50 protein-coding genes and 1 pseudogene (2 of these 51 running past the window's edge) are annotated in these 57671 nt (G+C 41.5%); 17 read left to right on the forward strand and 34 right to left on the reverse strand.

The annotated features are described in order from the left end of the window. From JOC95_RS01715 to JOC95_RS01735, 5 genes are all read right to left on the reverse strand, one after another. On the reverse strand, positions 1 to 936 hold the 5' portion of the coding sequence (locus tag JOC95_RS01715) for a hypothetical protein (RefSeq protein ID WP_204412798.1). It extends 24 nt beyond the left edge of the window; only the first 936 of its 960 coding nucleotides appear in the window; its start codon is at positions 934 to 936; its stop codon lies beyond the left edge, outside the window. A gap of 13 nt (positions 937 to 949) precedes the next feature. Then, complete coding sequence (locus JOC95_RS01720) at positions 950 to 3253, reverse strand: toll/interleukin-1 receptor domain-containing protein (protein ID WP_204412800.1); 2304 nt, start codon at positions 3251 to 3253, stop codon at positions 950 to 952. A gap of 9 nt (positions 3254 to 3262) precedes the next feature. Next, positions 3263 to 3880: a hypothetical protein gene (locus JOC95_RS01725; protein ID WP_204412802.1), complete on the reverse strand. Its 618-nt coding sequence runs from the start codon at positions 3878 to 3880 to the stop codon at positions 3263 to 3265. Continuing rightward, positions 3873 to 5831 carry a hypothetical protein gene (locus JOC95_RS01730; protein WP_204412804.1) on the reverse strand — a complete coding sequence of 653 codons (1959 nt, stop codon included), beginning with the start codon at positions 5829 to 5831 and terminating at the stop codon, positions 3873 to 3875. The genes JOC95_RS01725 and JOC95_RS01730 overlap by 8 nt, the downstream gene beginning before the upstream one ends. Positions 5832 to 6118: 287 nt before the next feature. After that, positions 6119 to 7333: an NAD(P)/FAD-dependent oxidoreductase gene (locus JOC95_RS01735; RefSeq protein ID WP_204412806.1), complete on the reverse strand. Its 1215-nt coding sequence runs from the start codon at positions 7331 to 7333 to the stop codon at positions 6119 to 6121. A 238-nt stretch (positions 7334 to 7571) separates the two neighbouring features. Here JOC95_RS01735 and JOC95_RS01740 point away from each other — a divergent pair, with 238 nt between their 5' ends. Both JOC95_RS01740 and JOC95_RS01745 read left to right on the forward strand, forming a co-directional pair. Beyond that, a complete protein-coding gene (locus JOC95_RS01740) occupies positions 7572 to 8057 on the forward strand; it encodes a zinc ribbon domain-containing protein (protein WP_204412808.1) in 486 nt (161 codons plus the stop codon). A 27-nt stretch (positions 8058 to 8084) separates the two neighbouring features. Then, on the forward strand, positions 8085 to 9644 hold the full coding sequence (locus JOC95_RS01745; protein ID WP_204412810.1) for a zinc ribbon domain-containing protein: 1560 nt from the start codon (positions 8085 to 8087) through the stop codon (positions 9642 to 9644). Positions 9645 to 10302: 658 nt separating this feature from the next. On the opposite strand, the gene JOC95_RS01750 is transcribed toward JOC95_RS01745, so the two are convergent. Beyond that, on the reverse strand, positions 10303 to 11166 hold the full coding sequence (locus JOC95_RS01750) for an NERD domain-containing protein (RefSeq protein WP_204412812.1): 864 nt from the start codon (positions 11164 to 11166) through the stop codon (positions 10303 to 10305). Positions 11167 to 11434: 268 nt separating this feature from the next. On the opposite strand from JOC95_RS01750, the gene JOC95_RS01755 reads away from it, so the two are divergent. The 3 genes from JOC95_RS01755 (at position 11435) to JOC95_RS01765 (ending at position 13733) form a co-directional block, all read left to right on the forward strand. Then, the gene (locus JOC95_RS01755) at positions 11435 to 12172 is read left to right on the forward strand and encodes an ion channel (RefSeq protein ID WP_204412814.1); all 738 of its coding nucleotides are present in this window, start codon (positions 11435 to 11437) and stop codon (positions 12170 to 12172) included. A 101-nt stretch (positions 12173 to 12273) separates the two neighbouring features. Further along, on the forward strand, positions 12274 to 12837 hold the full coding sequence (locus JOC95_RS01760) for a hypothetical protein (protein ID WP_204412816.1): 564 nt from the start codon (positions 12274 to 12276) through the stop codon (positions 12835 to 12837). A gap of 248 nt (positions 12838 to 13085) precedes the next feature. Then, the gene (locus JOC95_RS01765; RefSeq protein WP_204412825.1) at positions 13086 to 13733 is read left to right on the forward strand and encodes a C40 family peptidase; all 648 of its coding nucleotides are present in this window, start codon (positions 13086 to 13088) and stop codon (positions 13731 to 13733) included. Between the two features lie 64 nt (positions 13734 to 13797). Here JOC95_RS01765 and JOC95_RS01770 read toward each other — a convergent pair whose 3' ends face one another. Then, the gene (locus JOC95_RS01770) at positions 13798 to 14271 is read right to left on the reverse strand and encodes an RDD family protein (RefSeq protein WP_204412826.1); all 474 of its coding nucleotides are present in this window, start codon (positions 14269 to 14271) and stop codon (positions 13798 to 13800) included. A 213-nt stretch (positions 14272 to 14484) separates the two neighbouring features. After that, on the reverse strand, positions 14485 to 15237 hold the full coding sequence (locus JOC95_RS01775; protein WP_204412827.1) for a hypothetical protein: 753 nt from the start codon (positions 15235 to 15237) through the stop codon (positions 14485 to 14487). Positions 15238 to 15881: 644 nt separating this feature from the next. Here JOC95_RS01775 and JOC95_RS01780 point away from each other — a divergent pair. Further along, positions 15882 to 16646, forward strand: coding sequence for a DUF4230 domain-containing protein (locus JOC95_RS01780; protein ID WP_239582658.1), 765 nt, complete (start codon positions 15882 to 15884; stop codon positions 16644 to 16646). Positions 16647 to 16739: 93 nt separating this feature from the next. Here the strand turns inward: JOC95_RS01780 and JOC95_RS01785 are convergent, their stop codons facing one another. Beyond that, positions 16740 to 17429, reverse strand: coding sequence for an EcsC family protein (locus tag JOC95_RS01785; RefSeq protein ID WP_204412828.1), 690 nt, complete (start codon positions 17427 to 17429; stop codon positions 16740 to 16742). Positions 17430 to 17791: 362 nt separating this feature from the next. On the opposite strand from JOC95_RS01785, the gene JOC95_RS01790 reads away from it, so the two are divergent. Both JOC95_RS01790 and JOC95_RS01795 read left to right on the forward strand, forming a co-directional pair. After that, a complete protein-coding gene (locus JOC95_RS01790) occupies positions 17792 to 18235 on the forward strand; it encodes an HIT family protein (protein ID WP_239582659.1) in 444 nt (147 codons plus the stop codon). A 37-nt stretch (positions 18236 to 18272) separates the two neighbouring features. Then, a complete protein-coding gene (locus JOC95_RS01795; RefSeq protein ID WP_204412830.1) occupies positions 18273 to 18740 on the forward strand; it encodes an NUDIX hydrolase in 468 nt (155 codons plus the stop codon). Positions 18741 to 18909: 169 nt separating this feature from the next. On the opposite strand, the gene JOC95_RS01800 is transcribed toward JOC95_RS01795, so the two are convergent. Then, complete coding sequence (locus tag JOC95_RS01800; protein ID WP_204412832.1) at positions 18910 to 20322, reverse strand: hypothetical protein; 1413 nt, start codon at positions 20320 to 20322, stop codon at positions 18910 to 18912. After that, positions 20297 to 20839, reverse strand: a complete 543-nt coding sequence (locus JOC95_RS01805; RefSeq protein WP_204412834.1) for an RNA polymerase sigma factor — start codon at positions 20837 to 20839, stop codon at positions 20297 to 20299. The genes JOC95_RS01800 and JOC95_RS01805 overlap by 26 nt, the downstream gene beginning before the upstream one ends. Before the next feature lie 255 nt (positions 20840 to 21094). On the opposite strand from JOC95_RS01805, the gene JOC95_RS01810 reads away from it, so the two are divergent. Next, positions 21095 to 21766: a hypothetical protein gene (locus JOC95_RS01810; protein ID WP_204412836.1), complete on the forward strand. Its 672-nt coding sequence runs from the start codon at positions 21095 to 21097 to the stop codon at positions 21764 to 21766. A 298-nt stretch (positions 21767 to 22064) separates the two neighbouring features. On the opposite strand, the gene JOC95_RS01815 is transcribed toward JOC95_RS01810, so the two are convergent. The 3 genes from JOC95_RS01815 to JOC95_RS01825 form a co-directional block, all read right to left on the reverse strand. Further along, positions 22065 to 22604 (reverse strand): GNAT family N-acetyltransferase, encoded by a 540-nt coding sequence (locus tag JOC95_RS01815; RefSeq protein WP_204412838.1) that lies wholly within the window; start codon positions 22602 to 22604, stop codon positions 22065 to 22067. 128 nt (positions 22605 to 22732) lie between these two features. Then, entirely contained in the window at positions 22733 to 23002 is a 270-nt protein-coding gene (locus JOC95_RS01820) for a hypothetical protein (protein ID WP_204412840.1), read from the reverse strand. 94 nt (positions 23003 to 23096) lie between these two features. Further along, on the reverse strand, positions 23097 to 24035 hold the full coding sequence (locus JOC95_RS01825) for a sigma-70 family RNA polymerase sigma factor (protein WP_204412842.1): 939 nt from the start codon (positions 24033 to 24035) through the stop codon (positions 23097 to 23099). Between the two features lie 297 nt (positions 24036 to 24332). Between JOC95_RS01825 and JOC95_RS01830 the strand changes: the two genes are divergently transcribed. After that, entirely contained in the window at positions 24333 to 25187 is an 855-nt protein-coding gene (locus JOC95_RS01830) for an MBL fold metallo-hydrolase (RefSeq protein WP_204412844.1), read from the forward strand. A gap of 784 nt (positions 25188 to 25971) precedes the next feature. Here the strand turns inward: JOC95_RS01830 and JOC95_RS01835 are convergent. The 7 genes from JOC95_RS01835 to JOC95_RS01865 all read right to left on the reverse strand — a co-directional run bounded on the left by JOC95_RS01835 (position 25972) and on the right by JOC95_RS01865 (position 33268). Further along, on the reverse strand, positions 25972 to 26745 hold the full coding sequence (locus JOC95_RS01835; protein WP_204412846.1) for a TerC family protein: 774 nt from the start codon (positions 26743 to 26745) through the stop codon (positions 25972 to 25974). A 334-nt stretch (positions 26746 to 27079) separates the two neighbouring features. Further along, positions 27080 to 27856, reverse strand: a complete 777-nt coding sequence (locus tag JOC95_RS01840) for an ABC transporter ATP-binding protein (RefSeq protein ID WP_204412848.1) — start codon at positions 27854 to 27856, stop codon at positions 27080 to 27082. Then, a complete protein-coding gene (locus tag JOC95_RS01845; RefSeq protein WP_204412849.1) occupies positions 27843 to 28868 on the reverse strand; it encodes an ABC transporter ATP-binding protein in 1026 nt (341 codons plus the stop codon). The genes JOC95_RS01840 and JOC95_RS01845 overlap by 14 nt, the downstream gene beginning before the upstream one ends. Positions 28869 to 28882: 14 nt before the next feature. Further along, positions 28883 to 29731 (reverse strand): nickel transporter permease, encoded by an 849-nt coding sequence (gene nikC, locus JOC95_RS01850; RefSeq protein ID WP_204412850.1) that lies wholly within the window; start codon positions 29729 to 29731, stop codon positions 28883 to 28885. Further along, positions 29728 to 30666 (reverse strand): nickel ABC transporter permease, encoded by a 939-nt coding sequence (nikB, locus tag JOC95_RS01855; protein WP_204413423.1) that lies wholly within the window; start codon positions 30664 to 30666, stop codon positions 29728 to 29730. The genes nikC and nikB overlap by 4 nt, the downstream gene beginning before the upstream one ends. 4 nt (positions 30667 to 30670) lie before the next feature. Further along, entirely contained in the window at positions 30671 to 32221 is a 1551-nt protein-coding gene (gene nikA, locus JOC95_RS01860) for a nickel ABC transporter substrate-binding protein (RefSeq protein ID WP_204412851.1), read from the reverse strand. Between the two features lie 186 nt (positions 32222 to 32407). Continuing rightward, complete coding sequence (locus tag JOC95_RS01865) at positions 32408 to 33268, reverse strand: DMT family transporter (RefSeq protein WP_239582660.1); 861 nt, start codon at positions 33266 to 33268, stop codon at positions 32408 to 32410. A gap of 326 nt (positions 33269 to 33594) precedes the next feature. On the opposite strand from JOC95_RS01865, the gene JOC95_RS01870 reads away from it, so the two are divergent. After that, positions 33595 to 34119: a hypothetical protein gene (locus JOC95_RS01870; protein WP_204412852.1), complete on the forward strand. Its 525-nt coding sequence runs from the start codon at positions 33595 to 33597 to the stop codon at positions 34117 to 34119. 387 nt (positions 34120 to 34506) lie between these two features. Here JOC95_RS01870 and rfbB read toward each other — a convergent pair whose 3' ends face one another. The 8 genes from rfbB to JOC95_RS01910 all read right to left on the reverse strand — a co-directional run bounded on the left by rfbB (position 34507) and on the right by JOC95_RS01910 (position 44005). Next, the gene (gene rfbB / locus JOC95_RS01875) at positions 34507 to 35529 is read right to left on the reverse strand and encodes a dTDP-glucose 4,6-dehydratase (RefSeq protein WP_204412853.1); all 1023 of its coding nucleotides are present in this window, start codon (positions 35527 to 35529) and stop codon (positions 34507 to 34509) included. A 25-nt stretch (positions 35530 to 35554) separates the two neighbouring features. Continuing rightward, complete coding sequence (gene rfbA / locus JOC95_RS01880; protein WP_204412854.1) at positions 35555 to 36454, reverse strand: glucose-1-phosphate thymidylyltransferase RfbA; 900 nt, start codon at positions 36452 to 36454, stop codon at positions 35555 to 35557. A gap of 16 nt (positions 36455 to 36470) precedes the next feature. Further along, on the reverse strand, positions 36471 to 37565 hold the full coding sequence (locus tag JOC95_RS01885; protein ID WP_204412855.1) for a DegT/DnrJ/EryC1/StrS family aminotransferase: 1095 nt from the start codon (positions 37563 to 37565) through the stop codon (positions 36471 to 36473). Next, on the reverse strand, positions 37562 to 38134 hold the full coding sequence (locus JOC95_RS01890) for an acyltransferase (RefSeq protein WP_204412857.1): 573 nt from the start codon (positions 38132 to 38134) through the stop codon (positions 37562 to 37564). Before JOC95_RS01890 ends, JOC95_RS01885 begins: the two co-directional genes overlap by 4 nt. 38 nt (positions 38135 to 38172) lie before the next feature. Continuing rightward, positions 38173 to 39636, reverse strand: coding sequence for a lipopolysaccharide biosynthesis protein (locus JOC95_RS01895; protein WP_204412859.1), 1464 nt, complete (start codon positions 39634 to 39636; stop codon positions 38173 to 38175). Between the two features lie 40 nt (positions 39637 to 39676). Next, positions 39677 to 40729 carry a TDP-N-acetylfucosamine:lipid II N-acetylfucosaminyltransferase family protein gene (locus JOC95_RS01900; protein ID WP_204412861.1) on the reverse strand — a complete coding sequence of 351 codons (1053 nt, stop codon included), beginning with the start codon at positions 40727 to 40729 and terminating at the stop codon, positions 39677 to 39679. Positions 40730 to 40898: 169 nt separating this feature from the next. After that, positions 40899 to 42740, reverse strand: a complete 1842-nt coding sequence (locus JOC95_RS01905) for a cell wall-binding repeat-containing protein (protein WP_204412867.1) — start codon at positions 42738 to 42740, stop codon at positions 40899 to 40901. Positions 42741 to 42895: 155 nt separating this feature from the next. Continuing rightward, positions 42896 to 44005, reverse strand: coding sequence for a signal peptidase I (locus tag JOC95_RS01910; RefSeq protein ID WP_204412868.1), 1110 nt, complete (start codon positions 44003 to 44005; stop codon positions 42896 to 42898). A 238-nt stretch (positions 44006 to 44243) separates the two neighbouring features. Here JOC95_RS01910 and JOC95_RS01915 point away from each other — a divergent pair, with 238 nt between their 5' ends. The 6 genes from JOC95_RS01915 (at position 44244) to JOC95_RS01940 (ending at position 50347) form a co-directional block, all read left to right on the forward strand. After that, positions 44244 to 44798: a DUF1102 domain-containing protein gene (locus tag JOC95_RS01915; protein ID WP_204412870.1), complete on the forward strand. Its 555-nt coding sequence runs from the start codon at positions 44244 to 44246 to the stop codon at positions 44796 to 44798. A 144-nt stretch (positions 44799 to 44942) separates the two neighbouring features. Then, a complete protein-coding gene (locus JOC95_RS01920; protein ID WP_204412872.1) occupies positions 44943 to 45389 on the forward strand; it encodes a hypothetical protein in 447 nt (148 codons plus the stop codon). A gap of 23 nt (positions 45390 to 45412) precedes the next feature. Continuing rightward, positions 45413 to 46519 carry a DUF5305 family protein gene (locus JOC95_RS01925; RefSeq protein WP_204412874.1) on the forward strand — a complete coding sequence of 369 codons (1107 nt, stop codon included), beginning with the start codon at positions 45413 to 45415 and terminating at the stop codon, positions 46517 to 46519. Further along, positions 46512 to 48215, forward strand: a complete 1704-nt coding sequence (locus JOC95_RS01930; protein WP_204412875.1) for a sensor histidine kinase — start codon at positions 46512 to 46514, stop codon at positions 48213 to 48215. Before JOC95_RS01925 ends, JOC95_RS01930 begins: the two co-directional genes overlap by 8 nt. Then, entirely contained in the window at positions 48212 to 48853 is a 642-nt protein-coding gene (locus tag JOC95_RS01935; protein WP_204412876.1) for a response regulator, read from the forward strand. Before JOC95_RS01930 ends, JOC95_RS01935 begins: the two co-directional genes overlap by 4 nt. 192 nt (positions 48854 to 49045) lie before the next feature. Further along, positions 49046 to 50347, forward strand: coding sequence for a cell wall-binding repeat-containing protein (locus tag JOC95_RS01940; protein ID WP_204412881.1), 1302 nt, complete (start codon positions 49046 to 49048; stop codon positions 50345 to 50347). 81 nt (positions 50348 to 50428) lie between these two features. Here JOC95_RS01940 and JOC95_RS01945 read toward each other — a convergent pair. The 5 genes and pseudogenes from JOC95_RS01945 to JOC95_RS01965 all read right to left on the reverse strand — a co-directional run. Next, positions 50429 to 51285 (reverse strand): annotated as a pseudogene (locus JOC95_RS01945) (ROK family protein). Positions 51286 to 51395: 110 nt separating this feature from the next. Continuing rightward, positions 51396 to 52544 carry a glycerate kinase family protein gene (locus tag JOC95_RS01950; RefSeq protein ID WP_204412883.1) on the reverse strand — a complete coding sequence of 383 codons (1149 nt, stop codon included), beginning with the start codon at positions 52542 to 52544 and terminating at the stop codon, positions 51396 to 51398. Between the two features lie 74 nt (positions 52545 to 52618). Beyond that, positions 52619 to 54319 carry a sugar phosphorylase gene (locus JOC95_RS01955; protein ID WP_204412885.1) on the reverse strand — a complete coding sequence of 567 codons (1701 nt, stop codon included), beginning with the start codon at positions 54317 to 54319 and terminating at the stop codon, positions 52619 to 52621. 12 nt (positions 54320 to 54331) lie between these two features. Then, positions 54332 to 56986, reverse strand: coding sequence for a glycoside hydrolase family 38 N-terminal domain-containing protein (locus tag JOC95_RS01960; protein ID WP_204412887.1), 2655 nt, complete (start codon positions 56984 to 56986; stop codon positions 54332 to 54334). 24 nt (positions 56987 to 57010) lie between these two features. After that, positions 57011 to 57671, reverse strand: partial view of a fructose-specific PTS transporter subunit EIIC gene (locus JOC95_RS01965; RefSeq protein ID WP_204412889.1) — the end only. 1304 nt of this gene lie beyond the right edge of the window; 661 of the gene's 1965 nt are visible here — the last part of the coding sequence; the start codon falls outside the window, past its right edge; its stop codon occupies positions 57011 to 57013.

Here is a 57671-nt window from a genome sequence, read left to right on the forward strand (position 1 = left end):
CCTTGATGCAGGGATGGTCGCCTTTGTTGCTTTAAAGATGCTTTCTCCACTGCCTACTTTTGGTATAGCGCTGTTAGATATAAAAGTTTGTGGCTTCTCTGAAACTTCTCCCATATTCTTAATCAGCTGTATTTTTTCTTCATCCTCAAGATTGGAATCCAAGAGGATTTTGTTAATCAGTTTCTGCTTCTCTTCTTGTATTCTTTGGTCATTTTTCAGCTTATCTTCATAATATTTCGCTTGCACATCCTTACCGGCAATGGTTCGGAACTTTTCTTCATCACTCATGTCTCTGGTGGCTTCAATATCTTCCTTTTTCCAACCCATTTCTTTCTTTTCCAATTCTCTTACTTTTTCTTTTTCCTGCTCAAGGATCTTGAACTTTCTATCCAACCGTTCCTGTTCTTTTATGAATTCCAAATCCTCTTTGCTTATAGTCAAGGAAGAACGGAATGATGTAATCTCAACGCCCCGCTCCTGTAGTTCGAATTCCATATCCGATTCGGAAGGGAGCTTCTTGATCAATTGTTCCACTTCTAGATACCTATAGATTGGATAAGATTCTGTTACGCTTTTAATCCAGTAGGGCAGGCTCTCATCAACGTAGGACTGAAGATTGAACAGCTCTTTCTCCGCGGCTGCCTTTGGGTTGGTAACCTTGAGATGGAAATCCAGATTGATTCTAAAATTTTTACCAAGTTCGCTGCTTGGATGCTCGTCATTATGATGATAGGAATACGGCAGAATACTGATAGTATATTTCGTATATAATTTTTGTGCCTTCATTTCTGTTTTGGTGATTCGTTCACCTGGATATATCGCTTTGCTTGCCCCATACCCGTTTGAATAGACGAATACCTCCCCCTGATAGGGAGTAAGCTCTTTTGCTCCAAAAAAGGATGCATTTACTTGGTCTATACTCTTTATAATCTCCATGGTTCTCATCCTCCTAAACTTTCAGTACTAGTTTTTGGCATACCGGTCCATAGGTCCGCTCATTATTTTTACAGCCGCTTGCAAGGAAGCTATCCAGTTTCTCCCGCTTAGTGCTGTCAAGCTGGACATAAAGAGTGTAAATCAGTTCTACTACTTTATCCCGGTATTGATCGTTCCCTGTACAGCTTCTGATCAAGCCGTCCAGCAATCGATTTGCCGTTACCCTGCTGTCACGGTACGAATAGGAAACCAGAAAAAACGGCAGCCAGAATTGTGGAATCCTCTTCGTTTCTGCTTTCAAAAACATTTCTTTATTTGCCTGGAATACTGAATGTGAAAAAGAGAGGAGTTCCACTAAACCCTTTTTATCCGTGATACTCTCAAGCCAACTGTTCCAAAACAGGAGATAGGTAATTTCGTATTTTTTATCCCATGAAACAATGGCGGTGATTTGCTGGTAACTTTGTTGGAGAGAATAATACATTTTCTTTCTATTCGTCTGATAGATCTCCTTCAACATTTCCAGGCTGGTAGGAAAATGCTTGAATCCATAAGGGCTTCCCAATAAAGTGCAGACTGTCGATTGTAGTTGCTGATTTCCACTTCTTGCCCACCCTTTAACGAGTAGCAAAACCTCTTTTTGAAAAGTAGTTTTGTTGTTGAAATAATTCAATAAAGAGATAGCCAGCTTCCGTGATTTTGCGTTCTTGGATCTGGCCCATGGAAGCAGGAACAGCTTGCGAATAGAATCCAGATCCATCCGTGCAAGCTCGGTAAGGATTTCCATCAATCTGTTTTGAACATTAGTTTTCATGCCTGGTGCTGACTGATGAACCCATTCCGCAAGGCTCTCCCTATACTGTGGGAACTCATCCCACATATAGGTCCAAAAGAAGATGGCATCCTCCTGAACTTTAAGAAACACTTTTTCTACCACCCTGGTTCCTAGATCGTTAACTACAGACTGACCTTGAATGTATGCAAAATAGCTTTGCAGATATTCCTGTTTCTGCTTCAGGGCGGCTACTTCTGCAAGATGCGGTTGATTCATCACAGATAAGAGGTCCTGTGACTTCCTAGTGACTGTGGCATATGTCTCGCCTTCATATAATGTCAGGGAAAAATAGAATGTAAAATCATTCAAGGTTTTCGGTTGGGAAACCCACCTTCTTATTCTTTCTTTCACACTTTCAGAATCGGATACTATCAGTTCATTTTCTGACAGTTCACCATTACTGAATCTTACAAGTTTTTCTGCAAGGCCCACGAGTTCATATGGATAAAGCAACTTGGCTAAGAGTTTCATCCCGCTTGGGGATTGTATCCAACCATGTAGAAGATCCAGGTCACTTTCAGCTCCAGAAGCTCGAATATGATTGAACAGAATCTCCTGTTTATCATAAGAAGGAGAAAGCTGAAAGACAGGTATATCAGAATTTTTATCCCCAATAGGCAATTCAGAAAGGAACACCATGTAAGAATGTTTCTCCTTAAGCTGATCCTGCATATATTCTATCTGTGATTGAGAGAATTGCTGAAAGAGTGCAGGGTGGGTTTTAACCAGATAACCCGTATCCTTCTTCAGTGGATAGGTAAGCAGCTCTGCCGATAGTACATCGACTGGCCACTCCAATATCTGTTTTACATTCATCCTATCTAAAAGATAGATTCCGGTGGAGTATTTTCCGACTGGCAATCCGCTTTCAACTATCAGCCATCTATCCTTCTGAAGCCTCTCCGCCATTCCCGCCACATTCCTTGGAGGGACGTAGACATTCCTCACCTTTTGAACAGTGTTGGGGTGGGCTTCATAGAGAACCAGATGTTCCTGTCCCGCTACTTTATGTATGTAGGGCCTACTAATGGAACTAGAAGCATGAGATATTGGAGTATAGCTGTTTTTCCCTTCGTAGATATCTTCTACAATCGACTTTAAGTCTTCCCAGCCTTCCTCTCGTGTAGGATATTGATACAAATCGAACCACTGAATATTGCAAAGGAAGAGCTCCAGTGATTTTGGAACAGTAGATCCATCCATCATTACCGGCAAAATGATTTTGTTATAGGTAATGGCCCTGTCAATTTCCTTTGGAACGAACACAGACTGCTCCAATTCCTTTGTGATGAATACGAGAACAAGTTCCACCTTTTCTATATCTGTTGCAATTCTGGTCTGATATTCCTGTCCTTCTGGAATGTTTCTTGGTGCATACCAGCAAGGAATTCCACTTGATTCAATCATTTGAATAAAAGGAAGGATTTCAGTTAGATTTTCTTTCTTATGGCTGATAAAAACAGAGCCTTTTGGACTTTCCATCCTGACACCTCACTTCAAACTTTTGTATATTGAGTTTGTTATATAAAATCCCTTCAGTTCCTCAGTATGCCTAATCCCGTCCCTAGGAGTCGGAATGACAAAGGTTTTTCTATCACTCAAAGCCTTTTTGAAATATAGGTCATGAGGGAATCCTTCCAACTGATAGTGGATGATATGTGCGGTTCCTCCTTTTAGCTCGAGGTCCTTCCGTAAATCCCATAACGATAACAGAATATGACTCGACTGAGCCAGATAGCTTCCTACCCTCAGATATCCATCATCCCTGTTCTTCAGTTTGAAATCTGTCAATTCAGGGACAAAAACCTTGGTGGCTTGACTGCTTAGTTCCTCAAACTCCATTTTTGATTTCTCTGAGTCAAAATCTTTCCTATATTCTTCTATTTCAAATGGGAGAGGCACGATTAATTCGAATCCGTTAAGTAAAGCAGCTTTTGCTGCTATCCTATCTGCCCCTTCCGCTAGCGGTGACTGAAGGACAAGGTGACAGTCCTGGTTCTCCCCTTTTATCCTTTTTAAAAAATAGTCTGTTTCCTGTGCAATTCTCTGTTGGAAATATGTATGTATCCGCCGATGACCGGTTATTCCTATTACGAGTTGTTTACTCATCGACTGATTCTCCTTTATTATATGGTATTAATTTGTAGTCTTTAGGTAAGATATAGTACAAATCCTTTATTGCTTTACGACAATAGAAGCTGTAGGATTTATTCAGTTTTCCTTCCAGTATCTTCAGGTCTTCCCAAGGAACAAGTGCAGCATGCTGCTTTAGGGATTCGGATTTAGGATAATCCGGAAGGCTTTTGTCTGTCATCGTCTTCCAATCCCTTAAAAAGTGAAAAGCGTTCCAACGATGGTGCTCCGCAGCAGCGACATCCTCCAAGCTTTTCTTAACCATGCTTTCAAAGGTCAGGAAGTCAATTTCTTCTCCTTCTCCACACAAAGGGACTGCCCTCATACCCAAAAGCATCAGCTTTGTATCAATATGCTGATAGGTGCTCCGGTTGGATTCCTGGGTAAATTGGTTCAGACTCTCCCAGACATCCGGCACGTAGACTCCTTCCATTCCTTTATTCAAAAGATCTATTTGTAGGTCTCTGTAACTCTCATGCGTCTTCTTGGCAAAAGAGGACATTTCTTCTTTTAACAGAGTTTGCGTGTTCAATACCTTTTCAAGGTCTCCAAATTGATGGAGATTTTTAAAAGCAGTCGTATTCTCATGAATCCATTCACTTACATTTCCTTGTTTGTTAACCTTTACAAATACAGGAAGGTCTTTGTTTCTCTTCGACACTTCCAGCCCTTCTATGATATCTGCATAATCTTGATCAAGACAGATATAGGCATGAGTGAAGTCGTAATTAGCAACCACTTCATCCAATTTCTGCTGTAGGTTGTTATATGGAACAAATTGAAAATCTCCTACTTTATCAATGTTGGGATACTGTCTTTTCCATTCCTTTTTTAACGTTTCAGCTGCCTTATCCAATACTGTAATTTTGAGCTTTTTCCGATTGATAAAATGGGCCCGTTCCAATGCTTCAAGCATTAGGTGCTGTCCTGTATCCCCAAAACCAATGCACAATAGGTGCAGAGGCTCCGAGTCTTTACTTCTCACTCGTTCTTCATAGCCTCGATAAAGCGGAAAGTCTGTAAATAGCTTATCTGCAATCAATTTGTATGTATTAATCTGCTTGATGGCAAAGTAGTGGCTGTTTTCTGTTCTCAACTCACCCTCGATATCTTCTATGATCCTTAGATTGGCAGGTCCTTTATGGTGAATGATGATTTCAAGTTGCTCCCCTCGTTTTTTTAACTGTCCTTGGGATGCAAATAGTTTTTTAAGCGCAATTAGCTCGTCAAGATTTTCCGACTCTTTCTCGTGAAACAAAATGCAATACTTTGCATTTAATACGGAAGCATTCCTGAACGTCTCATAGGGATCCATTTTTTTTGAGACGATGAATATCCCTTTATCTTCGAGCTCGTGCTTTCTGTCATAGGGTATGTCCTCGCTGATCATGACAACCTTATAGCGGCTTTCTGTCAGCTTAATAGCTGTTAACTCACTGAAAGAATTGTACCCGCTGATTACAATATGATTTCCTCTTTTGCCAATCAGCCACTTTATTAATCTATAGTGGAATTTGGAATAAATTAGACTAAAAATCGTCGAAATGGTATATAACGCAGCGGACCACCGTGCCACCTCAATGATCAGCGGATACTTGACAAATTTGCTGCCTGTCGGTTCAAAAACATTATCCACATCCAATATAAATAAACGGAACGTCGAATATATGGCATTTGAAACCGAATAGTCCTTTACAGGCTCTGTCAAAAAACCATAAATCCCCAAAACTAATGCCAGAATAAAAGTATATAGCTGGAACTGTTTCCGCTTGAAGTAAAGGTGGCCGATCACAGGAACCGTGATCAGATAAACCCCCATTAAAATAATAATCTCCCTTGATACATCAATATAGGGATAAGCCAATAAAATAAAGAGAAAAACCAATATCAAAAATCCAATATACCTTGCGGTCCAATTCTTAAACATATGTTCATACACCTATCATTCTTTAATATGTAGAAATACACTAGTAATATTATACTACTAAACTAGCAGGACCCACCATATTTTTAGAGGAATTATCCACTATTCATTTCAAGGAAACTAAAAAACGATCATCTGATATCATTAATCCCATTACATAAACATCGAAATTGATACAAAAAAAACAGAGCCTTATCCCTATCTGGAATATGACTCTGTTTATCATCTAAGTTTGATACTTTAGTACCCAAAGAAACAATTCATAGTAACAACTAAATAGAGGAAACTGCTTAAAAACCTTCAGCACGCTCTATTGTAAACAACCGCGACGCAGGGTGTGCCCCTTTCGTGATCAGGTCCTTGATGATGTTGGCACCGAGCATGCTATATACCGTCCCATTTCCGCCAAAGCCTAAACAGTAATATTCACCAAGGCGGTTTGGGTGTTCGCCGATGTATGGCAAGCCGTCGTGTGATTCGCCGAAGGTCGCGCACCAGGCATGCGAGAGTTTTGGTGAGATATCCGGAAAGTGCTCTTTGACTTTTTGCAAGATGCGCTCTCCTCTTTCTTCAATCAATCCTTCGTTCAACGGCGCTTCTGGTGTGTCTTCATCCAGCCCGCCAGCAACGATTCTTCCGTCCGTTGTCGTTCTCATGTAGAGATAAGGACGTTTTGTTTCCCAGATCATCCACTCTTTGTGCCACGTTCTTAAACTCTCCACCGGTTCGGTTACGATCGCATATGATCGGTTCAGGTCTGCACCCATCTGTTGTGCGAGAAAGTCATTTTCATATCCTGTCGCAAAAATGAGATAACGTGCTGATACGGTGCCCTTTTCCGATTCGCAGGTAAAACCATGAACGGTTTTGGTTTTGTGAAGCAGAGGCGTTTGTTCATAGATTCTGACGCCATTGGCTGCAGCGTCTTTTAGCATGATCTGAACACATTTATATGGATTCACATCTGCATCCCCGCTTGTGACGAGAGCAGCAGGCTTGGAAAATGGAAACCTGGACGATATGTCCGATGGTTCCAAGTATTCAACGGGAAAATCGTTCTTCTTTAACGCCTCATATTCACGGGCAAGCTTTGCCACGTCTTCTTTGGAGCTGGCATAGTACAGGCTTTTCTGTGTCCGGAAATCCGGGTCTTCTGAAAGCTCAGATGCGACCTTCGTTAGATCCTTCATTGCATCCTGACAGAGCTTGTAAAAGTAAACCGCATCCTGCTCATCCATTTGTTCCATCAGTTCGTGAAGCATCTTGTCACTCGAGAATTGCAGTAGCCCTGTATTTGCGGAGGAACTGCCGAAGCCGGGATGCCTTCTATCGATCAAGGCCACATCCAATTCCGTTTCCCTGCTCAATACATGTGCGCACAGGGCGCCGGCCATCCCACCGCCCACAATCAATACGTCGCAAGAGATGTCTTCTTCTAGTTCCGGAAAATGAGTGATGTTTGTATAGGATTCAGGCCAATATAGATGACCATTGTGTAAATTCATATGTACTCCTCCTCGTCTTCCATATATTCCCCTGAAAGTTGTGGAAGAAACGCATTAAAATCTAGATTTGAAAAATTAATTTAAACACTGGGGAACTGTTCGACCAAATCAAACACAACAACCTTTTTTTTCCTTTTCATAAAACTAATAGGTCTACTTCCCTACTCCTCTTACATACTATTTATATGATTTTGCAATTATGGCTTTATAGATATCCATTTCGGAAAGGGTGAAGGATTTGGCGAATGATCTACAGACAAGATTAGGAGAAGGTCTATCGAAGGTACAGGGGGGAATCGAACAGGGCAAGCAGAAGCTTCAGGTTGCACAGGAGATCAGCAGGCTGAAGAAAAGCATGGCGGAAAGCTCCTGGAAGAAGTCCAAGATATTGCTTGAATTGGGACAGGTCACATATCGCAAGCTGCGCAGCGGTTTGATTCAGGATGAGGAGCTGGCGACCCACGTTGGTTCAATAGTCGGCTTGGACAAACAGATGTATACAGCTTCTAAGCAGATTGCAGAGCTTTCCAAGACAACACAGAACGGGATTGCATGCTCCTGCGGTACGGTGAATGGAGCGACAGATAGGTTCTGCGGCGGCTGCGGGTCGAAAATTGAACAGCCGAATGAGATCGACTTGAGTACGGCAAGCGCGTGCGGCAAATGTGAAGAAGTCGTACCAGTCGGTGCCAATTTTTGTCCATGCTGCGGATCAAAAGCCTAAATTGTACATTAAAGGGGGGAAAGAATATTGTTTTGTAAACATTGTGGTACAAAAAATCCAGAGGGAGCCCATTATTGCGTCAATGACGGGTTGCCTTTGACTGGAACAAGTGATCAGATTGTAACAGTAAAGGAAACCGTGAATTACTGTAAATCCTGTAGCCATAAGAATGAGCTGGATGCCCTATACTGTACGGCTTGCGGTATATCATTGGAAAAAGTGGTGGAAAAGAAAGCAGGAGCCGGGGATATTCTTTCTCTAGGATCCAAAAAGTCCAGAACGGAGTCGACTGGCTCTTTGCCTGTGATAGAAGAAGGACTTGCTGAAAAGTTCAGTGGATTGGGGCTGAAACATGCTGCAAAGTATGCAGGAATCGCCATTGGCATACTGCTGATCCTTTCTTTTATTGGTTCCATCTTCATCAACAGTGCCATGAGGGATATTTTGGGAGGGGATGTTACGGAAATGTTCACTTCCGGATTGAAGTTCATTTCCATGACTGACGTGCTGATGTTGAGCCACCTGGCAGGGGTCAAATATTCTGTATCGGTCCTTGGTCAGGAAATGAGCTTGATGACATCCGGATGGATCAGCTTTTTTGCCATCATTTCTGCTGTCGGATTGATTTTAGCCGGCTTCCTGGCAAACCGTAAGGCGACCGACCGGACAGCAATTGAGCGTTTTTATACGATTCTCCCTGTTTCTGTTGTCTATTCCGTAGTGGTTGCCATCATCTCCACATTTGCCGGGGTATCCGTCAAATTGGAAGATCCGACAAGTTTATTCGGGGGGATTACGGTTTCTGCAGATTATCAGTTTATGGTTGTTCTTGTTAATGCGCTTATATTGAGCATCATCTTCACTACCATCGGCTCCATCATCGGGATGGCCCCGCAGCTGAAAGGCCCTGGAGGAAATATCCGTTTTGGCGTTTCGATTCAGCGTGCAGCACTTCATACTGTACTTGGCGTTGTCATTTGTATGGTACTGACTCTTGTAGTGATTGGTAATAAGGCGGATATTAAAGACCTTAAAGAGGAGGTCGGGGATGAAGCCTATCTGGTCGATTTCTTCCTCATCCAGGCCGGCACCTACATGTGGAACCTTGCCCACCTCGGGTCCCTTGAGTTTGAAGTGAACGCGTATGACGAGAATCTTGGAGCCAAATATTCCATTCTCGGCGGTTCGAAGGCGGATGGTGCAAATGTGGAGGAATCCCAAGAGATGGCACAAGGTCTGACCCAGGTACTTGGCAGCCTTTGGTACTTCTTCTTGGTGCCAATTCTGCTGCATTTTTGGGCAGGTGTCGCTCTCCGCAGGGCATCAGCCGGAAATCTGCTTTATGAGATCGGTGCCTATGCCCTTGTCTTCGGAATGATGAATACCGCCATCTTCCAATTGATGAAGCTGTCCATCGATACGACGTTCGACGGTCTTTTCAATGTCAGCTTCGGCTTCAGCTTCTTGCTGACGTTCCTGTTCAGCACCATCATCGCCTTTGGCATCTCCTATGCTGGAGTGGTGTTGTTGAAAAGGAAATCTGGAACTGAAATGATTCATCAGCAGCCGCAAGCTTCGAATTTTTAGGGGAAGCTGCGGGACGGTTCTTTGCTTCCTTTCATGGCTCAAGGTAAATGCTGAGCTGAAGACCTTTTCTCTATACAATGACCGGTTTTTTGGTCTTCATCTCGCTTGTGAAGACCTTTTCTCTATACAATGACTGTCTTTTTGGTCTTCATTTGGCTTATGAAGACCTCCTCTCTACATATTGGCCGGCAATTTGGTCTTCATCCCGCTTATGAAGACCTCTCCTCTATACAATGACCGGTTTTTTGGTCTTCATCTCGCTTATGAAGACCTTTCCTCTATACAATGACCGGCATTTTTTGGTCTTCATTTGCCTTACTAATTAAGCAGCGATAAGCAGCGGGACGGTTCTTTGCTTCTTTAGTAACTGCCTACTGTTCTTGCATGCAAGGCTATTACATTTGCTCATTAAAATGAAATACCGGCAAGAACTCTAGTAGAGAGTGTCTTGCCGGTATATTTGTTTTCATTAGAACTATCATGAAAATGACTCTGCCTTTGTGATTTCATCACTCCATTTTTATGACAATCTTTTTCTAGCTTCATATAACTCATGTCCATTTAATAACACCGTAATCCATTTTCTCTGAAGCCCCTCATACCCACAAACCATTTATTGATATGTATCAACCAAGGAACCCGTTCGCATGAATCTCACTTACGAAACCTTCTCCGTATGCCTGCAAGTCGGATATTGGCTGCAACCAAAGAACGAGCCATATTTCCCTTTTTTCCTGGTGAGTTGACCTCCGCATTTGGGACAGGAGGTGATTGAAGCGGGCGATATGGTGGGTGGCGGGACCTTCTCTGCCGTTGCAGCTACCTCGTTTGCTCTTTGTTTATTTTTAATGGCCTCTACATGCTTTTTATGTACAAGTCGCTTTTGTTTACGGTCTTTGATTGTTAGCTGCTCAAGGGCTTGATTTATTCTTTGTAGCTCAACTATACCTACTTGACTCATCTGACTCTGTTGACTCCACTCTTTTATGACGCGGTTTAACTGCGGAATCTGAATCACTCTGGCAGAATTGAAGTTATCCTCCATCTTCAAGGTAGAACGACTTGAAAACACAATGATGGAATAAAATTTATGCTCGCCCAGATATTTTTTCAACCCTTCAATGTGTCCGTAATTTTGCCAGATAGGGTTAAGAAACTTCTCTTTTCGCTTGTAAATAACCTGTGTCCAATGTCGTTGGTTCTCTTTCCCGAATATCCATCCGTCGTAATGCTTTGTTTCAATTACAAATATGCCAAAAGGAGACGTCACAACATGATCGACTTGTGATGTGCCACCTTCCTCGTTTGGAATATACAGATCATGGTACACCTTGTACATCGGCCCTAATTTACTCAGTTCTTTGTTTACATACCATTCCCCGATTGCACCTTTTATTATCGGGTACTTGGTCTTTAAATAAATCATTCCACCTAGAAAAATAAACGGTACAATGCCCGGTGCGATGGATATAACCGATAATGTGAAAACGATTATTATTGCTATGACTAAAGTATTCCTCATACTCCTTTTTTAACCTCCTCCGTCATAATTTCTAGTGAAATTATACCATTAAGTGTATTTAGAAATATGTATTTATAGAAAAAAATGTAAAAAGAAGTGAGACAACACTATAACAAAGTTATTAATCTCTTTAGAATGTATAGCACATCAAAAAGGCTCCTCCCAATGAAATTGCATACCTGTCCCCCACCTTCAAAAACACATGGATTATTCTGTAAATCTATTAGATAATAAAATTACAATACATTATTGCAAGTAGGTGGAAAGTTTGACAGATTCGTTTATCGTTGATTTTTGGCGCAGGTTGTTTCATGTGTTGAGGTATGTGTCGGTGTTTCAGTATGTGAGGCTGATCCCGGGGCTCCGTGGATCTCATTTCTTTGTGGAGGCCTGGGTTGTCGGGAATTTGGCTTTTGCATTGGTATGTATGGTTCTGCTGCAGATTGGAGTTGTGCCTTCTTGGGCTGCATGGCTAATGCTCGGGTACAGTTTTACGAGGATACTTGAGATTACGGTGTATCAGGTTAATGTGCTACTGTTTGATCCGTATCAGAGCGCAAATTATCATGTGAAAAGCTATCGCAGGCTGGTGGTGCTCTTGATTCATAATTACGTGGAGGTCATTTTCTGGTTTGCGGTTTCGTATATGGTTTTATCCTCAGAAATCGGTGTCGTGGTATCTCAGGGGAACATGCTGGATACCCTTCTGTTCAGCTTTGTCACCATGGTCACTTTCGGATCAGGCAGCCTGGCAGATTTTAAGGATGTCGCCCGTACGATCATTTTTGTGCAAGCGATCATCGGCTTGTTTATGACGATCATTTCGTTGGCGCGGTTCATCGGTCTCCTTCCTAAACCCGTGTCGCAGGATAGCAGCGAACATGATGTCGATCTGCAACTGGATCTATTGAGGAAAGAGGTGGCGGAGCTCCGGCGTCAGGTAAATAGTTCCGGTTCACAGAAGAAACAAAAGAATAGAGGGAAGAAAGCTGGTTCCGTCCGTTAAAATGGGGCTGTTCTTTTGGCTCGTCGCCCCACCATTCAAACAGAGTTTGCGCGCGGGGCCAAATAATGGGACAAGGGACCTGTCCCCATAGGAGTGAAGCCATGTTAAAGAAATCGTTCATCATCGGAGTATTAGCCGTCATTCTCACGGGATGTCAAACTCAAACAGCATCCATCACTGATCTGATTCATGAGGAAACAGATAAAGTTGCCATAACTGAAGAGGAACTTCAAAAAGCGGATTATGAGGAATTCATGGCCGGAGAGGTTCTTTTCTTGCCATATACGCGACATATTGGCTCCAGTGGTGAAGGGGATGAAAAGTATATGGTGATGCTATCGGCCTATCAGCCAATCGATTCGGATGCGGCGGTGGTCATCAACACGATTACAGTTTATGGTTCTGAAGATGTGACCTTCGAAAAAATACATAACGAGGAACTCTCCATCCCATTGGACTTTTACAATGATGAGGATTATCCAGGCGTCCTAAGGAGTAACATCGTCCTGATGGATCAATTGAACGAAAGAAGTATGAATCTTAAAGAAGATAGCGTAGTCACCATGGTGTTGAATGTAAGCGTGACTTCAGGGGGCGAAACCATCACACAAGACATTACCTTTGAATTCGATGTCAATATTCGTGAATATATTGTTCAAAGGTAATTAGGGGCCAGACCCTTAACCTATTTACAGGCTGAGGGTCTGGCCCCTACTATTTTCATATAAGTTTGCATCCTACATAACCCAATGTCGTCCTATGTCAGCTCCCTCGTCCCACTTGATATAGTAGAAAATATTACAATCCAGTGATTCCTGTCCAAAAATTGTTATCCCCCTGTAACCCTTCTAATATCTCGCTGTCATCTCCACCTGTTAGTATTGGACAGATCAGAGTATAAGGGGATGATAGTTTGAAACGATTAGTAGCAGGGTTAGCATTAGCGGGTGTTATTGCGTTCAATCCAGTGACAGGTCATGCAGCTTTAGGGGATCAGACGCTCGAACCTGGGATGACTCATTCAGATGTACAGGAATTGCAGCAACTATTAGATAAAAAAGGATATTTTGGCTATAGCGAAACAACTACATATTATGGAGAATATACAACAGATGCCGTTAAAAAGTTTCAAAAGGCTCAAGGAATTACGGTAAATGGAATTGCCGGAGAGGAAACACTCGAAGCATTGGGTGTCGAATATAAAGGATCCAATATCGTCGAAGTGGCGAAGAAATATCAGGGTACCCCTTATCAGTGGGGTGGAGAGACACCTGAAGAAGGCTTCGACTGCAGCGGATACTTAAACTATATTTTTGATGAAGCAGAAAACAAAGACCTTCCGCGTACGGTAAAAGAGATCTATGCAGAAGGAACAAAAGTAGATTCACCTTCTGTCGGGGACATCGTATTCTTTGATGTGGAAGGAAACGGACCAAGCCATGCCGGCCTTTACATTGGCAATGAAGAGTTCATCCATGCATCATCAACTGAAGGGGTAAAAGTAAGTGAACTTGGTAGCTCCTACTGGAAGGACAAGTATATTGGGGCGAAAAGTTACTGATAGTTTTCTTATAATCTATAATTCTAGGAGAAGTAGCGGGCGAACCAGCTACTTCTTCTTTTTTTCAAGATGTTTTGATATCTTGAAGTTCTACATGATCTAAAGAGTTACGATTCATAACATATGTACCGCATAAAATATCATGCAACGCCTGCTTGCGTTCGGTGAATCCAGCCATGATGTATCCTATGCATAATAATAAGGCAGATAGAATCCGACCAAAAAATCTCGCGGTAGCTCTTCCAAACGAAATCCTTTGCTGGTGCTGATCCACCACAATAATACCCAATGCCATCTTGCCCACTGTCGCTTGTTTACTAGATGATTCAGATATAGCATAATATAACCACGGTATTACAACATAAATTGGAACTCCCAAGATGCCTAAAATCAATTCCTTAGTGGACTGTTCCACACCAATGCCATTCAGCAATAACTCAAAACCAGCCCAAATAATAAAGAATAAAAAGTATCCCCCTAAAATCACCATGTAGTCAATCATATAGGCCAAAAAGCGTTTCCAAAAGCCTGCATGCATATTGAATCCCCCCTTTTCAATTTTTCTCAAAAAAACCTATAAATTCCTTTGGATTTACACTTTTTAAATACCCCGGCATAAATGTACCTAATCCATAATTATCCATAATCTATTATTTTATTTGGAACCGAGATCTATATTTTAAAAAGATTTTACTCTGAACTTTTTGCTTACAAAATAATGATTAGTGGCGCCTTTTTTCTTAATAAACCATTAACCCAACTTCCCTTTTTTCCTATTTGGAAAGCGTGGTGAAAAGGATTTGAACTTGAATTTTGAATAGGCCAACAGCAAAAACTCCGGCCATGTCAGTGCAATGGCATATTGGATGACAAAGCTCAAAAAGAGTGCGAAAAACACTTCCCCAATCGAGAACACATCAGGCATATCCCATGCAGCTTTTGCTAATAAACCTCCAAATAACAGTAGGCCGAATAAAAACGGCAATCCCACATAGTTTTTGAGAGTGCTGAATCTATATAGCCCTTTTTCATTTCTTTTGAAATAACCCTTTCGCACACTTAAGAATCCATGGATAACAGCTAATATAAGGGTGAGCAAACCCCCAGCCATTAAAACGAGCCCAACCGTCTGGATATATGATGGGGCCATCCGGTCCTGGTGCAGAAGAAAAAAGGGCAGATACATTTCAAAGGACAACTTGAATGAAACAAACAAAAGGAATAGCACTTGTAACTTTTGATATTTATATGCTATTTTTTCACTGGAATAAAAGAATGTCCCTAATGCCTGAATGACCAAGAGTATAAATAACATTCCAGTAAATCCCTGCCATTTCGCATTTGCCAGGTATGGACTTGTTAATGCCTGAAAACTGAAGCCCACTATGACGGCACTATAGATAAACGCCCCCCAAAAGAATACAGATATTCCATCAGGACTCAGCCTGTCAAGCGCTGTCATTTTTATCTGATATAGATCCTCTTCCTTAATGTGCTTTTGCATGTTCCACTCCTACCTTAACTGCTGTTTATGAAAAAAAATAACAATCTACTAAATTAGATGAGTCACTGTGCCCAGAACAACCTCCCGAAAAGAGGACCGGGAAGCAGAGAACCGTCCCCCGCTTCTATTTATGATTCATATTAATTACTAAGCCTTCTTGTTCTAACCGTAATTAATTTCTCACCAAAGCTTCAATTAGCTTATGCCATAAGCTATAACTATCGTCATTTAACAGGTAACACATCAAAAAGTTTCCCCCATACTTCTAATAATAGTTAAATTATACCATAATAATCTAAATGCATAGTTTACGTGATTATAAAAAAGCCCACCACTAATTAAAATAATGAGCATAACTTAAATTTTCCATCTTGAGGCTGCAATAGATTTGAGCTAGAGCAAATAGAAAAAGCAGGCTTTAACTGTGATATATGCCAATCAAAGTTTGCTATTTTACCTTTGGAACCAACGGAAACCATCCCTGATGCTTTCCCTATTTTTGAATGCTAGCTATTTACCACTATAAAATTTGCATAATTATGTTATTATTAAAATTAATTACTAATTTAAGAAATCTCTTACATAATAAGATTAATGAATTAATAAAACATGAATTTTAATAATATTACTCAAAGGGGTAGAAAATGAAGACAACCAGAGAGATTATCGAAGAAAGAGATGAAAAGATTGCACAACTTGAAAGACAATTAATAGAATTGCAGGAAGCACAACAGCAAAGTGCTGCAACGACTGCGTTAGATCATAATGTAAGGTCCTTGCCTCTCCCTAAAGGGGTATTTAGGACTTTCTTAAAAGCTAGTTTGTTAAAGATTATTTTGGGCACCTTTGTACTTTTAGTTATTATTTTAGGAGGAATCTGGCTTTTTACTGAGGGTACCTTCAAAAAAGAGTCTGTCACTTACGTTGAACAAGTTCAAGAGCTAGCTACATTAGCAACAGCTGAAGCTCATATGAAAGTAGTTTTAAGAGAAGAAGATAATACGATTTTCGGGAAAGATATTTCTATGAATCTGCCAGGAACAAAGCGAGAACTTCTAATAATCGTACCCTCGACGGTTATTGCTGGTGTCGATTTGAAGGGGATTACTTCTGAGGACATGGTTATTAATGAAGAGACAAGAGAAATAGACATTACCCTTCCTCATGCGAAGCTCATTCAGGATCCATCTCTGCAGATGGATAAAATAGAAACCTATGTGGATGGCGGGCTATTCAGTGATAATGTTGATTGGGAAGAGGGATTTGACTTAGCCAATAAGGCTCAAGAGCAAACTCGTCAAGATGCGGTCTCTATAGGTTTACTAGATACTGCAGAGAAAAATGCGGAAAAAGTGCTAAAAGAGTTTTTTATGAATATTGATTATACGGTAAATATCAGGTTTAACTGATAGAAGAAAAAAAAGCAGGCAATAAGCTGGTTGTCCACCACTTATTGTCTGCTTTTATATATTGGTGTAGATTATTCACCGCCCTCCCCCGAATTAACCATTCATTTCGATGATGACGGCATCCTTATCCGGTCTCTTTATATTTGATTCTTCGATGAATAATTTTCTAGCAACATTTCCAATTGTATTGGTAGATACTGCATCGACCGTACCACCGATTAATCCCCCTGCAATGGGTACCATTTTTCCTAGATTGATGACTCCTTTTTCCCCAAACTTAGTTAACAAGCGAAAACCAACCGCTTGATTAATTTTCTTAATAACTTCTCCTGGAATCTTCTTTATGCCACTGATTGCTAACTTCTTCCCTATTTGTATACCGGAATTCTTCAGGATATCCTTCGCTCCATTACCGGCTAGACAAGCATACACAAACGTCTTGACTTCATCGGACTTCAGATCGTGACCACCCATATGTGCAATTGCTGCCACCATTCGTATTTGTACTAATATTACACTTGTAATGTTTGCCGGTATTGCAACAGGCATAACGATTAGTCCTCCTAGTCCAGATAAAAATCCACTTGTAGCACTCTTAGTGTTTTGCCATCTGATTAAGCTGTTAGCGTTTTCAATCAGTGTTCCGTTCTTGCTTAAATAATTTTCAGCTAACTCGATAGCATTATCCATACCAGGTATACCACCGTTTACTGCTTTATCATAAGACCAGTCTAGGGCTTTCATAATCGCATCGTGGCTTAATGACTTCTTCTTTTCTCCCATTTCTTTTCCTCACTTTTATGTATTTATTCTATGTTATTAATATACCTTATTAGTTAGATAAAAGGGGGAAACTTTCCATAAAATTGAAGCGGATAAGAAGAAAGATCTGTTTTAATATCCCTCTGATTAATAATACACAACTAACCTAGTAAAATAGCGAACCCATGCAATACCTTAAATAAATGAGGCTACCTGGTTTTTGTGGTTGAAAGTAAACGGATATACTCATCCCATAATGCCAACGGACCTGTCCCAACTCCTCCCAAAATGTGCTATCATAAAATTTGTTATCAGAAAAATTAGAAGATTAGAGGTATAACCTGATGTCAGTAGATAATTGTTTAATATGTAAGAGAATGAAAATGATCGAGGAAGAAACAAACCCTTATTTTGTCGCAGAGTTAAATACAGGGTATGTGGTGATTGGGGATCATCAATTGTTTAAGGGATATACGTTATTTCTTTGTAAGCACCATAAAACAGAGCTGCATTTTTTGGAGGAAGATTTTAAGGCTGAGTTCTTGGTTGAAATGAGTAAGGTTGCGGAGGCAGTTTATAATGCCTTTAGTCCAGATAAATTGAATTATGAGTTGTTAGGGAACGGGGATGCTCATTTGCATTGGCATATCTTCCCGCGCAAGGATGACGATGCAGTGCATGGGCCTGTTTGGTGGGTAGATCGGGATGTTATGTCTTCTGATGAAGTAAGGCCTTCTGAAGAGGAGTTAGAATCAATGAAAGCTAAGTTATACAATGAGTTGGAGAAGCTTACTCCAATTTTGAGGAAAGGGAATATCCCTGTTTAAGACAATAAGAGGTTAACATAATGAGGGGACTGTCAAAATGGATTACATAAAGCACTTAAGATCGATGGTTGGAAACGAGAAGGTTATTATGGTTGCTGCGGGTGCAATTGTTTTTGATAAGGAAAATCGAGTGTTGATGCAACAGCGTTCTGATAGTGGTCAGTGGGGATTTCCAGGCGGGTTCATGGATTTAGGGGAAAGCGTCCAGGATACTGCCAGAAGGGAAGTTTACGAAGAAACGGGACTTACATTAGATGAACTTGAGTTGTTTGGGATCTATTCAGGTCCTCAACATGATAAGACATTTTCTAATGGCGACCAAGTATCAATTGTTCTCGTAACATTTATTTGCAGACAGTATACCGGGGAGTTAGTCAGAAGTAACGAGGAATCCATGCAGAATAGGTTTTATTCTCTTGAAGAGCTGCCAGAGAATATATTCACTGCACATAAGATGCTTATCGTTGATTTATTATCTAGCAGGCAACTACCGATTGTTGGTTAATAATTCTTCGGTTATGGTGCTACAACAGCTTTTATAGAAATATGCAAGTGCAGATGCATTATGTTAGAGGAGAAATAACTAAAACAGCAGGCTTCGCGTGGAATACATACCGCGTGGAGCCTGCTGTTTTAGTTTTTTTGCAAGCCATGAGAACCGTCCCCAATGCTTCTTAATACACATACCCCCGATAAACAAACTGCGGTTCGGTGTAGTTTTCAATAATCCGGTCACTGGCCAGATGTTTAGCCCATAGTCCTTGGCCCTTTTTGAAGTAGTAGGTGTCTTTTCCGATGGTGACTGGGTAGAGGCGGATCTTCCCGCCTTGGATGTCGACGTCTGTTTCTGTGATGTTTGGGTCATAGGAGAAAAATGGCTCTTTTATCGGTTTTAATTCTTCGAGCATGTAGGCAGCCAGTTCCTCCTGCCAATTTTGTTGTTGGAGTATCTGCTCTACAGCCGCTGACACTTCTTCACCGCCTCCGGTCACTTTTCGGATGATGGTCACTTTATCTCTTGCACCGTTTATTTCATATAGCTGGTACATAGGCGCCGCGTCTGCCAAGATGCCGACTCCCACCACGTAGTTGCTTGATGAGAGTGGATAGAAATCCATTTCCTCTGATAGATAGTTGACGGGTCCGATGTCATAGGAACCGAATACGTTGTAGAAATCAACGGGGGCAGCCGATTCATCGACCGCTTTTTCCTCCTGTAGGTAAACCCCCACTTCTATCGCTTTTCCCATCATATTTCCCGTAGTAAAGCTGATTTCATTAAAATAGAGGACATCCCCTTCCCAAGTAGTGGGAGTATAATAAACTTCCTCATCAGCTGGAAGTAAGGCAACAGTTTTACCTGTAGCAAGGTTGTAGACGGACAGTTGTACGCCTGATATTTCTGTCGCTACAATTGGCGTGACGTCCTGGTCCATCAGGCCATATGAGATATATTTCGAATCAGGCGACCACACCGCATCGCCGACGAAAGAAAGTTCACCGATAGTCTCCAGTCTTACCGCGTCGATTATGGTTCCACTGCTGACGATGGAAGTTCCCGACCTGATGATCAACTTGCTACTGTCAGGGGACCAGATGAAATAGGTGCCAGTGTTGCCTTGCTGGTTCGGTATTTCACTTGGTTTGTTTTCACCGACATGCCAAGATAACAGAGGGCCTGCTTGGTTTTCCTTTCCTTTCATTGGTTTTACAAAGACGACTTGTTCTTCGTTTGGCGACCATTCCGCGATTTCTACTTCTTGTTCAATTAGAAAGCTCTCGATATTTTCCTTGGATGGATCCTGTAGGAGATACTCTTTTTCATCCTCCACTGGGGCAGTCTCTATCGGTTTTTCCGCATTTGGATAGAATAAAGCCGGATAATTGTTATAGGTAAATAAAAGTAATCCTACGACTGCAGCCGCGCTGAGGGTGTAGGCGAACAATGGTTGTTTGATAGATCGCTTCCGCTTGATCCCTCGCATCACTGCCTGCAGTGATTCATGATGCTCCTGGTCAGTCAGGTCAATTGCATTGAATTTATGGAGGTTCCTATCTAGATTAGTTCGATTGCTTGAACGTTCCATACTCCGATTCCTCCTTCCCCATTCGCTTCCGTAGCTCCTCTATTCCCCGGTGTAACACGGTTTTGACCTTACTTTCCTTCCATCCGAGTATGCTTGCCGTTTCTCTTGTGGAGAATTCTTTTACCTTTCTTAATATAATGACTTCCCTGTATTCTTTCTTTAACTCTGTCAGGTTTTCGTAAAGCTGGCCCATCTCTTCCCCAAGTTCGATTATCTCTTGTGGCGTCGGCCGGTTTGATTTGATTGGCGCAAAATTCTCCAACACATACGTAAGCGGCCGCTTTTTCCGCTGATAATCGATGGTTTCGTTCCTGGCGATCCTGTGTAACCAAGTCCGCGGCGAAGCGTCCCCCCGATAACTGTCGATTGACTTGAATGCTTTGATAAATGTCTCCTGCATCAAGTCCCTTGCCTGCTGCCGGTCTCCTATCGCGACGAAGATGTACCGGAATATTTCGCTGCTATACCGCTCATACCAATCCCTTATCTGCTCTTCTGCTCGGTTGCCATCCCCCAATTGGACTCCCCCTCTTTCTTGACTACAGTATAGACGTAAAAGGATAAATTTGGTTTCAAAATTTTATATAAATACGTGAGAAATAAATAACCTTCATTTTGACCATATCTAATACCAACTTTGTCGTATTTCAATGAATTTTGTTGGTTTTTTTATTTGTCTTTTTTTGTAATTTTTAACAAATAACATCCAACAACTGTTAATATTTGTTATGTGTCAATATACCTACAAAAAATATCGGAGTGAAGTCCATATATGAAAAGCAAATATTACCGTAACGTTAAAACACAAGATGACTACAACGCATTTTATGATCTTTTGATCCCATCATTTCAAGAGATGGGGTATATCCTGGAATGTCCTGTTGGAAATGTATCTAGAATTTTGTCCATGAATGATGAGGGGGAGTATACTGGAACTGGAGAATTCATCCCTTACACATTAGACGAGCGAACTCCTATCAATCAATATTTTCCCTTTCATAAAAACCCTTTCATTCAAGCGAATGTAAAACACATTGTAGAACTTGATGGAATATGCATACATAAAGATTTCCGAGGAACAGGCACTCTGGACTATCTATTTTATGGCACCTTAGAAATTGGAAGAAAGAGCAATATTCAGTATATTGTTTGTGTCTTAAATCCATCTTTGTACATCGCACTAAAAAGTGCATACAGAGTCCCTATTGAAAGACTTGGAAAACGAATTCAACGTGGGAAATATTCGTTATATCCCTGCTTACTTAATTGCGGCTACATATATCGGAATGTAAGGGAATTCCCTTGGCTATACAACATATATGAAAAAGACAACAACCTGGCAAGGGATCTCATCTATTCTCCAAGCACACCAGAAGCAGAAGCATCTGGGACGGTGTCCACCGCTTCCTTTAGTTTTCCGTTCCCCGAAGTCAGCCGCCAGTAATGGCAGCAACTGATACGGGATGAGGAAGACTGAATGGGATTTAGTAGGATGACAGATGCTTTCTTTTCCGCAACTAGGCGGGCCGATCATGAGCACATTAACCAAACTAGCCTGTTCAATCTAATAGATGAACAGGCTGGTTTTTATTGCGATAACGGTGTATCTTTTTAACTCAGTTCAAAGTATAGAAGCATCTGAAATTGGACCACCTCTGTTTTTTTGCTCGTGTAGCCACTAGCTCTCTCCTGCCGATGTGTGCGAGCGCTGACTAAAGGCCAATGGACCTGTCCCCATGGCTTTAATAAAGGTAGCCTAATAAATCTAATTCTCCGTTTTGCCACTTTACATTTCCCAATTCCTTGATCATAAGCTCATTGATAACTTCAATTCCTATACCTATAATCCTCTGGTTTTCATTATTTATTTTAAGCCATGTACATTTGTTCTCTACGGATCTGTAACCATTTTTCAAATACAAGTTCTTATTATCTGCAAATAAAAGCAAGAAATCTATGAGTTTATTTTCACTGAATTTCTCTATTTCTGAAAGTAATAAAGAGCCTAATCCATTTGAGCGGTACTCCTTTGTGACACATAAATCAATTACTCCAAGAACTCTTACAGGCTTGCCATTCAGATTCATGATTCTATAATCCAGGCCCACTTGAGCAACAAGTTTATGTTCATCATTAAATGCGAGGTATCTAAAATGAGGCAATTGCTTAAAATAAATTCTTTCCTTTGGATAATCGTCTTCAAAACACTCTAACAGCAGCTCTTGGATATCTTTTCTTAATGCATCATCAATTTCATAATCGTATACTCTCTTTATCTTCAATTTTCTTCTCCTATCCTACATTTTTTGATTCAGTATACTTTCAGAAGCAGCGCACGGTTCTCCGCTTCCTTTCAGCAAACAGAGCTTTCGTTATAAACAAATTGAAGGTAGGTGTGTTCATGCCACCCTTACCCTTTCTTAAAATGAACAACTTTCCCAAAGAAAAAAATGAAAAATGCGCTGATCAATGCGACCCCGAAGAACGTTGACAGCATGAACAACGGAGATGCCACTGCGCCGAAAGCCACTTCACTTTGAAGCATTTCGACCTCTGTCCATCCGTTCGCGATGCTGGGATTGTAATTTCTTGTTTTTAGATAACCGACCATCCATGTTCCCAAAAAATAGATGAGGTGGATGATAAAGGAGATTCCTAACGCTTGCATAATAATCTTCAATTCAACTAACATTCCTTTCTTTTAGGTTCGTGCTGCCGCTGCTTTAAAAATAACCCGATCAGGACTATGCCGTAGGGACAAAGGACCTGTCCCCTTACTTCCACGACACCGGCGGTTTTACCAACTGTGCCCTTATCCCAAGCTCCTCGGCGGCTGCCAGGATAAATTCTTTTCTGAAGAAATAGCTTTTGTGGCTTACTATTTTTCCATTTTCGATCTCTTGCATTTGTATGTCGTGCAATTCGTTGCCTTGTTCACCTTTGGTTATGACGATAATGACAGGTTTGCCCCACAGGATCACTTCTTGTGCAGTATGTCCAGGCAGACCGAATTTCAAGGAGCCTTTCAGCATTTCTTTTTTGGAGAATTCCTGGAATCCGAAGAAGGCTTCGTTCTGGGCTTGATCACTGAATAGCTTCAGCATACCGTCCAAGTCTCCACTGTTGAAAGCTTCTAGGTATGCCTGAACGGTTTGGTTCTGGCTTTGTGTATTCACTTTCGTTTCAGCTTTTGAAAAATCCAGGGAATTTATTTTTCTCCTCGCTCTTTGCACGGCTGAATAGACACCTCCTGGAGTGCTTTGGACGATACCGGCTATTTCTTCTGCGCTGAATTGGAAAATGTCCAATAGCAGAAATGCTGCTGTTTGTTTAGGTGTCAAATTCGATTCCAGCGATGTCAGGATCTCTTCCAGTATCAACTGATCGGAGAAATCATGCTGAGGTTCAGTTGCTTCATCCAATGTTCCTATTTCACGTTTCTGCTTTCTGCACTGATCAAGCCAGGTGTTTGTTGCCATCCTAAATAAATAGTACTTCTTGTCGGTAATATCACTCCATCGTTGTGGGAGTAATCCGAATGACTTTATCATCGTTTCCTGATAAAGGTCTTCCCCATCCCAGGGAGAGCCTGTGACGTATTTACAATAATTCCACAAATCTGCCGAATAAGCGGACACGATCGCTTCAAATTCATTTTTCAGTTTCCGCGTTTCATCCACAAAATCCTTGTTTATGTTAGTTGTTTGATTCATCTTATTCCCTCCTAAGTGCTTACAATATAAAGACGTTTACGTGTAAGGAAATTATACGGCCTAGTTAAAAAAATCCCACTCTATTGGTAAACTATGTTAAAGTTTCTATTATACTAATTATCTGACTTTTATACCGACTGTTCGTACTTATTACATAAAAGATGGTTTTTTATATAAAAAATAAAGGAGGTAAGGTCCAATGGTAAGAGCTTAGCAGGAGAAAATCTATCATTCATGAAAGCATGGAGATTTTCTCATCCCTCACCTGATGAAAAATAATATAAGAGGAGAAATGACATGCTTAATAAAATAAATTCATCTATCTATTATTTGTCTAACAATGATGAAAAAGAAAGACCTACTTTAGGATTAGTCTGTGGGGAGAATTATAGTCTCGTAGTAGATGCCGGCAATTCCGTTCAACATGCACAGGAGTTTTTGAAAGAGATCGAGGCTTTGAACGTCCCTCCGGTCAAATATTTGGTGGTTACCCATGGACACTGGGACCATTTTTTAGGTATGAATGAATTCGGGGCCACCATTATAATGAATAGCCTTACAAATCAAGTGATAAATGATTGGCAAGGCTATTCATTTGATGACGACTCTCTTCAACAGTATGTGGATGGTGGAATGATGACTTCCAAGTGTATGGAAGTGATCAAAGAGGAAATGCCGGGGAGGGATTCTTTCAGGTTAAAGTCTCCCGATATCATTTTTGAAAAATCTCTCACCATAGATTTGGGGAACAAGATCTGTGTGCTTGAAGCAATAAGGTCTACCCATAGTGATGATTCAACTATTGTTTATGTTCCTGACGATAAAGTCCTTTTCTTGGGTGACAGCGGTTATGGGACAACTACCGATTCTTTGTTTCACTACAAGCAGTCTCTTTTATTGCATATGATCGAGGACATCGAGAAGTATGATGCCACGTATTTTCTACTTGGACATGAGTCAATCTGTGATCTGGACGAGATGGATCTGTATTGGGAAGAGCTTATTTCTACTAGCAAAGTCACAGATTCCACATCACTGGAACAAGCAATAGAGCGTTTCAAGCTGGAGAAAAAGAGATCTCCAAACCAGAATGAACTCTTCTTTTTAAAAGCATTTGTAAATGATCGGATCATTCATTCCAAAGCAGAGTGACGGTTTTCTGCTTCCTTTTTCCCACTCTTCCTGTCGTGCGGGGAGCCATTGTGACCACATCCAGGGGCTCTTCAAAAGGCCCACCTAATGCATATTGCGTGTTACGGCAAAAGCACTGTTATTAAACTGAACTGCGAAGAAAATAACCGGAGTTTTTCCGTCTATCTCGGGAAATACCCATATTTTCCTTAAAATAAGCGGAGTTATTCCGCTTATATGTTTCAAATCCTTGAATTTCGGCTTATTTAGAGCAGTTAACCGGAATTTCTCCGCTTATCTTTGCTTCTTAAGGCCCCTTTTATATATTAGGCGGAATTTCTCCGCCTATTTTCATTCCCCTCTGCGAAAAATTCATCCATGAATAATACATAAGCAGAGTGACGGTTTTCTGCTTCCTTTTTTTCATTATTACAAGTGGGATTCCGCTTAGAAAATCCTTTCATTTCCGCATCCCTTTACATCTCTTTAATCTTCAGCAACCGGCAGGTACAAGGGACCTGTCCCTGGGTCCTTATAAGCACAAAAAAAGCACATCTCTTTAAAAGAAGTGTGCTGAAGTACTATAGTGATTCGGTATCATGTTCTCCATAGAACCTTTGTGGAGAAAAACCTGTCAAAGCAGAGAAACATGCATCAACCAGCACCTTTTTCTCACTTGCAAGGATATCATAATTCAGTAATAGCCATTGAATTCAGAGGCTGGATGCAGGCTTTGAGCGGGTTACATCCCGCTAATCACTCTCTACCTTGATTGAACGCAACGCTTAACTACCTCTGTTACCCTTTAAAGTTCATTTTCTCCCATTGTCTTATTCTTAGGAGCAAACCATCCTAATAGTGCAGTGCCCACTAATACCGCATAGAAAATCAGTGTCCATACTGTACTGTGCGGGAAGTGGGAATCTAGGACCCCTATATCCTCATGGGATAGGGTTATGATTGCCAGCTTGACACCAACCCAGGCCACGATTGCGTATGCTGTCGTTTCCAATGCTGGACGTTTATCGAGTAATTGGACAAACCACGTTGCTGCAAATTTGATTAGGACCAGTCCAGCAATCCCTCCAAGTACAACTACGATAAATTGACCTCCATCCATCCCTCCGAAATCATCCAGTGGAGAATCGGGAAGACCGAGTGCCAGTGCGACTGCTGCCAGGATGGAATCGATCGCAAAGGCGAGGTCCGCTATTGCGATCTTCCCCACTGTTGCTCCGAACCCTTTTCCTGCGGCTTTTTGTTCTTCGTCCTCACGGATATTTTCGTTTTCTTTCCCAAAGCGGGCCTGGATGACATGCTTTAACCCCAGATACAGGAGATAGGCGGCTCCTATTGCCTGTAACTGCCAGACATTGGCAATAAAAGATATTGCAAAAAGTGCGCCAAACCTGAAAATGAAAGCCATTATAATTCCATAATTTATCGCTTTTTTCTTCTGATCTTCCGGTAAATGCTTCGCAATGACGGCAAGCACCAAAGCATTGTCCGCAGATAACAACCCTTCCAATCCTATGAGGATCAGCAAGGCCCATGCATATTCTAACCAAATTGAATCCATCTAAAAGTCCCCAATCTTCTTTAATGACAAGTAAACATCTCAATAACTATAGATTTAACTTGTTGTCAAGAAGGTATGCCAAGATATTAATGGTAAGGGTTTTTATTCGGATTTTTGTGCAAACTTTTTATGACACCAGATACTTTTCTAACCCCTCAAAGACACTTTCGTAATAATCTTCAAGGTTTTCCTGGCTCCACGAACCTTGATATGCACTGAAGCATAGAAGCAGAGGGACGGTTCTCCGCTTCCTTTTCCCACTGATTCGGGTGGGATTCCGCTTGAAAACCCATTGGCTTTCCGCAGTCGAATACTTCGCTTTAATCTTCAATAATCACCCGGGACAAGGAACCTGTCCCCCTGCCTCAATCAGCGCCTTGGTATAGGGATGACGTTCTTCCGAGAAGATATCTTCTGTCTTAAATACGTCAACAAGCGAGCCGTCCTTCAATACGGCGATACGGTCGCACATGAATTGGACTGCGGCGATGTCATGGGAGATGAATAGATAGGACATGTTCAAATCATTTTTCAGTTCCTTCAACAGGTTCAATATCTGTGCCTGTACTGATACATCCAAGCTTGATGTAGGTTCATCGCATATGAGGAGCGATGGCTCCAAACTGATGCCCCTTGCAATCGCTATCCGCTGTTTCTGTCCGCCGCTGAGCTGGTGGGGGTATCTATCCATCAGCTCTTCGGACAAGCCGACTTGATGGAATAACACACGTGCCATCGATTTCTTGCTTATATTCCTGTCCTTTAAGAAGGAAGGGACCACTTCCGGATAGTTCTCCAAGGGCTCTACAACCGATTTCCAGACGGGGAGCTTCGGATTCAATGATCCAGTCGGATTTTGAAACACGATTTGAATATGGCGCCTGATCGACTTAAGCGCACTGCCTTTTTGTGCTTGTATGTTTACACCTCTGAAATGGATGTCCCCTTTATCTAAAGGCTCCAGCCCTAATATCAGTTTGCCGAGGGTACTCTTCCCGCTGCCGCTTTCCCCGATGATACCGAGGCTTTCCCCTGGATTTACATATAAGGATACATCAGTGAGGGCAGGCTTTGATCTGTATAGCTTTGTAACAGCATTAACTTCTAGCATAAGCTTTCATCCTTTCGGCAGAGACGGCGTGACAGGCAACAAGGTGTGAGCCGTTGATCTTGCTCATCGGCGGGATTTCGTGGCATTGCGCAGATGCCCATTTGCACCTGGGAGCAAATGGACAGCCAGATTTCTCCACCCATGCCGCCTCACCCTCCATGGCGGGAAGCCTATCCGGGATGTTCCTGCTTAGCTTGAGCCTGGATTGCAAAAGCATCTGGGTGTACGGGTGGACAGGATTTCGATGGACTTCCGCTGTGCTTCCTTGCTCGACTATCTGTCCACCGTACATGACAGCCATCTCTTCTGTTCGGTTGATGATATGGTTCAGGTCATGGGAGATCAAGAGGACAGAGCAGTTCAGTTCCTGCTGAAGCTCCACAAGCAAGTCCAGAATCCGCTCCCCCGTCAAGACATCGAGTGCTGTAGAAGGCTCGTCTGCGATGATCAGCTTCGGTCTGAACATGATTGCAGAGGCAATCGATGCCCGTTGCAGCATGCCGCCGCTAAGCTGATACGGATAGCTGTCATATACCCTCTGTGCAGGAAGGCTGACCTTATCAAGCCAATAGAGAGACTTCTCTTTTGCTTCTGACTTTTTCATTCTGCCATGGCTTTGGATGACTTCCACCAACTGTTCGCCGATCTTGATAAAAGGGGTGAAAAAGCCTTGATAGTTCTGGGAGAGATAAGCAATATCCCTTCCTCTCAGCGCCCTTGCTTTATTTTCTGGAAGTGCCGTGATTTCCAAGTCCATAAACGTGATCTTACCGCCGGTCACTTGAAGGGTTGGAGGCAGCAGGCCAAGGATGGCCGCTGCCGTCAGGCTTTTACCGCTACCGCTCTCCCCTATAAGTCCGAGCATTTTCCCGGGTTGGATCGCTAAATCCATGCTCTTGATCAGCTCTTTTTTGAGTGATGGTGCTGAAATGGTAAGGTTTTTCACTTCCAGGATAGGACCGCCAACCGGTTTTACCATTTCCATTCTCTGATCCTCGTATATACTCTCCATCTCTCCCTTCCTTTCTATCTTCTTTTTACATCAAGTTTGTCCCTCAAGCCTTCTCCGATCAAATTGAATGTCAGAACGACAAGGAAGATCGCCAGCCCAGGATAGATCATCAGTTCAGGAGCTGTCTGAAAATAGGGCCTTCCGTCATTCAACATGGCCCCCCACTCCGGGGCAGGCGGCTGTGCACCAAGGCCAAGATAGGATAAGGAGGAAATCGTCAGGATGACTTTCCCTATGTCCAGTGTCGCAAGGATCAGGATGGGGGAGACGATCTGGGGCACCATATGCCTCCTGATGATCTTGAAGGTTGAACTGCCCCCTACTTTTGCCGCCATCACGTATTCATTCGTCCTCTCTGATACGACGATGCTCCTGACGACCCTTGTGTAGGCGATCCATTTGACAAATACGATGGAGATCATCAGGTTTGTCAAGCTTGGGCCCAAGAAGCCTGCGATTGCGATCGCCAGGATAAATTCCGGCAACGCCAGCAGGCCATCCGCTATTCGCATGAAGATAGTATCAAGCCGGCCGCCGATATAACCGATCAAGAGCCCGATAGGAATGCCGATCAACGCTACTGTCACGACCACCATTGCCGTTATCCCGAGTGTTGCCTTAGCGCCGACGATGAGCCTTGAAAGGATGCACCTTCCCATATGATCGGTGCCAAGCGGATACTCTAAGCTTGGGGAGGCAAGCCTGATGGACATGTCCGCAAGGTACGGATCATTCGGGATGAAAAAGGGAAAGATTGCGGTCATGGCAATCAACAGTGCCAGGATCAGGCTGCCAAGGACAGTCATGATGTTCTGGTTTTTAAAGGATATAAGCTTTACTGGTGATAAGATTTTCACATTCATAAGCCTAGCCCGTTCCTATCGATCCTCGGATCAATCACATAGTAAGACAGATCCACTAACAGGTTCACGATGACCACGAATACACCTGTCAATAAAACATATCCCTGAATGACCGGATAATCACGGCTGAAGATCGCATCCACGGCAAGACTGCCTAGTCCCGGCCAGGAAAATAAGATTTCAATGACTACAGCTCCTCCCAGAAAGCTTCCCAGGCTCATGCCAAAGATCGTGATGACGGGAAGGATGGCCGCCCTAAAAGCATGAAACCAGAAGAGCCTCCACTCTTTCACCCCTCTGGCCCTGCCCCCGAATATGTAGTCTTCGGACATACTCTGCAATAGGCCTGCCCGCAAGAGCCTTGCGTATACCACGGCAAAAGTAAATCCGAGTGTAAAGGCGGGCAGAATGATCTGGGGATAAGAGCCGATTCCTGAAGAAGGAAGGACCTGCAGTTTATAGGCAAAGATATAGATTAGGATCAAGCCAAGCCAAAAGTTAGGGATCGATGCTCCGATCAGGGCGAGGATCCGGCTGATATGATCTGGCCACCGATTTACTTTCCGTGCGGACCATACACCAAGCGGGACAGTGATGGCGACCATGATGAGGAGTGCAAAAGCTGTCAGCTCCAGTGTGATCGGCAGGCGAGCCATAAGTTCATCCCACACAGGCTTTCCGCTCATATATGACTTTCCCAGGTCCAATTGCGCCAGGTTCAGCATCCATTTGCCATACTGGATGAAAAGAGGCTGATCAAAGCCGAGCTCACTGCGGAGCTTGGCTTGATCTTCTTCAGTTACGACCATTTCATCTGCATTTAATATCGTAAGGACAGGATCACCCGGTGCCAACTTCATTAACGTGAAGGTAAAAATCGATAGCACAAGCAATACGAAGAATAGCTGGATGATTCGTTTCTTGATGATGATCAGCACATCACTTCACATCCAGGGTATGTGTCAGGATATAATATTCCTCTGCTGTCGGTTTCCAATTGGTGATGCGTTTGTTCATGCCTATGATGATATTCGGATAAACAGCATAGCTGTGGGCCACTTCTTCATTGATGACTTTCGCAGCCTCTTTTGTCAGCTTGGTGCGCTCCTCCGACTCTGTTGTCCGGTTCAACTCCTCGATCAGCTGGTTGAGCTCAGGGATATTGATCTTCCCGACGTTCAGTGCCCCTGTTTCGGTAAAGGCTGTTTGGAAGAAATAGCTTCCGTCTCCCCTAGGGGAAGTATTGTTGCTGTAAGTTGCAAGGTCCCAATCCTTATTCTCGGACAGATGCGTATCTGCGTTCTCTACTGTCTTGATTTCGATGGTGATCCCCGCTTTCGCTGCATCGGACTGCAGCAGCTGCGCGATCAAGGGCAGTTCCGGGCGCGCCTTATAGGTGATAAGTTCAAGCGTCAACGGTTGCCCGTCTTTTTCCATCTTTCCTTCTGCATTCTCCTTGTAGCCCACTTCGGATAAGAGTTGCTTTGCTTTGTCTACATCAAGCTCTTTGACCTTATCTTCGAGTCCAAATGGCAGCGTGCTGTTGAAAGGTCCGTTCGCAGGCAGCCCGTGCCCAAGCATGATATCCTTGGCAACACTCTTTCGATCGAGGAGCAGGTCCAGTGCTTCTCTTACTTTTACATCCTCCACCTTTGCACTTTCACTGTTATAAAGGATGAAGTGTGCACGAAGCCCTGGGATGGAAACCACTTTTAGATCTTTATCCTTCTCGATCGGCTCCAGGCTCTCAGCCGGCAGATTGTATACCACGTCCGCCTCTTTTGACTGCAGGGCGAGCGCCCTTACGTTGGCATCTTCATTGAATTTGATCGTTGCGCCATCTACCTTTGGCTCTCCTGCCCAGTAGCTTTCATTTTTCTCGACAACTACTTCCTGATTCGCTTTGAATGTTTTTACTTTAAAAGGACCAGTCCCGACCGGATTGTTCCGGAATGCCTCCTCGCCAGCTTTCTTCGCCGCTTCCATGTTTACAATCGATGTATATGGATTCACAAGCTCTGAAGGAAGGGCCGGGTAAGGCTCTGTTGTGTGGATCGTCAGCATCTGGCCATCCGCTTCGATGGATTCGATCTTAAGTGAACCGCCGAGTGACACGTTTGCCTCCAAGCTTCTCTCAAGAGATTGCTTGACGCTCTCTGCATCAAGCTTCTTGCCATCCTGGAATTGGACATCATCTCTGATCGTAAACTCCCACTTCACATTATCCTCCGTGTTCCATTTTTCAGCGAGCCAGCCTTCGATATTGGACTCTTCATCAAGTTTGAGGAGCGTTTCTGTGATGCCGGCACGGATAGGGATGAATCCTGTATGCGGGTCCAGGTTTGCAGCCTTGAAGCTGAAGATCATCGTTACATTTTTCTCTTTCTCTTTCCCGTCTTGCTGTTGTGAGCTATTTTGAGTGGTGGAGCAGCCTGTCATGATTACGATGAGACACATCATGAGAATCAATAAGTGTTTGAAATTTTTCATATGGTATACCTTCCTCTATTTAAAATTATTATCTATTTGCATTTACGTGCTTTTTGCTTGAATTCGACTCATTTTAACGGGACTTCCCGTAAAATGATTGCACTGTAAAAAACGTTGCTGTGAAGTGCGGGACTGACACTCCTATGTATCTTTTAATCTCTACAAAAACGTTTTCATCGGTCCCCCTCAATTGGAAACAGGCTTAGGCACTGCCGGTACCCGCTGTCTGGAGAGGGCGATGGAAGCGCCGATGATCAGCACGCCACCCATTATGGAATAGATGCTCAGTGTTTCATCCCAGAAAAGAAATCCCCACATGACATTGAAAAAGATGCCGATATAGCGGACCACCTCCACCACGATGACATTCTCATGTGTAAAGGCACTCGTCAGCACAAGCTGCCCCACAAGGGAAACCACCCCGATACAGATCAGGTATATCCAGCCGCTGAAGGAAGGCATCACAAACTCATTCCACATCAATGGAATGGAGACAATCGTCCCTGCTGCCAAAAAGTAAAACACGATTTCATAGCCATGATGCCTGCTGCTCAGATATCTGATGGAAGTGGCTGCACATGCGGCAAGAAAAGCACTCAGGACCCCGACAAGCGCATATACCGTGTACGAATCATAGCTCATGGGATTGACCAGAAGCACGGCACCAAGGGTGAATATTGGAAAAAGTATGTACATCCGCTTGCTCATTCCCTCTTTCAGGAAGATCACAGAAAGGATCACCGCAAAAAATGGCGATAAATGAGCCAGGATACTCGCATCACCCAAAGGGATATGGGCAATGGTAAAAAAGTAGGCCAATAGATAGAGCGCACCGAGCATCCCCCGAAGCATAAGCATCGGGACCCCCTTTTTAGAGAATGTTATCCCCGTCCGTTTCATCAGGTAAAAGATGATGACCGCACCAATCACACTTCGGAAGAACACAATCTCTGAAACAGGAATGGTTTCACTTGCCGCCTTCACGAACACATTCATGATGCTAAAAGTGAATGCCGAGGCAATGGCAAGCATGATCCCCTTTTTCAATTTATCCTCCTCCCCTTTGTGGAAATAGATTTATAATACATAAAGAGTAATCATTACGATTTATAGCGTAAAAATTTTTAGCTGCTTTGGATATGTATATTAGTGTGTTAATCGTAATTATTCCTATTTACGAGTTAACTATACAGAATGACTGTGCATACCGTCAATAAGAAAATTGTTATCTTTTTTGGAATTCATCAGTCCTCTGGGAAGCACGGTGACGGTTCTCTGCAGCTATTTAAAATGTTCTTTTTGCTATCGTTCCAAAATTTAATAGTGTGATAAAATAAGATAATAATAAACGCTTTCCAAATGGGGGAATTGACATGAAAAAAAAAACAAAGATTATTACTGCAACAGTTGGTGCATTGGTACTGGGATTGGGCATTATGACCTCGGATGCTTTAGCGGAAGGTAAACAAAAGTTAGCTCACTTAGTTTTGGAACATGAACAAAAGATAGCAGCATTAGAAGAAGCTTTCCAGAGTCTGAGTCCTAGTTCGGGTAATGCAGAAATACCTCAGGAAACACTAGAGGCCTTATCTAGAGAAGTCGAAATTACTTTGTTTCAATTTGATGATTATTGGGATGAAGAAATCGGCGATATGGCAAAAATCAACATAAACGAATATAAAGTCATTGATTCTAATGGAGAAGCAATTGTGCAAGTATTCATCGAGGGAAACTACGGGTGGAAACAAGATGATAGCGGAACGTTTGAACCTGGGCGTGTTCTTGCTTATAACTTTATTAATCACTTCCATCCATTTGCTGAAATCTATGGTGTGGAAGTAAATTATGAGTTCTATCAAAATGGTGAACGTGTAGGTGCTGAACTTCTAAAGCCCTAGTATAGAATTAGAAGATCAAAGTGGTATTGCTGGCATGTTGTCAGGATAGCCACATTTATTCAAAACAGCAGGCTTCATGTGGAACACATACCACATGACGCCTGTTTGTTTTTTCTTTGGAAGCAGTGATTAGCACAACAAAAGAAAACCAACCTTTTCAATCGACTAAAATTCGGGGAGTCACTATGACATGTGATCAGAGTTATTCGCATCATAGAAAACTTTATATTATTAAGTCGAAGTAAACAATACCTAGCAAATTTAAAACATAAATAATAATGAATTTAATTCATAGTAAAAGCGACCACGTGTAAAGTGGTCGCTTTTCTGTTTGAGGAACTTGGTTCGGAAGCAGAGAACCGTCCCCATGCTTCCTACCTGCCTACTCTATTTATTGCTGTATTGCTTCTCAAAGTAGTTTTGATAATCGCCACTAATAATTTGCTCCCACCATTCTTTGTTATCTAGATACCATTGAATAGTTTGAGCAATTCCTGTTTCAAAATTGTAAGTAGGTTTCCATCCTAAATTTTCTAACTTAGTAGGGTCGATTGCATAACGCTTATCATGTCCTAAGCGATCCTTAACGAACTCTATTAACTCCTCAGATTTGCCTAATGTTTGAATAATTGTCTTAACAACTTCTAGATTTGTTCGTTCATTATGGCCACCAACATTATATACTTCTCCATTTACACCCTCATGCATAACTAAATCAATTGCGGCACAATGGTCAATAACGTGTAACCAATCACGAATGTTTTTCCCGTCACCATAAACAGGGACCTTTTGATCGTTTAAGACACGAGAAATCGTTAATGGTATTAATTTTTCTGGGAAGTGATATGGACCATAATTATTGGAGCAACGAGTGATGTTCACAGGTAGTCCATATGTTTCATGATATGCCCGAACCAACAAATCAGATGATGCCTTGCTGGCACTATAAGGGCTATTTGGTTGCAAAGGTGTATCCTCTGTAAAGAACGTAGTCGGATCAAAATCTAATTCCCCGTATACTTCATCTGTAGATACATGGACAAACTTCGTTACCCCAACTGCTCTTGACGCATCTAACAAAATTTGAGTTCCTAGTACATTTGTTTGAACAAAGATTCCTGGGTCCGTAATTGAACGATCTACATGGCTTTCTGCAGCAAAATGAATGACATAATCAAAGTTCTCTTTTTCAAAAAGAGAGATGATGACTTCACGATCAGCAATATCTGCTTTTACAAAATGATAATTTTCCATCTTTTCAATTGCACTATGTTTAGTCAAATCTCCTGCATATGTCAATTGATCTAAATTGAAAATGTCATAATCCGGGTATTTGTTAACCATATACTGCACAAAATTACCGCCGATGAAGCCGGCGCCACCAGTCACAAGTACCTTCTTTTTAGACATATTTGTCACCTCTTATTAAAAGTTATTATTTTCTTACAGTTGAAAATGAACCGTCTTGTGACTGATTGGAGATATCGACTAAATACTTACCGTATTCAGTCTTTAACAGGGGCTCGGCAAGGCTTAATAATTGTTCACGCGAAATATAGCCTCTTCTGTACGCAATTTCTTCAATACATGCTATATATAGGCCTTGTCTTTTTTGTAATGCTTCGACGAAATTCGACGCCTCAAGCAATGAATCGTGTGTCCCAGTATCCAACCAAGCTAGGCCACGACCTAAAATTTCTACTTTTAGCTGTCCTTTTTTTAAGTAATAATCAATAACTGACGTGATTTCTTTTTCGCCGCGGGCGGATGGCTGTACATTTTTAGCTACTTCCACCACTTCATTGTCAAAGAAATATAGTCCTGGAACCGCAAGGGAAGACTTGGGGTTTTCAGGTTTTTCCTCAATGGAAACAGCATTTCTCTCATTATCTACTTCAACAACACCATATGCTCGTGGATCTTTCACGTAGCACCCAAAGATGATCCCGCCATTTTTTAAAGATGCAGCTTTTTGTAATCTGTTCCCGAAATCGGAACCGTAAAAGATATTGTCACCTAGAACTAGAGCTACCGGTGATTCACCAATGAAGTCTCTACCAAGAATAAATGCCTCGGCTAGTCCATTCGGTTTCTCTTGAACGGTATATTCAAATCTCATCCCTAGTTTACTGCCGTCTCCCAATAGTTCCTTAAACCTTACAATATCTCTTGGTGTTGAAATGATTAAAATTTCTTTAATGCCTGCAAGCATTAAGACTGATAAAGGATAATAGATCATCGGTTTATCATATATCGGAAGCATTTGTTTAGATACAGCCTTAGTCAACGGATACAATCTTGTCCCAGAACCTCCAGCTAAAATGATACCTTTCATAGGAAATTCACCTTCCTTATCCCTTTATAATTTCACAAATTTTATCAACATTCTCCAAGGTCAAATCTGCATATAGCGGTAAAGTTAACACCCTATCTGCTATATATGCTGCAACAGGTGTTTCCTGAATTTCAAACTGACCTTGATAGCATTCAAAACTACTCGTAAGAGGATAAAAATACTTTCTCGCAAAAATATTCTGTTCCTTCAAAGCTTCTAATACTTCATCCCTGGAAAATTTATAACCATCAAAAACTACAGGAAAGTATGCATAGTTACTTTCCACATTCTCTTGTGGCTGCCAAAGTTTAAGGCCTTTAATTCCACTAAGCTGTTCTATGTACCTGTTTACGATTTTCTTTCTTTTATTTATCTCATTATCTACATGTAATAGATTACAAAGACCCATGGCCGCTTGAAATTCATTCATTTTTGCATTTCCTGCCACATACTCAACAGAGTCCTGCCCTGTAATACCAAAATTTTTCAAAGAGGTTAAAATATCTTTTAAGTGATGATCATTATAAGTCACAGCCCCACCTTCAATTGTATTGAAGACTTTCGTTGCATGGAAGCTGAACATAGAGGCATCCCCAAAGGTTGCAACCCCTTTTCCATCAACAGTAACCCCGAAAGCATGTGCTGCATCATAAATCACTTTTAAATTATGCTTTTTTGCTATTCTCTCCACTTCGTAGACATCACAGACATTCCCATAGACATGTACTGGGATGATAGCAGATGTTTTATCTGTTATTAAACTTTCAAGATTATCGGTTTGTATGGTATAGTCATCCGGATTGATGTCACAAAATACAGGAGTTAAACCATTTCTCACAATAGCATGTGTAGTCGATGCAAATGTAAAAGGTGTGGTAATCACTTCTCCGGTTAAATTCATAGCTGCTATAGCATTCTCCAATGCCAGATGACCATTTGAAAATAATGTTACATTGGGAACATTTAAATACTGTGCCAACTCTTTTTCTAATTTATTATGCTTTGCACCATTATTGGTCAGCCAATGACTACTCCATAAATCTTTAATTTCTTCACAAAATTCTTCATAAGCCGGCATTGATGATTGAGTAACCTGGATTATATCTTTCATCCCCTTAATTCAGACTCCTTTTTGAATTCTTTTTCCAAATAAAGCAACTCTTTGCTTCTTTCCTTTATTCTCCTATATGGTATTCCAGCGTTGATACTCCATGGTTCAGATGTTTTATTAATGAGGCTCATCGCTCCGAATGCACTTCCTTCGTTCAGCACAACACCTGGTAATACCACACACCCTGATCCGATTATTACATGCCGTCCAATGATTACTTTTTCATTGAGTACATTTTTGTATTTATCCGGTATCATGGGGTTTGTCATAGTTTCTCCTGAATAATCATCACTTAACGCATATATTGCTATTTTGGAAGAAAGGTTTGCAAAGTCTTGGATTTCAATGCCTTTATTTCCACCATATAATGCAGTAAAAGCCGCAATATGAATATAACTGCCAATAGTAATGTTCCCACTGAGGATACAAAAATCGTCTATTCTGACATTATCGCCAATACTAATATTTTGTGCACCGTAAATACTAGCTTTTCGGCTTATCAAAACATTTTCTCCACATTGTCCAAAGCCTATTTCTTTTAATTCATCCGAAGAATAAAAACTATTCAATCCTACCACTTCCTTTCATAGTTGATTAACAAATATAGTCATCCTGCTTTTCTTTTTTTGTTTTTCAACATTTCTTTTCCAGTTGTTATTAAATAGGTATAGCATTCAAGCCTTAATGCTTTTGCTAATCCAATATATATTACGATACCAACAATAATCTGTACGATTAAAGTTAAGGCCTCCGTCATCCCGATCCACTGTATGCTATATACTACCATACCCATTATGATCGATAATATTAAAGAGGGGATTATATCTTTCCACTGCTCTCGATATCTATAGTCAATTAGCTTCAAGTTAGGATAAGCATTAATAAAAGTAGATATTATACTAACAACAAATACTCCAAAAGCCATTGCATATGCTCCGAATGGGATACTGATTGCTATTACCACCAGCCCAAGTAATTTCTTGAAAATTTCAAGCTTTAAAAAAATATCACTGCGCCCCAAAGCATTAATGGCTTGTAAATTTGCGGTATGGATTGGCCATAATGCATAAGAAGCACAAAATATTTGCAGGAAAGGAACAGCAGGCAGCCATTTTTCTGTTAATACAATATTTACTAATGGCTCTGCAACGGCAGCCATTCCAACCATCACAGGAAAAACGATAAAGGAGCTCGTCACAATCGATCTACGGACAATATCCTTTACTCTCTTTATATTATCCTGATGGGATGACAATGTAGGAAACATGACGGATTGTATGGAGCCGTTAATATTGCTGACAATCAATTTTGGGAATTGCTCTCCTCTATTATAAAATCCTAAGGTTGCCGAGCTATACATCTTACCAATAAAAAGACTGGTTAAATTTATATATAGAGTATCTAGTAATGATGAAACCAATACCTTCCAACCAAAGGCAAATAAAGTCTTAATCCTTGCAAAGGAAAAAAGTAAGGTTGGTCTCCATTTTACCGTGAACCATAAAATGATCGTAACAAGCAGCTGATTCGATAAATGTTGTACTACTAAAGACCAAACACCGAAACCAGCATAAGCCATCATGATACCGGCTGTTGCAGAAATGATCATTGCCCCTAAGCTACTGATAAATAATTTTTTGAACTCCAAGTTTTTTGAGACAACTGCAATTTGAATAGAATTAAATGCCCCAAAAAACAAGGTTAATGATTGATATCTTAGCACCGTTTTCAATTGAGGTTCTTCAAAGAATGTTGCTATGATGGGTGCCATAAAAAAAAGACCTATGTATAATAGGCTTGCAACAAATAAACTTAAGAAAAAGACAGAAGAAAAATCAACCTCATCTGAGTTTTTCTTCTGGATAAGTGCTGTATTGAAACCGCTTTGAATAAACACTCCAGCGATCGTTATAAAAATTGTTACAAGCACAATCAAACCAAATTCTTCCGGTAATAAAAGTCTGGCCAATACAATCGTCACAATAAATTGTATCCCTTGCGTACCTCCGCGCTCTAATAATTTCCAAATTAAAGAAGAAATTACTTTAGCTTTTGTTAATTCCGAGTTCATTCACTCATCTTCTTTCTTTGCTATTCTCTGATAATCAGAACTACTTGTTGAATATAGTTCCCCAAATATCCACTAAATAATGTTCTTCAAAAACATCATTGATCTTCTTTTTGTTTTGAGTTTCCGTATTTTGAACAAATTGATTGAAATCCATGTTTTCTATGGATAATACATCATTCATTTCAATCTCGAACTTTTCTTTGAAATGTGACCACATGGAAGTATCGGATCTAATATATACTTTTTTATTTAAATACAAAAGGGCATAAATATTTCCTAATGCTTGCTGTCTGTCACTATTGAATAATGCAATATCTATATTATTCAAATAAGCACTGTATTCCTCTGGGGGTAGAAAATCCATTAGTGCGATGAATTTATTTCCAAATATTTTTTTACCTTCTTCAGCAACAACTTTTGCATGATTCTTGTTCCCATAAGATAATGGTACATATATAAGTATGTTTTGGTCCTTAAAATTCTTCAATTTATTCAAAGCATCAATATGGTTATTCGAAGGATCGGCTGAATTTCCAATCTGTATGACAACCGGACTATCTTTACTTTTCTCACTTAAAGCTAAAGAATCCAGGTAGTCCTTTGAAATTGGATTAATATACGCCCCGTGAAGATAAGTACCCTTTGTACCATACCACTCTTTGGCCAGTTCATAATCACCCTTCACCAAGGTCACGACATTACCCATTCTTTTTATCACAAATGCCCTTACAAACTCTTTGAATTTTTCTTTGGTGGTTGTTCGAGGATTCCTATAGGCATATAAATCAGCTCCCCATACCAGCCAGTAACATTTCTTAAGTAACCATGGTTGAAGAAATAAAAGTCTATTCACATCCATGTTAAACAAGTTATGAAGATAGATTTTATCAGATTTGTACATTTCTGATAGTAGTCTTTTTATACCACTGGCATTTCTGGAAATCTCCAAGACATTTTCACGGGGTGTAATCTTTGCGCCCACTCCAGAACCAACAATTATAAATAAATGCTCACTTGGATCAAAGTGTTTATTGATAAATTTAATATACGGCTCGGTGAATTTTTCATTTTGCCAAATGTGTAAATGTTTCATTGTTTACTCCTTAATCTCACTTGAAGATAGTAGTGTAAATAATATGCATTAAAATATTCCGTATTAATTATATATTATAGCTTTTGATAAAGACAGTATATACATAGCATATATCGTTTCAAAAGAAAAGAAGAAACCTTTTTTCCGAAGGTTTCTCCTTTTCCATTTCTTATAAATCAATCTGCACTATATTATTACGCTTGATAAAATAGTAATCCATATCAAAAATGTCGATCAGGATGGTGGACTCGTCCTGATAAAGGATATTGTAGTATTGATTTTCCCCGACTGCAAATTCGGTCACATTAGTGCGCTCGGATAAATCGGACACTGAAGATTTTGATACTTGCACTGTGATCGCATCATCAGAAATAGTTTCTTCAAAGAAATAAACCGCATCTCCTATCAAAGTATGATACGTGTCACCATACTCGGAAAGAATGGAAAGATCTGTGGCGTCTTTCTTAATAGTGGCACTCACTGTATAGTACTCTTGATTTTCTACATCAAATTGGTCCATCGTAAAATAAATTTTATCATCCATTACCTGCATGGAACAGTCGCAATAGAAAGTGGAAGGGTTTTCCGTGTCCATTTCAGTATAGATACCTCGAACCTCACCAGTATCCATATTATTGGCGTAGATTCCGCTATTCATATGATAGGTATAAACAACAGGTCCATCGATAGCAAAATCAATCAGGGCAGACAAACCGCTCAGGTCCAAGTAAGTGGATACTTCACTACCATCTAAGCTAAGTTTAAATATTGATTGATCCGCTTCCTCTTCGCTGAAGTGGAAATAAATCGAGCCATCAACTATTTTAAACTGGCTGACTTGTCGACCTTCTTCATCGGCAAAAATGGTCGTAACACCCGTTCCATTTTTGTTCATTCGTTCTATGGTCCCTTCTACGGAATTGATGAAATAAACATATTCACCTTCTGCTAATACATTATAGGTATAAGTGTATTTTCCTTCATAAACAACTGTTTCTTCTTTAGTAATAAGGTTGTACATACTTATTCCACCATGGTCATTGTTAAAGTAGTAGATATGTTTCCAGCCGTCAGCAGTCTGTTCCACTGCTTCTGCTTTTTTGTGTATGAGAGGTGCAATAACTGCTGTTCCTCCAACAATCATGAATTCTCGATACTGGTTCATAAGGAAGGCTGTCGGTTCTGGAATTTCAATTTGCTTGACCAATAATAATGGCGCATTCTCCCTTGCAGCCAAAACGGATCCAGCTAATGCATCTGGGAACTTCTGTCCACTTACAATCATTGCTTTCTGGTTGCCAAGTGGCAGGTTCAGTGCAATGGCTTTCGCCGTTTCAAAACGGGTCGGCCCTGAATAGCGGGTTGGGTTTGGCGCATCGCCTGCTGCCTTTTCACTTACCGCACCTACCCCTCCGACTATAATAGTGGATTCTTTATCTTTAAGCGCAGCTTTTGTACTGCTGTTTAAACTATCTGTTGCAGTCAACAGGATTGGAATCCCATTCTTTGCCGCATATGGAGAGACGGCTAAAGCGTCAGGAAAATTCTTACCGTTTGCCAAGATAGCCTGATCAGAAGGTAATTTCTTGGCAATATTAACTGCCGTTTCATAGCGTGTTTTCCCGCCGATTCTCTCAATCTCCAATTCCAAGCCCCTTAGCTCCGCCTCAACAGCTTGAGAAATAGAAGCATTTCCACCTAAGATTATGACTTTCTTTGCATTTAGACGGATGATTTCTCCTTTTGTAACAGCTGTCAGCATCTCCGTCTTCGTCAGTAAAATCGGTGCATTTTCTTTGTATGCCAGTGGTCCTCCTGCTAACGCATCCGGAAAATCTGTCCCTTTCGCTAACACTACCGTATCTGCTGTTTCCCAAGTTTCTTGAGAGATTCTTACTGCTGTTTCGTATCTGTCTGCTCCTCTGATCCCATCAACAGCGTAGCCAGTGCCAATGTTGAAGGTGAAAATTGCAGCAAACATTGTAATAATGGTAAAAACTAATTTTTTCATGAAACTTTGACCCTCCCATTTCTCTCTCTAAAAAGAATATTTATTCTATTATTATATAGAAAATATTGGTTTAATGGGTAACCTTTTCTACTTTTGTTACTTTGACTCATAAAAAAATAGGATCTCACAATGAAGATCCTAAAATAAGATAATTATTAGTTAAATGCGATTCTCCTCAGTTTCCTCGTACCCCTTTTTACTTCCCTGATTGTCTTTATCCGCAGTCGCCTATTAATAAAAGGATATAAAATCAAAGGTATTCCAGGTACTAAGGAAACTACTCCAAGAGCGAGCCAATAGCTCTGTGATGCCAGTAATTGCATAATGGAGCTAGGCAATAAAGGGAAAAATAACCCTACATGGATAGTAGATTCGTATGCTCCAGTTTTTTTCCCAGAGACCTTAAAAGTGGTTTGGATTTCCTGACCTTTAGTTATGAATACTTTTTCCAAGCTTGTAGTAATTTGATTGTCCTGTGTGGTAATCACTCCAATTAACGGGATGGCCCCACTGTTCGATAGTTCTACCAGTGGAAGTTCTACTTCTTCCCCTTTTTGTAAGACCCCAACTGCACTTCCCATCAACGCCCCGCTGCTACTTTCCGAGACTTCATATATCAGCTTCATATGCTGACTCGAAAGCAACATGGTCGTGCCAATTATCACAGAAAGAGTAATTCCTCCTATTATGTAAATGAATTGCAGGTCGATCCCTTTATTACTTCTACTTTTCTTTTTCCCATTCCGTAGCTCCTCGATACCAATAATAACGGCAAGGAGAATGGCGATGCCCGGCAATAATAAGGGACTAGACTGGTTTTTTTCAAACCACAAAGAAAGATAGCCTAGTTTAGGCAGTACAATAGGTGTGTTGTTTAAGGTAAACGCCCTGCCCACAATCCATTCCTGTTTAATGGAAGAAGACTCTCCATTTTCCTGATCGGTATATTGGTTGGCATCACCTTGAGTAATGAAACCCTCTTCTTTATTTCCTTCTATTATTCTATGTGCAATCCAACCTTTCGAGGATAAGCTTCCTTCTTCTGATTTGAAAATGACAATGTCACCAGTTTTTAAGTCATCATTCTGTGTTACTTTATCCACAAGAATCATGTCTCCTCTTTCCCAAACTGGATACATGCTATTGGATCGAATAACAGTCAACAAAAAAGGACTCTTGGTGATTGCTGAACCGATTGATGCAACCAGAGTAAAAAGTACTACTCCAACTACTAACATATTTATTATGAATTTTATGATTTTCATCTGAATCACTCCTCTACTACCTATATTGTATAAGAAAGAAGTTTAATTATAAGCCGTCTAAAGTGTACTATGTATGGTACCAAAGTATACCCTTGGGCATTCTTTGGTAGTAATAAAAACTATTCTAAAGACACCCAGAAGACTACTCCAAAGAGGCACGTATAAATAGTTCATTCCTCCTATACTTAGGTTATCGGTTAACGGCCGAAACAAAAAACAAATCTCAGGAGGTAATAAAATGTTCAGAAAAACGAAAAAAGGGTTAGTAGCAGTAGTTCTTACTTTATCTTTATCCAGTGTGATGGCGGCTATGTCTTATAGCTCTGCAAGTGTTACGAATGATATGTCAGTAAAGTTAACGGATACTTCTAGTGCACTATTGGCTTTGGAGCCAAGCAGTGAGCATAATGCAGCGACCGATGCCCACATTACGGCGAATATGCTGAAATTGGATCTTTCCAAAGGCTATAACAACGGTGATTTCGGGGTACAACCAAATAGTACGTACTCATGGAATGATTTATTTAAAGTAAAAAATAACTCCGAGCATGAAGTGACAGTATCTATTAAAACGAATCCTAATGTAAATGATGGAAGAATCCAACTTTTTGCTTCAGCTGATGGAAATAGCTGGACTAGAATTTCTAATATCCATTCACAGAACCCAGGGGGAGTCTTAACATTTGTACTTCCTGCTAACACAGAGAAATGGATTGATGTAAAAACTGCTGCTTCTAATGGCCATGTTAAAGTGACAGACCTAGACCTAATTGTTGAAGCTGTTAAAAACTAATAACCCTATAAAGACATCCTTAATTGGATGTCTTTTTTTGTCTTTTTTTCAGAATCGTTCTTTACAACAATCACTCCGTTCGTTATAATGTGTCTTGTGCACTATAACGAACGTAATTTAAATTCTGAAAGGGGATTTTCTATTTTGAAAAGCAAATTGTTACTTTTTTTGTTAACGGCCATCGTTTGTGGGCTACTTATAAAAACCGCTACAAGCTACACAAGTGCCACATTACATAACAGTACATCCATCCAGTTAACAGACAGCAAGCATGCACTCATTTCCATTCATTCAGGAGAAGTTTTAGAACTCGATCCAGGTAAAGAGACTACCTATGAGTTGGAAATCACCAACAATATCTCTAATTCTTTAAGTCTTTTAGAAGAAACCATCACCAATAATGAGTTAGTTATTGAAGTGACTGCACAACCATTGAAGCTCGGCAGGAATACGATTACTCTTACTGCTAAAGCAAGTGGTGATTCCAAAAACGGAAATCAAACTTTAAAGCTTCCTTTATTTTTTGAATGGAACAAAGGATCAAGTGAGATTTCCACTGAACTTAAAATCATGGTAGGACAAAGTCTATGAAAATACTTGGAGGTTTTCAAAGTATGCGAAGAAAAAAAGAAGGTAAGAAGTTTTTTCATTCACTTTGGTTTGTTGCGGTTATCAGCTGTTTATTAGTTGCATCCCTAGTTGGAACAGTATATGTATTTATGGCCACTCAAGGTGACCCTTTGGTTTCTGCAGAAAATCGATTGGCCCACTCTACCTCCTACTCGTACAAAGCTGTAGTGAAAGAAAGTCAGTTATTTCCGGAAGGTGGGACGATTAATCCCGGAACTGTAATTTTTGAAAACGTTACCACTGAAATACCACTGGAAATTAATTCTACTATAACCTCTGAAGAACCTGTTACGTTTACGGGAACTTATCATCCCACTCTAACAATCGTAGCAGACAATTATTGGACAAAAGAAATACCCCTCACTGAAGAAAAATCATTTGAATTAGAAGGAAACTCTTTTCACCTTTTTGATAAAGAGACCTATACCATTGATGTTAACCAAGTAAGAAGCTTAATTACCAGCATTGAAGAAGAGACCGGTGTAAGAGCAGAGAATTATTCCATTAAGTTCAGTCCGAATATACAGGGATCCGTTCTTTATAATGGAATGGAAAGAAAGCTGAATAACAATATTCATGAGCTTCAGTTCAATTACAGCTATTATAAATTTGAGCTTTCCGGTAATACGGAGCAATCGTCAGAAGTTGTTTTTGAAGGTGATATGATTAGCAGTAATTCTTTGACCATTCTTGGAATTCCCATTCCGGTTAGCATGGCCAAAGGGATACTTGTTATATCCGTTATATTATTTGGTGTTCTTTTGTTCACCAATTTACTCAATATTAGAGCTTATCAACAGAGCTGTTTGTCAGAGGTGGAAAAAATTCAGAAAAAACATGGAAGAAGACTTATACCTGTAGCGAAAAAGACAGACCTTATGAACAAATCATCTCTGCTGCTGGATTCATTTGATTCCTTGTTAATTGTAGCGGATGAAAAAGAGCTACCAATTTTCCATTATTATGACAGGAATAAATCAAATAATATATATTTCATCATTGATGCCTACTACTTATATAGTTTTGAAGCCAGCGATAGAATCGATTACAAAAAAACGCTTTCTTTAGGTAGTGATCTTTCTTATGGATGAGAAACGCTTTTTCCTTCTTAAAAAAGAGTATGGCAAGGAGAAATTGATGCTGTCTTATCGATATGCATCTTGGGCCGTAACTTCCATCTTTTATTTTGCCATACAGCCGTATTCCACACCCTTTTTCAAACTTGGTGTCATACTGTCTCTTTTATTGGCTGTCATTCTTATTACGGACTTGATTTCCAAGAACAAGCTAAACCCGCAAGTATTAAAATTAATCATTCTAGCAGAAATTATCGGAACTTCTTTACTGCTTCTGCCTACAGGAGGAATTGAAAGTCCTTTTATCTGGTATGCATTAAATCCCGTTTTACTAGCGGCGAGTTATTTGTCCGGTTTGCTTTGTTGGATAACTTTGTTGTTATTCATGTCAGCAGCTACTTTTTTGAATTACACATTATTTGGGTACCAATCGTCCAGTTTCATCGATGTCATCTATAAGAACTCCTATATCTATTTAGTTTTAACACTTATCACAATCATTTTTCAGCAATTCTCCAATCTTACTAGGGAGTTACAGGCCCAAGCTGCACAATTGAAACTTCAGCGGGAAGCATTGAATTCATCCAATGAAAGGCTTCAGGAATTGAACCGTGAGACCAATGTGATGATGGATCACATTATGTCCCTTTACAAAACGACGGAATCCTTCACATCCCAGCAAAACACGCCCTCCTTTGTCCATACTGTAGTCGACTATATGAAGAAATTAACCAATAACGATAACAACTTCTTTTGGTTATCCTCAGACACCAAAAAAGATTCACTGTTCGCAGCAAGCTTTCTTGCAAGTAAGGAACTATCCGGACATTGGAAAAGGACATTGGAAAAGGAGTTTAATTCCATGGGTGCTCAACTTGCTCCTTTAGAAATGCAAATCGGCGAAACTAAGTATTGGGTGATACAAATCCAGACGGCTAAATATTCAGGAATAATCGGGGTGGAAAACACTGATGACTCCTCCTCTTCATTAAACAGAAGACTTCTAAAATTCATGGCTGAGCTTTCTTCCATTCTATTAGACCGGTTTTATTTTGAAGAGGCGACCGAGCAGTTTCTGATTATAGAAGAACAGAACCGAATCGCAAATGAAATTCATGATAGTGTATCCCAGCGGCTTTTCGCCATGGTTTGCGCTCTTCATACCTTAGGAAGAAAAGTAGACGATATCCCTTTAAAGAAAGAGCTTCAATTCTTATCAAAATCAGCAAATTCAGCTATGCAGGAGCTTAGAACCTCCATCTATCAGTTGATCAGCCATTCAAAAGACGGCTCCTTTCTAATTTCCAAAATCCATGAGTTTCTTGATGATTTTTCAAGATTAAATAATATCTCCATTAAGCGTAAGATTATAGGGGAAGAAGCGGAAATACCAGCTACTATGAAAAGAGCCATTTACAGGATCATCTGCGAATCAAGCGGAAATGCAGTAAGACATGGAAAATGCAACGAAATAAAGATTCACCTAGAAATCAAAAATGATCAATTGCTCCTGGAGATAACGGATGATGGGAAAGGTTTTAACTATAAAAAACAAACACAGAAGAATTCCAAAGGGTTGGGTTTAGGAAACATCCAAAATCTTGTAAGTTCCTATGAAGGAGTCTTGGACATTCAAAGCAAGCCTTTAATTGGGACAAAAATCACTATTCATATCCCTTTGAAGAAGAAGCAGGAGGTTGTTGGTCTATGAAGGTAGTAATTATTGATGATCATCCTTTAGTCCGAAGAGGATTAGCAGATGTACTGTCACTGGAGGAAAGCCTGGATTTCTCCGGGGAAGCAAAAAATGTAAAGGAAGCTTCTGCACTTTTGGAAAAGGTAAAGCCTGAACTTGCTTTAATTGACTTAAGATTGGGAAATGAATCGGGATTAAATGTAGTAAGAAGCGTGAAAGCTACTCGTTCGTCATGCAAATTTGTGCTTTTGACTTCCTCAGCAACAAAAGCGGACTTGATAGAAGCCAAAGAGGCAGAAGTGGATGGATTTATTCATAAATCCGCCTTACCAGAAGAGTTACTATATGCCATTAAACTCGTCAGTCAAGGTCGAAAATACTATGATCCTTCCATTCTAGAGTTGATGATGGACGAGAAAAAGGTTGAGGAAAGTGAACGGATTGTCGAACAATTAACTCAGAAAGAGACGGAGGTCCTGAAACTCCTGGGAAAAGGCTTGGCAAACCGGCACATCGCCAAAGAATTATACATTACAGAATACACAGTAAAAAAGCATGTCAGTCAAGTACTCTCCAAATTACAATTGGATGATCGCACGCAGGCGGCGCTATATGCGAATTCGAGAGGGCTGGTGAAGTATGAGGTTAGCTAAAGATTGGTACTATTAAAACACCTCTCCGATTTGGAGAGGTGTTTTAACTATTTAATATAAGTCGAATGACCCGCACCTCATCCCTATTTTTTCTGCTAAAATAAAGAAAAACAACAATAGAAGGAGTAGATTACCATCAAATTTAAACAACAATTATTCGTTATAGTATTTTTTCTGTTTGCCAGTCTGCTATTGACAACAAATGTGCAAGCATCAGATAGAATCTCAGGCGAGAATCGGTATATTACTGCAGTCAAGATTTCACAGTCGGGCTGGGAGAGTGCGAATACCGTTGTGCTAACGAGAGGCGATAGCTTCCCTGATGCTCTGGCTGGTGGGCCACTGGCGTACTATCATAATGCTCCTATTCTTTTAACAACTCAGAATAGCTTACATACGGAAACGAAGAAAGAGATTCAACGGCTAGGAGCGAAAAACGTCATCATTCTTGGAGGTACTGCCGCAGTTTCGGATAGTGTAAAGGATACACTAGAAGGCATGGGACTCGCAGTCGATCGGATTTCGGGGAAGAATCGGTACGCTACTGCCGCTCTGATAGCTGAAGAGCTTCCTTCCTCGAGGGCCATCGTGGCCAACGGCAGCAACTTCCCGGATACTCTGGCAGTTGCACCATATGCAGCCAAAAGCGGCACCCCGATTTTGCTTACTAATCATGCAAAGTTACCAGGTGAAACGGAGCAGGCTTTGAAAGGTAAAACCCATACCACTATTGTTGGTGGTGTAAGTGCCGTCAGCAATGAGGTTGCAAGCAAACTTCCTAACGCAACCAGAATCAGCGGCAAGGACCGTTATGCAACGGCACATGCGATCATCACAAAGCTTCCAATGCAGAGTAAAACTGCCTACGTGGCAACAGGAAAGCAGTTTGCAGATGCTCTGGCTGGATCAGTGTTGGCCGCCAAACAGGATGCTTCCATTCTTTTGACCGATCCAGCATTTGTCCCAAACATAGTCCGTGAAACAGTTACGACAAAGGATTATAGCAAAATAATCACTTTTGGCGGCGTAAGCGCAGTATCCAGCCAAACAGCTACCGAGCTCTCTAACCTCACGCTTGTCGACGGGGATATCAGCAAAGTAAGTAGCGCAGAGTGGGAAGTCTACAAAAATGTAAATCAAGAACGTCAAAAACAAAACCTTTCTCCATTGCGGCTTCATGTCCAACTAGGAGAAGTGGCACGTATCAAATCAAAGGATATGCATGATAACCAATACTTTTCCCATACCTCGCCTACCTATGGCTCACCGTTTGATATGTTGGCATCATTCGGACTGGATTACTGGTCAGCTGGTGAAAACATCGCAGCAGGCCAACCTGATCCATCCAGTGTTATGAATAGCTGGATGAACAGTCAAGGGCATAAGGCGAATATATTAAGCGTCAATTACACGCATATTGGTGTGGGGCACCATTATGGGAGTAAGGGATATCGTAACTATTGGACACAGATGTTTATGACGCCGAGGGATTGAAAATCACAAAGAAAGCCGCCAGGAACTTTTAGTTCTTGACGGCTTTTTTACTCTCGTTAGACAGAGATCAGGAGCACCTCTTTATTCTGGTGTAATCCCTAGAGCTAAAGCTCCTAAAATTCCTTGTTCATCGTTAAGCTGTGGAGGAATAATATATTCTTCCATTGATTCGATAGTAATATAGTTTTGGAGCAGCTTGGAAACTTTATCTCTAATTAATGGGAACAGAATGTCTTGTTTCATCACTCCACCACCGAGAATGATTTTTCCCGGGCTCAAAATGTAAATATAGTTCACAATGGCTTGGGCCAGGTAATGTGCTTCGATTTCCCATACTTTCTTTGCATTCTCTAATTCATTTGCTTTTTTACCGTATCTTGCTGCGATTGCTGTACCGGATGCGAGGCCCTCTAAACAGCCTCCATGATAGGGACAGCACCCTTCATAGTCATCTTGGGGATGACGGGAAACATAAATATGCCCCATCTCAGGGTGGGTCATGCCCTTTAAGGTAGAACCATTTTTTACATAACCCCCGCCTATACCGGTACCGACTGTAATGTATAGACAGCTCCCTTGCCCTTTTCCTGCTCCCCAATAGTACTCTCCTAAAGCAGCGGCATTCACATCCGTATCCAAATGAATGGGGATATTGTATTTTTGCTTAAAGGCTTGATGAATGTTGAAGTTTTCCACTGCACTTTGGGTGTATTGAGTATTTCCCCATATGTGTCTTTCTTCTCATCCAACTCGATGGGCCCGAAACACCCTATGCCTATGGAGTTCAGTGAATAGTTTTCAAAAAATGCATCAACCCTTTGTAATGTTTGCTTGGGATCTGATGTGGGAATGGTAATTTTGTCGATTATTTTACCTTCCTTATCTTCTACTGCACAAACGAATTTTGTACCACCTGCTTCAATAGCACCGTATAGCATACTTTCCCCCCTATTAAGCTTTCAGCCTGATAATCCAGAAACACCATATACTATGTATTATACTATTTTTCACAAATTGAAAGGGGCAGTATTGGAATACTGCCCCTCTCCTATGAATGACTCTTCATAAGTCGGCAGATTTGCTCCACCGTCACCTCAATCTGCCGCTCCGTCACTTCCGGCTGCATTGCTTCCTCCAAGCTTCTGCATTGGGTTTGAATGGAGAAAACTGCATCAAGGTGTTCATTCAATAGTTTCGTATCGGTATCTATCCTGCCTGCAATGCCGATCACTTTTTTGCCATGCTTCCTTGCGAGTTTTGCCACACCCACGGGCACTTTTCCGTAGATCGATTGGCTGTCAAGACTTCCTTCTCCTGTAAACACGAGGTCGGCCAGCTTCATTTTTTCTTCTGCATTTGTATAGTGAAGCACCATTTCTATGCCGGATTGCATGTCAGCCCCTAAGCACCCGGCAAAAGCCCCACCAAGTCCACCGGCGGCACCAGCCCCGGAAATTGCTTGTATGTTTACGACAAGCTTTTGCTCCACTAGATCTGCAAAGCGGTTTAGGTGACCGTCCAACTCTAGGATAGCTTCCATCGACGCACCCTTCTGGCCTGCAAAGACATATGCCGCTCCTTGGGGACCATAAAAAGGATTCATCACATCACTTGCAATCGTGATGGTACACTCTGAGAGTTCAGGTAAAGCGTCTTCTGTTGAGAAATCGTATGCATGCAGCAACGGATTTCCTTCTTCAGGAGTCAACAGCCTTCCTGCATGATCGTAAAATTTCCAGCCAAGCGCCTGGAGCATCCCAAGCCCACCATCATTGGTCGCACTTCCACCCAAAGTAACGATCAGATGTCGATATCCTTTGGCGATTGCGTCCCGGATTTGTTCGCCGAATCCATAGGAGTTCGAGCGCATCGGATTTCTTTTTTCGATTGGAACCAAGGTAAGGCCCGTACTTTCTGCACATTCAATGACCGCATGCGGATTTCCGTCGTAATCGAACACTCCATATTTAGCAAGTACCCGCTCCATCAAGGGTCCGGATACTTCCACTTCCTCGACTTTCCCTTTGTTGGCATAGAGGAGCGCCTCTACGGTTCCCTCTCCTCCATCTGCCATCGGTAAAATGTCAACCTCTGCAGACGGAAAGACAGCTTTCACCCCACTGGCAACAGCCTCGCCGACTTTATAAGCAGACAAGGAGCCTTTAAAGGAATCCGGGGCTACAAGTATATGTTTCAATCTAATCACCACCACTGTATTATCTTAAAGAGGACGGTAAACCAGCTATCAGTTTACCGTCCTCTTCCATGCATTTAACCTTTAACTTTTATCCAAACAAATTCATAAGGCTTTAATGTTATTTCTGCCCCGACAGTTTCTCCTGTCAGCAGATTCGTGCCTGAAACTTCCTCGTTAAAGCGGCATACCGTTTCATTTGCGTCGACATTGACGGCAAAATACACCACATCACCTGTCTCGGTATTTTCACGCTTCAAGCCGAAGAGCTTTTCACCCAATTCCAGTACGGATTGCTCTGCAAACGGGGAAAATGCTTTTTCTGCCTGACGGATCTCGATCATGTTGGTGAGGGAAGCAAAAATCTCTTTTCTTCGATCATCTGTTTCAAGCTCTTCCACGATACGGTTGTATTCGAGCTTTTCCCGATTAATTCGACGATTAATGCCTGATTCCTCCAAGCCTTTATAATCATTTCGCGATCCTAATAGAGAATGATAGTAGATGGCCGGCACCCCTATGCAGGATAGCAAGATGGAATGGGCAGCAAGCATCTTGTTGATCTGCTGGTCCTCTGATAGGTCCTCTTCTTTGTTTACCAAGGCATCCGAGTAGTTGATGTTCAGTTCATAGACGGACTGTGTGCCATCCGGGTTGCTCTTGTACGAGACGCACCCACCGTTTCTCTCCACTTTTTCCACTAGTAACTGTTTGTCTTCCTCGGTTAAAATCCCTTCCGTCGGTCGCATTCCGATTCCATCATGACTGGCAAGGAAATTGAAATACGTAGCGTTGTCGGATACTTTCCCGATCGTTTTGGCCCATTGGGTAAGCTTCGATGCATCGTGTGTAGTCAAAGAGAATAGCACTAATGGCGGCAATGAAAATTGGTAGACCATATGCGCCTCGTTCGTTCCATCTCCAAAATAGCTGATATTCTCCTGATGCGGCACATTCGTTTCCGTGATGATCTGAGTGTTCTTGTTCATTTCATCCAACAGGACTCTCCACAGCTGGATCACTGCATGGGTCTGCGGCAGGTGGATGCATGAAGTCCCTGATTCTTTCCATAGGAATCCGATCGCATCCAGACGAATGCTTGTACCGCCTTTATGCACATAGGAAATAAGGATATCCGTCATTTCCTTCAATAGTGGAAAGTGTGCGACATTGACATCGACCTGATCCTCACTGAATGTTGTCCATGCCGTTTTCTTTCCATCCTTCCCCTCATATTCATGGAATAATGGGGAGGTTCTTGGACGGACGACGTTGGAAGCATCAAAGCTTGGATCATGTGGAATGAAATATTGCTGGTACTTTGCTTCTCCGTTTATATATCCTTGGAACCAGCTGCTTGATTTGGAAATATGGTTGGCAACAAAATCGTACATCATTCGATAATCCTTGGAGAAGTTCTCCAGGTCGCTCCAATCCCCTAAATCGGGATGGATTTCCCGGTAATCCGTAACGGAGAATCCATCATCCGAGGTATAGGGGAACATCGGCAGCAAGTGTACATCCGTAATTTTATTTCCAACCTGATCGGTCAAAAACTTCTGGAGCGTTTGAAGGGTTGGAACACCGTCTTCGTAAATGCTGTCTCCATAGGTGATCAGATAAACATTTTCTTCACTTACAGGCGTATCCTCTTTCCAATCATTCTGCTTCCATTCTTGGAGGAGTGCTTTCATTTCCTCCAAGTAGGAAGCATCGTAGGTTTCGCCATAAACCTCTTTTAAAAGCGATTCTATTTTTTCATTTAAAGCGTTGGACATGGGAATCATCCTTTATGTCAATTTTATTGTTACATAGCCTTTTGGTGGTATCTCCATAGCTCCGTCCACTTTTCCCAGTACTGTCTCATATAAGTTGGTCACGGCCTGGTCAGTGAATACTTCAGAGGTAACAGAGAAACGTTGTACGTCTTCAGTCGGGTTAAAGAACCTTACGATCACGCCATTCTCCTCATATGATTGCTTGCATGTGCTCATAAATACAGCCTGGTTATCTATGTTAAATAATGAGTTGGATGGTTGTAATTCTTTGATCGGCATCGGAAGTTCAAATCGTTCCAATCTCTCTTCGAACGTATTCAAGGACTGATGCTGGTAAGTGGCGTAATGCTTGCGATAGTAATCTGTTTTGGAAAATAGTTCTGTTTTGTCCATTTCCTTGCCTGTCCACACAATGGCATAATCAAATTCCATTTCCTGCTGGAGCTGGGCATCAGGCGTATAGACTACTTTGTTGTTGATCCCTGACGCGCGGCCTGGACGCCATTCCAGGTTGTCACGGCCCAGTAAACCGACACTGCGGAATAGAGTGAGTGCAAGTTCATTTGTTTCGGCCAGTACTTCATATTCCTTTATCCCTTTTGTGATTGTGGCAAAGCTTGCATTATCACTTGTTACACCTACAAAGTTTTCCAATGGATAGATCGGAACCGGCGCTTCGGCGAATCCTTTTTCCCTCCAGCCTTCCAAATAGGGCTGGACAACAGGACGTTCGATCACACTGAATGCTTGATCGGCATAAGAGTGCGCTACATTTTCCAATCCTGTGGAAAGCAGCACGCGGATACGGTGATCCTTGCATATGTTATCGATTCCATGATGGACACGCACCATTTCTTCTCCATCTTGGAGGGTAAAAGTGGTGAGGATCTTGAAGGCTTTTGTATCGTTGCTACGATTTTGCCCATTCAACTCAGCCGGTAGCTCGGCAGTAAATTCTATAACTAACCTTTGTGAAAATTCACCTTTTTTCACCCCTACGAGTCTTGCTTCGTTCCAATGGATAGGCTCATCACCTGGCAAAGGGGAGAAATCATAGGAATCGCCGGCATCTGCAACATTTTCAAAGCGGATGAAGTCCACCAGCTTTTGCTTCGTTTGCTTGTTTTCAAGTGTCAGGACATCATTTTCCAATGTTACGCGATACTGATCATTTTCGATAAATGATTCTTTGCTGGAGTTTACTTTCGTTACCGTTGTTTCTTGCTCTTCCACAAAAAGAGTCGTGTAGCCCATTGCTGGTACTTCGATCAGCTTTGCTTGAATGACAGAACGGTAATAGCCCGGTACTTCTACTTCCTTTTCCCCTTCAGCCGTGACGACGATTTTCTTGCCGCCGCTGATGTATTCCTGGGATAGCAGTTCAAAAGGTACCGCATCTCCCTGGTAGGATTGGAGAGTGAATGTTGTTTTCTTTGTAAATAGCACCGTTTCTATCAAACCTGAGTAGTTTTTGGAATCTGTATTGAACACGACCGAGATATTCTCCTGTCCTGTCTGTACGCTAATCGCTTTTGTAAGCTGTTTTTTGATGATATTTACGAGTCCGTCCGCGATACGGTTGACCTTTTCCAGACGTACGATGATGTCATGGTTCGTGTCATCCGAGTTGCACCCGCCAATACTGTCATGGGCATGTACATCGAACAGCATCTTCCACATGGAATCCAGCCACCTCTGAGGGTAGGAGAGTCCTAATGCTTTTCCAATCACTGCAAGAGGCTCAAGCACATATAAGATTTTATTTTCCACATCGTAGTTCAGTTTCTTCAAGTCATAGCGCTGCGAACGAATCGTGTTGTGAATGCGTGATTTTTGGGAGGCAATCAATTCACCCTCGATCACATTTTCAAATGCTGATTCGTCCTTCCACGTTTCCTTCATAAAAGATTCAAAGTCGGATAGGATGTATTCATACTTGTCATCCTTCTCATTGAGTTCTTTCACTGTTTCCGGAAAATGGTCGCGGACAAGCACCTGGTCACCACCTGCTGGCAGTAACAGATTATCCGTACTCTCGTTCATCGCAGCCAATTTATCCAGCATTGGAATAAGACGTTCTTGATGGTACTCTTCGTCTGCTGCCAAGAACTTCCCTGGTCCATAGCCGAAATAGATATTATTCGCTTTTACACCCTTCCCATCCGGAGACTTCCATGTAAAATTCAGATCACCGTTCAATTGATCTGTGTAGATCCCACGCTGCAGGATGCTGTAATCAATGCCAAAGCCTTCAAACATGGAAGGCAAGTACATATTTTGACCGAAGATGTCTGGCAGGTAACCATTATTCATGCTGTGACCCATTTCTGTTGCCATTCTTGTTCCATACAGCAAGTTGCGGATGATGGATTCTTTATTGACTAAAAGGGAATCGGTTTGGGTATACCACGGTCCGACAAAAATCCGCTTTGCAGCGACGAGCTTCTGTAAACGCTCGCGCTGCTCCGGACGAATTTTCAAATATTCATCGACAACAGACATCTGTGCATCAAACACATAGCCGTTGTAATCTTGATCATTTTCAAGGACATCCATGAGATAGTCCAGGTTTTCTACTAATAGTACGTTTGAATCCTCTATGGTAAAGTACCACTCACGATCCCAGTGGGAATGCGGTACAACAAATACTTTTTTCTTGTTCGTCATGTTTTCTCCTCCAATTACTTGGATTTACTTAGCTTGACGCTCTTTTCTTTTGATCAGGGCAAAACGGATGAAGATGTTGGAGAATGCGATGAACGCTGCTCCGACAGCCAGTCCGATAAGATATGCCCATACATTTTCCACTAGTGGCCAGCCCCAGATTGCAGGAAGTGGATACCATTGTACGGCACCTAGTAAAACTGCTGTACATGCTCCCAGGATCGCTCCGATAATGTTCAACGGAATCGTGATGAGCGGGTTGCGAAGCATGAACGGGATTGCCCCTTCACTGATCGCAATGAATCCTAGCAATAAGGATGTGTTTCCTGCTACACGAAGGTCCGCATCAAAGACGCGACGTCCTACTACATAACGGTCAATGACTGTTGCCAGTCCCAATCCGATTGGCGGGATAACAATGGCCAGTACACGTGCAGTCAATGGAAAAATCTCATCGGCAGCAAGACCGATGGCGATGGCTCCTGCCGCTTTATTGATTGGTCCACCAAGGTCAAATGCTGTTGCGGACGCGATGATGGAAGAAAGCACTAGTGCTCCAGAGTCTTCCGCACCGGCGATAATTTTCGTCAAGGATGCATTCAATGCACCAAACACTGGATCTACAAAATAGAAGTTCATAAAGAATATACTCAATACACTGATGGCCGGGATGAGCAGCATCGGCTTC

It is taken from the genome of Sutcliffiella tianshenii (assembly GCF_016908565.1).
In the GTDB taxonomy this organism is placed as follows: domain Bacteria; phylum Bacillota; class Bacilli; order Bacillales; family Bacillaceae_I; genus Sutcliffiella_A; species Sutcliffiella_A tianshenii.

What these genes read in the sequence shown, in the direction of transcription:
- JOC95_RS01935 (WP_204412876.1), top strand. Translation starts at nt 48,212, where the DNA reads ATGAAGGTAGTAATTATTGATGATCATCCTTTAGTCCGAAGAGGATTA.
- JOC95_RS01810 (WP_204412836.1), top strand. Translation starts at nt 21,095, where the DNA reads ATGAAAAGCAAATATTACCGTAACGTTAAAACACAAGATGACTACAAC.
- JOC95_RS01905 (WP_204412867.1), bottom strand. Translation starts at nt 42,740, where the DNA reads ATGAAAAAATTAGTTTTTACCATTATTACAATGTTTGCTGCAATTTTC.
- JOC95_RS01960 (WP_204412887.1), bottom strand. Translation starts at nt 56,986, where the DNA reads ATGACGAACAAGAAAAAAGTATTTGTTGTACCGCATTCCCACTGGGAT.
- JOC95_RS01795 (WP_204412830.1), top strand. Translation starts at nt 18,273, where the DNA reads ATGGATTACATAAAGCACTTAAGATCGATGGTTGGAAACGAGAAGGTT.
- JOC95_RS01800 (WP_204412832.1), bottom strand. Translation starts at nt 20,322, where the DNA reads ATGGAACGTTCAAGCAATCGAACTAATCTAGATAGGAACCTCCATAAA.
- JOC95_RS01930 (WP_204412875.1), top strand. Translation starts at nt 46,512, where the DNA reads ATGGATGAGAAACGCTTTTTCCTTCTTAAAAAAGAGTATGGCAAGGAG.
- nikC (WP_204412850.1), bottom strand. Translation starts at nt 29,731, where the DNA reads ATGAATGTGAAAATCTTATCACCAGTAAAGCTTATATCCTTTAAAAAC.
- nikA (WP_204412851.1), bottom strand. Translation starts at nt 32,221, where the DNA reads ATGAAAAATTTCAAACACTTATTGATTCTCATGATGTGTCTCATCGTA.
- JOC95_RS01915 (WP_204412870.1), top strand. Translation starts at nt 44,244, where the DNA reads ATGTTCAGAAAAACGAAAAAAGGGTTAGTAGCAGTAGTTCTTACTTTA.
- JOC95_RS01910 (WP_204412868.1), bottom strand. Translation starts at nt 44,005, where the DNA reads ATGAAAATCATAAAATTCATAATAAATATGTTAGTAGTTGGAGTAGTA.
- JOC95_RS01925 (WP_204412874.1), top strand. Translation starts at nt 45,413, where the DNA reads ATGCGAAGAAAAAAAGAAGGTAAGAAGTTTTTTCATTCACTTTGGTTT.
- JOC95_RS01955 (WP_204412885.1), bottom strand. Translation starts at nt 54,319, where the DNA reads ATGTCCAACGCTTTAAATGAAAAAATAGAATCGCTTTTAAAAGAGGTT.
- JOC95_RS01750 (WP_204412812.1), bottom strand. Translation starts at nt 11,166, where the DNA reads ATGAGGAATACTTTAGTCATAGCAATAATAATCGTTTTCACATTATCG.
- JOC95_RS01735 (WP_204412806.1), bottom strand. Translation starts at nt 7,333, where the DNA reads ATGAATTTACACAATGGTCATCTATATTGGCCTGAATCCTATACAAAC.
- JOC95_RS01725 (WP_204412802.1), bottom strand. Translation starts at nt 3,880, where the DNA reads ATGAGTAAACAACTCGTAATAGGAATAACCGGTCATCGGCGGATACAT.
- JOC95_RS01790 (WP_239582659.1), top strand. Translation starts at nt 17,792, where the DNA reads ATGATCGAGGAAGAAACAAACCCTTATTTTGTCGCAGAGTTAAATACA.
- JOC95_RS01885 (WP_204412855.1), bottom strand. Translation starts at nt 37,565, where the DNA reads ATGAAAGATATAATCCAGGTTACTCAATCATCAATGCCGGCTTATGAA.
- JOC95_RS01830 (WP_204412844.1), top strand. Translation starts at nt 24,333, where the DNA reads ATGCTTAATAAAATAAATTCATCTATCTATTATTTGTCTAACAATGAT.
- JOC95_RS01825 (WP_204412842.1), bottom strand. Translation starts at nt 24,035, where the DNA reads ATGAATCAAACAACTAACATAAACAAGGATTTTGTGGATGAAACGCGG.
- JOC95_RS01760 (WP_204412816.1), top strand. Translation starts at nt 12,274, where the DNA reads ATGTTAAAGAAATCGTTCATCATCGGAGTATTAGCCGTCATTCTCACG.
- JOC95_RS01730 (WP_204412804.1), bottom strand. Translation starts at nt 5,831, where the DNA reads ATGTTTAAGAATTGGACCGCAAGGTATATTGGATTTTTGATATTGGTT.
- rfbA (WP_204412854.1), bottom strand. Translation starts at nt 36,454, where the DNA reads ATGAAAGGTATCATTTTAGCTGGAGGTTCTGGGACAAGATTGTATCCG.
- JOC95_RS01720 (WP_204412800.1), bottom strand. Translation starts at nt 3,253, where the DNA reads ATGGAAAGTCCAAAAGGCTCTGTTTTTATCAGCCATAAGAAAGAAAAT.
- JOC95_RS01780 (WP_239582658.1), top strand. Translation starts at nt 15,882, where the DNA reads ATGAAGACAACCAGAGAGATTATCGAAGAAAGAGATGAAAAGATTGCA.
- JOC95_RS01835 (WP_204412846.1), bottom strand. Translation starts at nt 26,745, where the DNA reads ATGGATTCAATTTGGTTAGAATATGCATGGGCCTTGCTGATCCTCATA.
- rfbB (WP_204412853.1), bottom strand. Translation starts at nt 35,529, where the DNA reads ATGTCTAAAAAGAAGGTACTTGTGACTGGTGGCGCCGGCTTCATCGGC.
- JOC95_RS01845 (WP_204412849.1), bottom strand. Translation starts at nt 28,868, where the DNA reads ATGGAGAGTATATACGAGGATCAGAGAATGGAAATGGTAAAACCGGTT.
- JOC95_RS01895 (WP_204412859.1), bottom strand. Translation starts at nt 39,636, where the DNA reads ATGAACTCGGAATTAACAAAAGCTAAAGTAATTTCTTCTTTAATTTGG.
- JOC95_RS01840 (WP_204412848.1), bottom strand. Translation starts at nt 27,856, where the DNA reads ATGCTAGAAGTTAATGCTGTTACAAAGCTATACAGATCAAAGCCTGCC.
- JOC95_RS01775 (WP_204412827.1), bottom strand. Translation starts at nt 15,237, where the DNA reads ATGCAAAAGCACATTAAGGAAGAGGATCTATATCAGATAAAAATGACA.
- JOC95_RS01900 (WP_204412861.1), bottom strand. Translation starts at nt 40,729, where the DNA reads ATGAAACATTTACACATTTGGCAAAATGAAAAATTCACCGAGCCGTAT.
- JOC95_RS01770 (WP_204412826.1), bottom strand. Translation starts at nt 14,271, where the DNA reads ATGCATGCAGGCTTTTGGAAACGCTTTTTGGCCTATATGATTGACTAC.
- JOC95_RS01785 (WP_204412828.1), bottom strand. Translation starts at nt 17,429, where the DNA reads ATGGGAGAAAAGAAGAAGTCATTAAGCCACGATGCGATTATGAAAGCC.
- JOC95_RS01870 (WP_204412852.1), top strand. Translation starts at nt 33,595, where the DNA reads ATGAAAAAAAAAACAAAGATTATTACTGCAACAGTTGGTGCATTGGTA.